Annotated in this window: 52 protein-coding genes, 1 tRNA gene and 4 pseudogenes (2 of these 57 cut by a window edge); 30 read left to right on the top strand and 27 right to left on the bottom strand. The window is 35.1% G+C overall.

All coding sequences use genetic code 11. From position 1 onward, the window contains the following. From ACICPZ_RS00560 to trpS, 5 genes are all read left to right on the top strand, one after another. Positions 1-994: the 3' portion of a peptidylprolyl isomerase gene (locus ACICPZ_RS00560; RefSeq protein ID WP_095742751.1), read on the top strand. It extends 815 nt beyond the left edge of the window; the window shows 994 of its 1,809 coding nt (coding positions 816-1,809); its start codon lies off the left edge, out of view; the stop codon is at positions 992-994. Between the two features lie 401 nt (positions 995-1,395). Then, positions 1,396-1,716 (top strand): 30S ribosomal protein S16, encoded by a 321-nt coding sequence (gene rpsP / locus ACICPZ_RS00565; RefSeq protein ID WP_006279266.1) that lies wholly within the window; start codon positions 1,396-1,398, stop codon positions 1,714-1,716. Between the two features lie 10 nt (positions 1,717-1,726). Then, positions 1,727-2,713, top strand: coding sequence for a polyprenyl synthetase family protein (locus ACICPZ_RS00570; protein ID WP_010962840.1), 987 nt, complete (start codon positions 1,727-1,729; stop codon positions 2,711-2,713). A gap of 61 nt (positions 2,714-2,774) precedes the next feature. Beyond that, positions 2,775-3,344: a nucleotide exchange factor GrpE gene (locus tag ACICPZ_RS00575; RefSeq protein WP_012673267.1), complete on the top strand. Its 570-nt coding sequence runs from the start codon at positions 2,775-2,777 to the stop codon at positions 3,342-3,344. A 17-nt stretch (positions 3,345-3,361) separates the two neighbouring features. Then, positions 3,362-4,360: a tryptophan--tRNA ligase gene (gene trpS / locus ACICPZ_RS00580; RefSeq protein ID WP_006280207.1), complete on the top strand. Its 999-nt coding sequence runs from the start codon at positions 3,362-3,364 to the stop codon at positions 4,358-4,360. 175 nt (positions 4,361-4,535) lie between these two features. Here trpS and ACICPZ_RS00585 read toward each other — a convergent pair whose 3' ends face one another. The 3 genes and pseudogenes from ACICPZ_RS00585 to ACICPZ_RS00595 form a co-directional block, all read right to left on the bottom strand. After that, positions 4,536-5,297, bottom strand: coding sequence for an alpha/beta hydrolase (locus tag ACICPZ_RS00585; protein ID WP_012673268.1), 762 nt, complete (start codon positions 5,295-5,297; stop codon positions 4,536-4,538). A 1-nt stretch (position 5,298) separates the two neighbouring features. Next, a complete protein-coding gene (locus ACICPZ_RS00590) occupies positions 5,299-5,826 on the bottom strand; it encodes a c-type cytochrome (RefSeq protein WP_010082469.1) in 528 nt (175 codons plus the stop codon). 440 nt (positions 5,827-6,266) lie between these two features. Then, a pseudogene (locus tag ACICPZ_RS00595) lies at positions 6,267-7,522 on the bottom strand (IS4 family transposase). A 181-nt stretch (positions 7,523-7,703) separates the two neighbouring features. On the opposite strand from ACICPZ_RS00595, the gene ACICPZ_RS00600 reads away from it, so the two are divergent. From ACICPZ_RS00600 to ACICPZ_RS00630, 7 genes are all read left to right on the top strand, one after another. Next, positions 7,704-7,868 (top strand): hypothetical protein, encoded by a 165-nt coding sequence (locus ACICPZ_RS00600; protein ID WP_162829040.1) that lies wholly within the window; start codon positions 7,704-7,706, stop codon positions 7,866-7,868. 186 nt (positions 7,869-8,054) lie between these two features. Then, positions 8,055-8,225, top strand: coding sequence for a hypothetical protein (locus ACICPZ_RS00605; RefSeq protein ID WP_156768664.1), 171 nt, complete (start codon positions 8,055-8,057; stop codon positions 8,223-8,225). Positions 8,226-8,571: 346 nt separating this feature from the next. Then, positions 8,572-8,946, top strand: coding sequence for a hypothetical protein (locus ACICPZ_RS00610; RefSeq protein WP_264373696.1), 375 nt, complete (start codon positions 8,572-8,574; stop codon positions 8,944-8,946). 61 nt (positions 8,947-9,007) lie between these two features. After that, on the top strand, positions 9,008-10,096 hold the full coding sequence (locus ACICPZ_RS00615) for an IS481-like element ISWpi2 family transposase (protein ID WP_264373697.1): 1,089 nt from the start codon (positions 9,008-9,010) through the stop codon (positions 10,094-10,096). Between the two features lie 3 nt (positions 10,097-10,099). Next, complete coding sequence (locus tag ACICPZ_RS00620; RefSeq protein ID WP_264373712.1) at positions 10,100-10,270, top strand: hypothetical protein; 171 nt, start codon at positions 10,100-10,102, stop codon at positions 10,268-10,270. A 102-nt stretch (positions 10,271-10,372) separates the two neighbouring features. Continuing rightward, the gene (proS, locus tag ACICPZ_RS00625) at positions 10,373-11,641 is read left to right on the top strand and encodes a proline--tRNA ligase (protein ID WP_022626352.1); all 1,269 of its coding nucleotides are present in this window, start codon (positions 10,373-10,375) and stop codon (positions 11,639-11,641) included. After that, positions 11,638-12,009, top strand: a complete 372-nt coding sequence (locus tag ACICPZ_RS00630; RefSeq protein WP_264373711.1) for a holo-[acyl-carrier-protein] synthase — start codon at positions 11,638-11,640, stop codon at positions 12,007-12,009. Before proS ends, ACICPZ_RS00630 begins: the two co-directional genes overlap by 4 nt. Positions 12,010-12,038: 29 nt before the next feature. Here ACICPZ_RS00630 and ACICPZ_RS00635 read toward each other — a convergent pair whose 3' ends face one another. Continuing rightward, the gene (locus ACICPZ_RS00635) at positions 12,039-13,127 is read right to left on the bottom strand and encodes an IS481-like element ISWpi2 family transposase (protein WP_264373697.1); all 1,089 of its coding nucleotides are present in this window, start codon (positions 13,125-13,127) and stop codon (positions 12,039-12,041) included. A 46-nt stretch (positions 13,128-13,173) separates the two neighbouring features. Here ACICPZ_RS00635 and ACICPZ_RS00640 point away from each other — a divergent pair, with 46 nt between their 5' ends. After that, the gene (locus ACICPZ_RS00640; protein WP_156518242.1) at positions 13,174-13,449 is read left to right on the top strand and encodes a hypothetical protein; all 276 of its coding nucleotides are present in this window, start codon (positions 13,174-13,176) and stop codon (positions 13,447-13,449) included. Between the two features lie 114 nt (positions 13,450-13,563). Next, on the top strand, positions 13,564-15,060 hold the full coding sequence (locus ACICPZ_RS00645) for a proton-conducting transporter membrane subunit (protein ID WP_010962853.1): 1,497 nt from the start codon (positions 13,564-13,566) through the stop codon (positions 15,058-15,060). Here the strand turns inward: ACICPZ_RS00645 and ACICPZ_RS00650 are convergent. The 5 genes from ACICPZ_RS00650 to ACICPZ_RS00670 all read right to left on the bottom strand — a co-directional run bounded on the left by ACICPZ_RS00650 (position 15,057) and on the right by ACICPZ_RS00670 (position 18,671). After that, complete coding sequence (locus ACICPZ_RS00650; protein WP_010082435.1) at positions 15,057-15,719, bottom strand: hypothetical protein; 663 nt, start codon at positions 15,717-15,719, stop codon at positions 15,057-15,059. The two genes, ACICPZ_RS00645 and ACICPZ_RS00650, sit on opposite strands and share 4 nt — an antisense overlap. Positions 15,720-15,787: 68 nt before the next feature. Continuing rightward, complete coding sequence (locus ACICPZ_RS00655) at positions 15,788-16,582, bottom strand: hypothetical protein (protein WP_022626354.1); 795 nt, start codon at positions 16,580-16,582, stop codon at positions 15,788-15,790. A 73-nt stretch (positions 16,583-16,655) separates the two neighbouring features. Beyond that, on the bottom strand, positions 16,656-17,477 hold the full coding sequence (locus tag ACICPZ_RS00660) for an AAA family ATPase (protein ID WP_151807995.1): 822 nt from the start codon (positions 17,475-17,477) through the stop codon (positions 16,656-16,658). 17 nt (positions 17,478-17,494) lie between these two features. Beyond that, positions 17,495-18,082, bottom strand: a complete 588-nt coding sequence (locus ACICPZ_RS00665) for an L-threonylcarbamoyladenylate synthase (RefSeq protein ID WP_006280292.1) — start codon at positions 18,080-18,082, stop codon at positions 17,495-17,497. 118 nt (positions 18,083-18,200) lie between these two features. Beyond that, positions 18,201-18,671: a hypothetical protein gene (locus ACICPZ_RS00670; protein ID WP_010082479.1), complete on the bottom strand. Its 471-nt coding sequence runs from the start codon at positions 18,669-18,671 to the stop codon at positions 18,201-18,203. Positions 18,672-18,746: 75 nt separating this feature from the next. Between ACICPZ_RS00670 and miaA the strand changes: the two genes are divergently transcribed. Beyond that, on the top strand, positions 18,747-19,640 hold the full coding sequence (gene miaA, locus ACICPZ_RS00675) for a tRNA (adenosine(37)-N6)-dimethylallyltransferase MiaA (RefSeq protein ID WP_264373710.1): 894 nt from the start codon (positions 18,747-18,749) through the stop codon (positions 19,638-19,640). A 49-nt stretch (positions 19,641-19,689) separates the two neighbouring features. Here the strand turns inward: miaA and ACICPZ_RS00680 are convergent, their stop codons facing one another. Then, complete coding sequence (locus tag ACICPZ_RS00680) at positions 19,690-20,778, bottom strand: IS481-like element ISWpi2 family transposase (protein ID WP_264373697.1); 1,089 nt, start codon at positions 20,776-20,778, stop codon at positions 19,690-19,692. Between the two features lie 61 nt (positions 20,779-20,839). Further along, positions 20,840-21,508: a hypothetical protein gene (locus tag ACICPZ_RS00685; RefSeq protein ID WP_395462127.1), complete on the bottom strand. Its 669-nt coding sequence runs from the start codon at positions 21,506-21,508 to the stop codon at positions 20,840-20,842. Between the two features lie 293 nt (positions 21,509-21,801). Between ACICPZ_RS00685 and recG the strand changes: the two genes are divergently transcribed. Both recG and ACICPZ_RS00695 read left to right on the top strand, forming a co-directional pair. Continuing rightward, on the top strand, positions 21,802-23,823 hold the full coding sequence (recG, locus tag ACICPZ_RS00690; RefSeq protein ID WP_038199133.1) for an ATP-dependent DNA helicase RecG: 2,022 nt from the start codon (positions 21,802-21,804) through the stop codon (positions 23,821-23,823). A gap of 683 nt (positions 23,824-24,506) precedes the next feature. Next, on the top strand, positions 24,507-24,794 hold the full coding sequence (locus tag ACICPZ_RS00695) for a hypothetical protein (protein WP_007549783.1): 288 nt from the start codon (positions 24,507-24,509) through the stop codon (positions 24,792-24,794). 15 nt (positions 24,795-24,809) lie between these two features. Here the strand turns inward: ACICPZ_RS00695 and ACICPZ_RS00700 are convergent, their stop codons facing one another. From ACICPZ_RS00700 to cutA, 3 genes are all read right to left on the bottom strand, one after another. Continuing rightward, complete coding sequence (locus ACICPZ_RS00700; RefSeq protein ID WP_010962863.1) at positions 24,810-25,385, bottom strand: hypothetical protein; 576 nt, start codon at positions 25,383-25,385, stop codon at positions 24,810-24,812. 18 nt (positions 25,386-25,403) lie between these two features. Further along, positions 25,404-25,478 (bottom strand) — tRNA-Gln (locus ACICPZ_RS00705). After that, positions 25,469-25,804, bottom strand: coding sequence for a divalent-cation tolerance protein CutA (cutA, locus tag ACICPZ_RS00710; RefSeq protein ID WP_253303679.1), 336 nt, complete (start codon positions 25,802-25,804; stop codon positions 25,469-25,471). The genes ACICPZ_RS00705 and cutA overlap by 10 nt, the downstream gene beginning before the upstream one ends. A 164-nt stretch (positions 25,805-25,968) precedes the next feature. Between cutA and ACICPZ_RS00715 the strand changes: the two genes are divergently transcribed. Further along, positions 25,969-26,271 carry a hypothetical protein gene (locus ACICPZ_RS00715; RefSeq protein ID WP_213863596.1) on the top strand — a complete coding sequence of 101 codons (303 nt, stop codon included), beginning with the start codon at positions 25,969-25,971 and terminating at the stop codon, positions 26,269-26,271. On the opposite strand, the gene walE1 is transcribed toward ACICPZ_RS00715, so the two are convergent. After that, positions 26,246-27,769, bottom strand: coding sequence for an actin bundler (gene walE1, locus ACICPZ_RS00720; protein WP_010082451.1), 1,524 nt, complete (start codon positions 27,767-27,769; stop codon positions 26,246-26,248). The genes ACICPZ_RS00715 and walE1 overlap by 26 nt on opposite strands. 453 nt (positions 27,770-28,222) lie before the next feature. On the opposite strand from walE1, the gene hflK reads away from it, so the two are divergent. The 7 genes and pseudogenes from hflK to ACICPZ_RS00755 all read left to right on the top strand — a co-directional run bounded on the left by hflK (position 28,223) and on the right by ACICPZ_RS00755 (position 37,180). Further along, a complete protein-coding gene (hflK, locus tag ACICPZ_RS00725; RefSeq protein ID WP_010962866.1) occupies positions 28,223-29,257 on the top strand; it encodes an FtsH protease activity modulator HflK in 1,035 nt (344 codons plus the stop codon). A gap of 2 nt (positions 29,258-29,259) precedes the next feature. Continuing rightward, positions 29,260-30,132: a protease modulator HflC gene (hflC, locus tag ACICPZ_RS00730; RefSeq protein ID WP_010962867.1), complete on the top strand. Its 873-nt coding sequence runs from the start codon at positions 29,260-29,262 to the stop codon at positions 30,130-30,132. Between the two features lie 3 nt (positions 30,133-30,135). Further along, positions 30,136-31,629: a DegQ family serine endoprotease gene (locus ACICPZ_RS00735; RefSeq protein ID WP_010962868.1), complete on the top strand. Its 1,494-nt coding sequence runs from the start codon at positions 30,136-30,138 to the stop codon at positions 31,627-31,629. A gap of 116 nt (positions 31,630-31,745) precedes the next feature. Further along, positions 31,746-32,483, top strand: a pseudogene (locus ACICPZ_RS00740) (hypothetical protein); the annotation flags it as partial. A 396-nt stretch (positions 32,484-32,879) separates the two neighbouring features. Next, positions 32,880-34,295, top strand: coding sequence for a hypothetical protein (locus ACICPZ_RS00745; protein ID WP_353272161.1), 1,416 nt, complete (start codon positions 32,880-32,882; stop codon positions 34,293-34,295). Positions 34,296-34,528: 233 nt separating this feature from the next. Next, a complete protein-coding gene (locus tag ACICPZ_RS00750) occupies positions 34,529-34,723 on the top strand; it encodes a hypothetical protein (protein WP_010962871.1) in 195 nt (64 codons plus the stop codon). A gap of 33 nt (positions 34,724-34,756) precedes the next feature. Further along, positions 34,757-37,180 carry a hypothetical protein gene (locus ACICPZ_RS00755; RefSeq protein ID WP_395462128.1) on the top strand — a complete coding sequence of 808 codons (2,424 nt, stop codon included), beginning with the start codon at positions 34,757-34,759 and terminating at the stop codon, positions 37,178-37,180. A gap of 201 nt (positions 37,181-37,381) precedes the next feature. On the opposite strand, the gene uvrB is transcribed toward ACICPZ_RS00755, so the two are convergent. Both uvrB and ACICPZ_RS00765 read right to left on the bottom strand, forming a co-directional pair. Beyond that, the gene (gene uvrB / locus ACICPZ_RS00760; protein ID WP_264373705.1) at positions 37,382-39,289 is read right to left on the bottom strand and encodes an excinuclease ABC subunit UvrB; all 1,908 of its coding nucleotides are present in this window, start codon (positions 39,287-39,289) and stop codon (positions 37,382-37,384) included. Between the two features lie 394 nt (positions 39,290-39,683). Next, positions 39,684-40,004 (bottom strand): annotated as a pseudogene (locus ACICPZ_RS00765) (transposase); the annotation flags it as partial. An 85-nt stretch (positions 40,005-40,089) separates the two neighbouring features. On the opposite strand from ACICPZ_RS00765, the pseudogene ACICPZ_RS00770 reads away from it, so the two are divergent. Then, positions 40,090-40,903: pseudogene (locus ACICPZ_RS00770) on the top strand (IS982 family transposase). 11 nt (positions 40,904-40,914) lie between these two features. Next, on the top strand, positions 40,915-41,163 hold the full coding sequence (locus ACICPZ_RS00775; RefSeq protein WP_182309100.1) for a transposase: 249 nt from the start codon (positions 40,915-40,917) through the stop codon (positions 41,161-41,163). Positions 41,164-41,507: 344 nt separating this feature from the next. Here ACICPZ_RS00775 and ACICPZ_RS00780 read toward each other — a convergent pair whose 3' ends face one another. From ACICPZ_RS00780 to ACICPZ_RS00795, 4 genes are all read right to left on the bottom strand, one after another. Further along, positions 41,508-41,885, bottom strand: a complete 378-nt coding sequence (locus ACICPZ_RS00780; protein ID WP_010962876.1) for a cytochrome c-type biogenesis protein CcmH — start codon at positions 41,883-41,885, stop codon at positions 41,508-41,510. Then, positions 41,869-42,900 (bottom strand): hypothetical protein, encoded by a 1,032-nt coding sequence (locus tag ACICPZ_RS00785; RefSeq protein WP_264329647.1) that lies wholly within the window; start codon positions 42,898-42,900, stop codon positions 41,869-41,871. Before ACICPZ_RS00785 ends, ACICPZ_RS00780 begins: the two co-directional genes overlap by 17 nt. 2 nt (positions 42,901-42,902) lie before the next feature. After that, positions 42,903-43,262 carry a ferredoxin family 2Fe-2S iron-sulfur cluster binding protein gene (locus ACICPZ_RS00790; protein WP_155969176.1) on the bottom strand — a complete coding sequence of 120 codons (360 nt, stop codon included), beginning with the start codon at positions 43,260-43,262 and terminating at the stop codon, positions 42,903-42,905. 96 nt (positions 43,263-43,358) lie between these two features. Further along, positions 43,359-43,481: a hypothetical protein gene (locus ACICPZ_RS00795; protein WP_007549233.1), complete on the bottom strand. Its 123-nt coding sequence runs from the start codon at positions 43,479-43,481 to the stop codon at positions 43,359-43,361. A 752-nt stretch (positions 43,482-44,233) separates the two neighbouring features. On the opposite strand from ACICPZ_RS00795, the gene ACICPZ_RS00800 reads away from it, so the two are divergent. From ACICPZ_RS00800 to ACICPZ_RS00810, 3 genes are read left to right on the top strand one after another with little or no spacing between them, the layout of a single operon-like run. Beyond that, a complete protein-coding gene (locus tag ACICPZ_RS00800; protein WP_007549232.1) occupies positions 44,234-45,787 on the top strand; it encodes a Mur ligase family protein in 1,554 nt (517 codons plus the stop codon). Between the two features lie 6 nt (positions 45,788-45,793). Beyond that, positions 45,794-46,384: a COQ9 family protein gene (locus ACICPZ_RS00805; protein WP_264373704.1), complete on the top strand. Its 591-nt coding sequence runs from the start codon at positions 45,794-45,796 to the stop codon at positions 46,382-46,384. A gap of 4 nt (positions 46,385-46,388) precedes the next feature. Beyond that, a complete protein-coding gene (locus ACICPZ_RS00810; protein WP_213863055.1) occupies positions 46,389-46,721 on the top strand; it encodes a hypothetical protein in 333 nt (110 codons plus the stop codon). On the opposite strand, the gene rsmD is transcribed toward ACICPZ_RS00810, so the two are convergent. The 6 genes from rsmD to ACICPZ_RS00840 all read right to left on the bottom strand — a co-directional run. After that, positions 46,679-47,227, bottom strand: coding sequence for a 16S rRNA (guanine(966)-N(2))-methyltransferase RsmD (rsmD, locus tag ACICPZ_RS00815; RefSeq protein ID WP_006280837.1), 549 nt, complete (start codon positions 47,225-47,227; stop codon positions 46,679-46,681). The two genes, ACICPZ_RS00810 and rsmD, sit on opposite strands and share 43 nt — an antisense overlap. A gap of 116 nt (positions 47,228-47,343) precedes the next feature. Further along, entirely contained in the window at positions 47,344-47,976 is a 633-nt protein-coding gene (locus tag ACICPZ_RS00820; protein WP_010082417.1) for a hypothetical protein, read from the bottom strand. Next, a complete protein-coding gene (locus ACICPZ_RS00825) occupies positions 47,966-51,520 on the bottom strand; it encodes a type IV secretion system protein (protein WP_264374224.1) in 3,555 nt (1,184 codons plus the stop codon). Before ACICPZ_RS00825 ends, ACICPZ_RS00820 begins: the two co-directional genes overlap by 11 nt. Before the next feature lie 89 nt (positions 51,521-51,609). After that, positions 51,610-54,588: a type IV secretion system protein gene (locus ACICPZ_RS00830; RefSeq protein ID WP_264373752.1), complete on the bottom strand. Its 2,979-nt coding sequence runs from the start codon at positions 54,586-54,588 to the stop codon at positions 51,610-51,612. After that, positions 54,585-56,990: a type IV secretion system protein gene (locus tag ACICPZ_RS00835; RefSeq protein WP_264373753.1), complete on the bottom strand. Its 2,406-nt coding sequence runs from the start codon at positions 56,988-56,990 to the stop codon at positions 54,585-54,587. Before ACICPZ_RS00835 ends, ACICPZ_RS00830 begins: the two co-directional genes overlap by 4 nt. A gap of 9 nt (positions 56,991-56,999) precedes the next feature. Beyond that, positions 57,000-57,671 carry the 3' portion of a type IV secretion system protein gene (locus ACICPZ_RS00840; protein ID WP_264373754.1) on the bottom strand. 1,866 nt of this gene lie beyond the right edge of the window, so the window shows 672 of its 2,538 coding nt (coding positions 1,867-2,538); its start codon lies beyond the right edge, outside the window — the gene reads right to left on this strand; the stop codon is at positions 57,000-57,002.

Consider the following 57,671-nt stretch of genomic DNA (forward strand, 5'->3'; position numbering starts at 1 on the left):
GACAGCAAGAAGAGCATTTGAGGAGGGTAAAACAAGCTTTGAACAGATAGTAGAAGAGTTTGGCAAAGCAAAACTTGAGGAAACTAGAGTAAATAATATAACTAAGGATTTTTTACCAGAAGACGTGAGAGAGAAGGTATTTGCTCTTAAAGTAGGTGAAGTAAGTGAAGTTTTAGCAAGCAGTTTTGGTTGGCACATAGTAAAAGTGGAAAGTGCGCATCAAATCTCTGATGAAGACTTAGTTGATTTAAAAAAAGACATAAAGTCAGTTCTAACTAACCAAAAGTCTTTTGAAAGAGTCAATGATTTCATAAACCAAGTGAACTATAAGATATACAATGGTTCAGAAATTGAAGAAATATTGAGTGAATATAATTTACCTATACAAACTATTGGTCCAGTAGATGCGAGTGGAAAAGATCAAAGCGGTAATAACGTAGGAGATTCTGGTGATTTGATTTCTTTCATTTTTTCGCGAGAAAAGGATCAGAAAGGTTATTTTAAGGGCGTTGGGGACGCCGTTGTTAGTGTAAAAATCGTCGATATCTTTCCACCCAAATTGCAAAGTTTTGAAGAAGGCAAGGCATTAGCGGTAGAGCTTTGGCGTAGTGAGTTTATAAAAGAAAGAATGTTTAAATTCGGGCAAGAGGTTGCAGTTCAACTAAGAGAAAAAACAGATTTGGAAGAAATTCAAGGTGTGGAATTAGTTAAAGGTCAGCAGATGCACCGCAATAAAGTGGATCAACAAAACTACCCCTTTTCTTTTGTAGAAGAGATTTTCAATATGAAAACAACTGGTTCAGTGACAGATCCTATTCAATACAATAATGAAATTATAATAGGTGTTCTAAAAGAAATGCATTCATCAAATGGCAAATTAAACACGCTTGACACCGGAAAACGTGTGATGATATCGCTAAAAGAGCAATTAATTAGCTATCTGGAATCAAAGTATAAAGTCGAAGTTAATCACGCTATACTTGATGATATATAATCAAAAATCTTATAAGCTGCTTCAAACGCATCCAGTGCCCAGACACACAACTGTACGAACATTGCGATTTGAGAGCAATCTTCACTAGAAAGGATGTCATCCCAGTGCCCAGACACTGGGATCCAGGAATTTTATTAAGTTGGTAAGCATAAAAGTAGCCGTTTTATGTTAAAATACAACGTTTTAATGATTAAAAAAAGGCTGGATTCCAGTGTCAAGCACTGGAATGACACCATTTGCTGTGCAATTTACCTTCAAAAATGAATGTTCGTATAGCTGTGCGCCCGGCACTGCCCTACATTATTGGTAATTATATTATAAGGTGCAAAAGTTGTATAATTCATTTGACTTAAAACGGCTCATTGTATAAAATTGTGGCTAATATATGAATAAAGGTTAACATGGCAGTTAAAATAAGGTTGGCGAGGTTTGGCGCAAAGAAACGCCCTTTTTATAGGATAGTTGTAGCTGATTCACGAGCACCAAGAGATGGGCGTTTTATTGAGAAAATAGGACAATATGATCCAATGTTACCAAAAGACAATAAAAATCGTGTTGTGGTGAAAGCTGATAGATTAAAACATTGGCTAAGTGTAGGCGCGCAGGCAACTGAAAGAGTACTGTGGTTTATCAAAAAAGGCATAGTAACTTTAGAAACAGAACCAAAGAAAACAGAAAAGAAGAAAGTAGAGAACGAGAAAGCACAAGGGCAAGAGGCATAAGTCTCTTAAAATGCTAAATACTGATTTAACAAACAGCGATAAATTAGACGATATTGTATCTTCTGATTTGTCAGCTATGAATGACTTTGTCTTCAAAAATGTCAATGATGAAGATGCTAAGCTTGCTACTGATATTATATCTCATCTTGTTAGGTCAGGTGGAAAAAAAATAAGGCCTAAACTAGTTTTTATTATATGTAAAATGCTAAACTATTCTGGGGAGAATAGGATCAACGTTGCTGCATCGGTAGAGTTTATACACAATGCTACTTTACTTCATGATGATGTGCTCGATGAAAGTGAGGCACGCCATGGAGTTAAAACAGCAAATAAGATTTGGGGAAATAAATCAAGCATTTTAGTTGGTGATCTATTGTTGACTCTAGCATTTAGATGGCTTATAGAGTGTGGAAATTTAAATATTCTCTCTATTTTATCTAAAGCATCGCATTTACTTGTGAAGGGTGAAATAAAGCAGATGACAGCACGCTTTGACCCCCACACAGTCAGGGAAAATTATTTTGATATCATTGGAGAAAAGACAGCATCTTTATTTTCTGCATGCTGTGAAGCTGCATCAACAGTATCTGGTGCAACAAATGACGAAACAGAGAGGCTAAAGAATTTTGGTTTTAATTTTGGTATGGCATTTCAAATAGTTGATGATATGCTCGATTATACTGCTAATCAAGGCACTTCTGGAAAGCAAGTCGGAAAAGACTTTTTCGAAGGTAAAGTCACCTTACCTGCTATTATAGCATACGAAAAGGGCAGTCCAGCAGAGCAAAAATTCTGGGAAAAATGCTTTTCTTCAGCTAGACACAATTTTGACCAAGCATTACACTATATTAATCACCATAATGCCATTCAGCTTTCTATGGAAAAAGCTAGACACTACATTAATATGGCACAAAATGATATTAGTACTTTTTCTGATTCTTTTTATAAAACTACTTTAATTAACTTTTTAAATGCGAGCATAGAAAGACGAATGTAGCTGGCGCTTGATATTTTCAGATTAATTGTTATATATTTATTAGATTCTTAAGGGTAATGATATGTCAGATAGCAGTAAGGAGAAAAAGAAGAAGTTTGCTGATATGGTAAGTAGGCAGAAAGGTGACGACCAACAAAGTGATAACCATAAGCAAACTGATGATTTAAATGAAGATCTCAATACATTAAAAGAACGTGCAGTTCAGCTTGAAGATCATTTACGCCGTGCTGTTGCAGATAATGAAAACGTCAAACGTATAATGCAAAAGCAAATTAGCGATGCAAGTGACTACGCAGTCACAAAACTTGCACGTGATATGATCGACTCGTGCGACAATTTAAAAAGAGTAATGGAAATTTTGAAAGACGGTGATCCTGTTCATGAGGGGATTAAAGTAGCTTATCAAAAAATTATAAATGATCTAAAAAAACATGGAATAGAGGAAGTAGATCCACTTGGTGAGCTTTTTGATAGTAATTTACACCAAGCTGTTGTGGAAAGAGAAGACAATGAAAAAAAGCCTGGCACCATTGTAGAAGTACTACAAACTGGTTATACTATCAAAAATAGGTTGCTCCGTCCTGCAATGGTTATTCTTTCTAAGAAATCTGCTGATTGTGGAAGCGATTAGCATGAGGTAAATGTATAATGACAAGTATTGTCTTTTCAGGTATCCAGCCAAGTGGCGTACTACATTTAGGTAATTATCTTGGTGCAATCAAACAGTGGATAGACTTACAGGATAAATACAAATCTCTTTTTTGTATTGTCGACCTACACGCAATCACAGCAAATAAGCTTCCCGCAAGTGAATTAAAAAGTAATATTTTCAAAACAGCAGCAGCTTATATTGCATGCGGAATAGATACAGAAAAGTCCATTATTTTTAGTCAGTCCACAGTTAGTGGTCATGCAGAACTGGGCTGGCTGCTTGGATGCTATACACCAATTGGTTGGCTTAATCGCATGACTCAATTTAAAGATAAAGCTGGCAGCGATAAACAAAAAGCCTCTCTTGGATTATATAGTTATCCAGTACTTATGGCTGCAGATATATTGTTGTATCAAACTAAATACGTTCCTGTTGGTGATGATCAAAAACAGCATTTGGAGCTTGCACGTGATATTGCATCAGCTTTTAACAATCATTATAAGCTGGATTATTTCATCGTACCTGAAATCTTAACTTTGGATTGCACATCAAGGATAATGAGCTTAAGGGATGGCACAAGCAAGATGAGTAAATCTGATCCTTCAGAACATTCGTGCATTAACCTTGATGATACGGATGACTTAATTGTCAAAAAAATAGAAAAAGCAAAAACAGATTCAATTCTAGGCTTTGCTACTTTAAAGTGCCGACCAGAAATAAGCAATTTGATAAACATTTATTCAGTGCTTAGTAATGTAAATGCAGAAAAAGTATGTGAAGAAGTGAACAAACATGACATGAAGCACTTCAAAAAAGAGTTAGCTGATTTAATTATCAGTGTTATATCACCCATACGTGAGAAAATGAATGATCTTTTAAAAGACCAATTCCATTTACATGAAATATTAAAAAAAGGCACAAAGAAAGCAGCAGAAATTGCAACCCATAATATAAAAGAAATCAAGGATATTATTGGATTTGCTCAATATCTGTAAGGTTCCAAAGTGTGATGGTGCGAACCGTCATACCGCCGCGGTATCTCAGCCGCTAACACGTAGCGGGATGACGGTTTTTCAAATTGTCGGTAAATCTAAGTCAGTTTAGCTATAGGCAGCAATTTTCTGTATTTATTTTAAGTTGAAGAAAGCTCAAATGAAAAATCGTGTTTTGCTAAAAATCACAGAATGCAGTCTGGTTACAAAATTCTCTAATGGTCTTAAATAAAACTTCCAGTGAATGATTGTCAGACATATTGTGCTCTGCTGATTTTATTAAGTGTACTTCAACATCAGTTGACTTAATTTTTTCAGCTAAATTCAATGAAGTTTGATAAGGAACATCTTTATCATTAATGCTATGCAGCAAGCGCACAGGACAGTTTATATCTATTGTCTTTTTGTTTAAAAGAAGGTTCTTTCTGCCATCTTCGATCAAATTTTTAGTTATTTTGTATGTACAATGCTCTGAAGTAAAATCTATTACACCTTTAGAATCTAGTTCTTCTTTTTGCTTGCCTGACAATTGCTTGAATATCAAATCTTCAGTAAAATCGGGAGCAGACGATATACCAATTAGTGCTGCAATTTTTTCTGGAAATTGAAGGGCAGTGAGCAACATCAGCCATCCTCCCATACTTGAACCTATAATTATTTGTTTATCGCTAGTTAATTCACTCATTACTTTAGCACAATTTTTTTGCCAATCACTTATCGTGTAATCAATAAAATTACCACTTGAATGACCGTGACCAAAATAATCAAATAGCACAAGTGCTACGTCATTTTCTTGGCAAAATTTGTAAATAGCAGTTGCTTTAGTTCCATCCATATTGGATGCAAATCCACCGAAAAAAACTACAGAAGCTTTCTTTCCTTGTAGCTTTCGATATGCTATGTGACCATTATTTCCATCAAACAATTTACAATAATCCATACTACTTTGGCAAAGCAACCGGGCTATCACTCAATTGATGCAAATAACTAACTAGATCTGCAATTTCTTGTGGATTGGAAATACCTGCAAATGCCATACGTGTACCTTTTATATAGGCTTTTGGGTTCTTTAAAAAGGCAAATAGCTCCTCATACCCCCATTTTCCACCTCTTTCAAGCACTGCTTTTGAGTAATTGAATGAGTTACCAAGATGGGCCTTTTTATTTCCAACTATGTTCCATAAGTTTGGTCCTACTTTATTCATTCCACCTTTCTCAAAACTATGGCAGGCTATACATTTTTTTGCTGCTGATTTACCTTTCTCAAAGCTAGCATTCTGCATGAGCGCTCCAATATCAAGCGCCACTTGCTCGATTTTTTGCTGGAACTCATTGCTGCCAGCAGCTACTATCGTTTGGTGTTCAATCTTATATTCTTCTGGACTGTAAAGCATATCAACTACATTACTAACTATCATAATGATTAGCCCAGAAAGTAAAATCGATGCTGCAATCTTATTAAGCTCCATAGTTAATTTTTATTAAGTAATGTTACTTAAATTATGCGAATATTTTCGCAAATAGCAACCAATTACCTTGAAGCTCGCTAAAGATGAGAGTCTCTATAGCTGACCCAAGAAAGGTTTTCCTACGTCCATACCGCCGCGAACCGTCATACCGCGATTCATTCGCGGTATCTCAGCCGCTAACAAGAGATCCCGCTAACAAGTAGCGGGATGACGAGGTTCACTGCCATTAAGTTAAGGAAAGAATGGTTAAAAACTGAACTAAAAAGTCAGAAATAATTAAGGATTTATGACAAATACTGAAACAGAATAGAGTAAACTTTAAAGCAGATAAACTCTGAAGTGTAAATTACTTAAGAAATAGTTTGTTTAGAAGTCATTTTACAGGAGCTATGGCAATAAGCTACCCAGTTATTATCAGAAGATATGAATACTACCTCTAGTCAAAATATGTGTTTTCTAACCCTTTTTTGGTAATTGAACGAACGAAGATAAGGTACCTTATGACGATCAACTTTCCTTCCCTTTCTTACCGCCAAAGTGTTCATCAAAAATAGCTTTGATAATTGATCCATAATGCAGTCAGTATCTGATTCCGTAGCAAAAATGTCGAAAGCCAAGTTTTTGATCGCGTTAAATGAGACAGATTTGTTAATGCTCCTCTTAAGCTTATCATCGGTTAAGTCCATATTCAACGCTTCTTCTACATCTTCTGTCATAACACTTTCTAGGTTGCTAATAAAGATAGCTGACCAAAAATCCTGTTTAACAGACTCAACACTTTTTCCTGTAAAATTTTCTAGACTTAGTCTTCCTTTGAGTTTTGCAAAAAATGTCTCAACTCCCCAGCGTAAAAAATATAACTCCTTAAATCCTCCAGTTTGAAACTTTTGTTCATCCATTAATGATGTAGCTAACACTTCAATTTCACCAGATGGCAGTACCACTTTGAAGCGTTATTCCACTATTTTCTTGTTTTATCTTACGCTGAGCACATATGGTAACCTCAACACTAGATGGGCTTTTTTCTTCAAACATAGCATTCACTTCATTAAAAGATGATCTGGGACATCGAATGACATAAGCAATTTTTCTTTTTGTAAGGCTAGAAAGAAATTTATAAGATAAATATACAAATCAGTAAGTCATTAGTATTTACAACTTTAAGCATTTCATCTGCTAAGTTAATTTCATGAGTGTTACCTCTATCTAACACTGACCTTATGGCAACATTATTTAGCACATCTTAACAAACCGCAAAGGTTGCACTTGCATAATCACCTAAATCTTTTGGTTTTTGGTTACGTATTTTTCTTGAGCCAAATTCATTTTTTATTTCAACGCTTGTTGGTAAAATGATTTTGGAGGCATCAAGAGCTAACACTCTAAAGCCAAAACAAGTTTTAAATTTTTGGTCTTGGTAGTACAAGGAAACCACACCTTCGTTAATTTCTGAAAATGCACTGTGTTTCATTTTTTTTCTTGCTTGACTAAAAGCACTAGCAGTAACGGTATAGTCTTTTTTCCTATATAAAATAAATTCGTTTAGTATTACTTGCAGCAACTTTACACTTTTTCTTAAAATTAAGATAAATATGTCAATAAAAGATAACTTCCTCTTTCTCATAAAATCTTTTGAAGATGATTTATGGGATTCTATAAATTCTAGACTTGCCAATTCATTTTGAATAAATTTTATTACTGCCTTTTTTACTCATACTACCTTTAAACTTATTGGTATACATCATTATCCCATAAAATCTATCTTTTTTCCTTAACTTAATGGCAGTGAGACGAGGTTATCGTCATGCCGCCACGAACCGTCATACCGCGATTCATTCGCGGTATCTCTTAGCCGCTAACAAGTAGCTGGATGACGATTGTCAGGGTGTAATCCCAGTGTCCCTATGATGTCATCCCAGTGCCCAGACACTGGGATCCAGGAAAGTTTGCTTGTAAGCAAGCAAACTAGCACAGAAAGTGGTTACAACATTTTCGATGAGATTATATGGAAAACTGGATCCCAGTGTCAAGCACTGGGATGACAAAAAAAGGAGCACTGGAATGGCACCATTTGTTATGTTTAACAAAGTTCGTACTTAGCTTCATGTTAGCCATAAATATTTAAGAAATTTACCAAATGGAAAAAAAGGCAAAAGAAGCCCCATGGTTAACTAGTTCTGACACTGGTTTCCATCCAAGACGGCAGTAGCCCCTTCGGTGTCATTCCAGTGTCAAGCACTGGAATGACAAAGGAGAGCAGTGTCAGCTACTTGGATGACACCTTTTTTCTACTTAGTGTGGGTTATACAAGAAGTCTATTGTATGGCTATTGCTGGTCGTATATTACTTATAGCTTATCTATTCAAATTGCAACTTTGTTTTTCATAATTAATTATTGACAGAAATTATTAATTGGGTTATTATTAAATTATCGTTAACAAGTGAGGCAAAGAAATGATGATATCCAATAATTCTTCATTGCTAAAAGATAGTCAGGAGCTTACTAAAACTAAGCAGACTATATAGAAACCTTTAATTGCTGTTTCATTATTATCTATATTTAGTTTCATATCTGGTCAATATCTTCCTTATGTTATTATAGCAGTTTCTGGTTCTGGTCCTATTGCAGCAGTTCCTTTAGCAATTTTTGCTGTTTCTACGGCTGTTGCATTGATTTCAAAAATATATCTCATTAAACTGGCCGTTTCTAGAGCTGACAATAAGAAAGAAGAACCACAAAAATTTGTGTGTGAAAATTGTACTAATCTGGAGAATAAATCAAGTGTGCCTACTCCTACACCGCCTCCAGTAACATTGGGTACACAACCAAATCCAAGTGTCAGTGTACCACCGCCGCCACCTCCTCCATTGCCACAAGATGCTGCACTACCACCTCCGCCTCCGCATTTTTTTACAGCTTCCAAGCGTACGGAGCAACCTAAGAATGATGCACCGAAGAAGGCTGGTGAACCTGAGAATAATAATCATTCTACTCTGTTTGAACAGATAAGAGGAGGTACTACGTTAAAAAGAGTGAGCAGCAACAAGAGTGGGCAGCAACAAAATTTTACAAATGAATTGAAAGCAAAATTAGAAAGTAGTGGGGGCTGTATTAAATAAGACTTGACCTGACACTTTAAAAAAGTAAGTTAAAAATAATAAAAATAAAGGAGTGTTAGATATGAGTACAATACAGACAAAAATATTAAAACCAAAGCTAGGATTATTAGAACTAGCAAAACAACTAGGAAATGTGTCTCAAGCATGCAAAGTGATGGGATACTCAAGAGATACATTTTATCGCTTTAAGGAGTTATATGAAAATGGAGGAGAGGAAGCATTACATGAAATAAGTAAGAAAAAACCGCTATTAGCAAACAGAGTTTCCGACGATATAGAAAGAGCAGTGATTAGTATAGCAACAGAATTTCCAGCATATGGGCAAGAAAGAGCTGCAAATGAACTGAGAAAAAGAGGTATAATAATTTCTCAGGGAGGAGTAAGGTCTGTATGGCTAAGAAATGACCTTGAAACTCTCAAAAAGAGACTTAAAGCACTAGAGACAAAAGTAGCTCAAGACGGAATCATTTTAACTGAAGAACAACTTGCAGCTTTAGAAAAAGTGAAAGAACAAAGGGAAGCTCATGGTGAAATTGAGACGCAACATCCAGGTTATTTGGGTTCTCAAGATACCTATTATGTGGGCAATATCAAAGGTATAGGGCGCATTTATCAGCAAACTTTTGTTGATACTTATTCCAGAGTTGCAATGGTTAAACTTTACACGGACAGAACAGCTATTACAGCTGCAGATCTTCTCAACGATAGAGTTATTCCATTTTTTGATGAGCAGAAAATTCCATTATTACGCATTTTAACTGATAGGGGTACGGAGTATTGTGGCAAGCCCGAAAATCACGCTTATCAGCTTTATTTGGGCATAGAAAACATCGATCATTCTAGAACTAAAGCCAACTCTCCACAGACTAATGGCATATGTGAAAGGTTTCATAGAACCATGCAAGATGAGTGTTACAATATCATCTTTAGAAAGAAAATCTACAGTTCTTTGGAAGATCTACAGATTGATGTTGATCATTGGTTGCGTTCTTATAATGAGACAAGACCTCACTCGGGTAAATATTGCTATGGCAAAACGCCTATGCAAACTTTTCTTGATAGCAAATATATTGCTTTTCAGAAAAATATTAGTAGCATTACACAAGAGCCTGATATTAGTTTTGACTACCTCAATTCTTCTGTCAGTTAATTCTTGTCTGTCAGATCAAATCTTGTCTTTTACAATTCACCACAAGTAAATAATGTTGACTCAGTGGATAATGAGGTGCAAGATTCACCTCCTCTTTCTGTTGAGGATCGCATAGCACAGTTTGGTGGAAAAGCGTTGCGATGCCAAAAGGAAAATGTTGTACAAGGACTATGATAACTATGAAATGGTCAGCCATGCACTTCCCTTCCTTTTCAAAATAAGTTTACCTACAGGTCTGATTGTATTAAGATTACTTAATACAATCAGATCTATTATATGCGCTTATCCAAATATTACCTGCCAACTCTAAAGGAAAAGCCTGCCCATGCTAAAATTATCTCCCATCAATATTCTTTGCGTGCAGGTTTAATAAAGCAGATAGCATCTGGCATCTATACGTGGTTACCACTTGGTCTCTTAGTGCTTAAGAATATTGAAGATATTATCAGAGATGAAATGAACAAATCCGGTGCTATTGAAGCATTAATGCCTTGTGTGCAACCAGCAAGTCTTTGGCGAGAATCAGGGCGTTACGATGATTACGGTAAGGAAATGCTACGCATAAAGGATAGGCATGAGGAAGATATGCTTTTTGGTCCAACGCATGAGGAGATAGCAACTGATTTAATTAGAGATGTGGTAAAAAGTTACAAAGATTTGCCACTTTGTTTATACCAAATTCAATGGAAATTCCGTGATGAGGTAAGACCACGTTATGGTGTTATGAGGGGCAGGGAATTTTTGATGAAGGATGCATACAGTTTTGATGTAGATTACGAAGGTGCACTGAATTCATATAATTTGATGTACAAAACTTACATAAAAATCTTCAAACGCATGGGATTTACTCCAATTGGAGTTCGAGCTGATACGGGGCCAATTGGAGGAAATTTGAGCCACGAGTTTCATATATTGGCAAACACTGGTGAGAGCACTTTATATTATGACAATAAATTTTCTGAACTACTAGAGAGTGAAGATATTGAAAGTTTAAAGAGTATATACGCAGTTGCAGATGATATGCATGATCCTGAGACTTGCCCTATATCACAAGAGCAGTTAAATGTTAGTAAAGGTATTGAAATAGGGCATATTTTTTATTTTGGCGACAAATATTCAAAGCCTATGAAGGCAAGTGTTACTTCTCAAGATGGAAAAAATGTCAATATACATATGGGTTCGTATGGCATTGGGGTTTCAAGACTTGTTGGTGCGATAATAGAAGCTTTTCATGATGATAAGGGAATTATCTGGCCGGAGGAGGTAGCTCCTTTCAGAATTGGTTTAATCAATTTACAAACGAAAGTAACGGAGGCTGCAGATAAAATATACAAAGCTTTGAAGAGCGATGAAGTGCTTTACGATGATACGGAAGGGAGTGTAGGAGTAAAATTTTCTAGAATGGATCTGATAGGCTTGCCGTGGCAAATAATTGTCGGAAAGAAAGCAGTAAGTGAAAATATAGTTGAAGTAAAAAATAGAGCAACTGGAGAGGTAAAGGAAATGCAGATTGAGGAAGCAATAAATCACTTTAGCGCAAAATGATACACGGTATCGGCACTGACATAGTATATATACCAAGAATATTGAGAATATTACAAAAATACGGGGAAAAATTTCTCAATAGAATCTACACTGAAAAGGAAATAGAGCTAAGTAGAAAGTATAATAGTCAAGAAATGCGAGCAAGGTATTTTGCTAAACGCTTTGCAGCAAAAGAAGCTTTTGTTAAAGCACGAGGTAGTGGTCAGGGTATTACAATGAAAGATATAGAAATATACAATGATGTAAGAGGCAAGCCATATCTTACCGTTAGCAAGGATTTTATCTCCAAAATTCATCTTTCTTTAAGTGACGATGGAGATTACGCTACTGCATTTGTTGTAATTTGCGTCTATAGCTCACAGATGTAAAAGACAAGATTTGATCTGACAGACAAGAATTAACTGACAGAAGAATTGAGGTAGTCAAAACTAATATCAGGCTCTTGTGTAATGCTACTAATATTTTTCTGAAAAGCAATATATTTGCTATCAAGAAAAGTTTGCATAGGCGTTTTGCCATAGCAATATTTACCCGAGTGAGGTCTTGTCTCATTATAAGAACGCAACCAATGATCAACATCAATCTGTAGATCTTCCAAAGAACTGTAGATTTTCTTTCTAAAGATGATATTGTAACACTCATCTTGCATGGTTCTATGAAACCTTTCACATATGCCATTAGTCTGTGGAGAGTTGGCTTTAGTTCTAGAATGATCGATGTTTTCTATGCCCAAATAAAGCTGATAAGCGTGATTTTCGGGCTTGCCACAATACTCCGTACCCCTATCAGTTAAAATGCGTAATAATGGAATTTTCTGCTCATCAAAAAATGGAATAACTCTATCGTTGAGAAGATCTGCAGCTGTAATAGCTGTTCTGTCCGTGTAAAGTTTAACCATTGCAACTCTGGAATAAGTATCAACAAAAGTTTGCTGATAAATGCGCCCTATACCTTTGATATTGCCCACATAATAGGTATCTTGAGAACCCAAATAACCTGGATGTTGCGTCTCAATTTCACCATGAGCTTCCCTTTGTTCTTTCACTTTTTCTAAAGCTGCAAGTTGTTCTTCAGTTAAAATGATTCCGTCTTGAGCTACTTTTGTCTCTAGTGCTTTAAGTCTCTTTTTGAGAGTTTCAAGGTCATTTCTTAGCCATACAGACCTTACTCCTCCCTGAGAAATTATTATACCTCTTTTTCTCAGTTCATTTGCAGCTCTTTCTTGCCCATATGCTGGAAATTCTGTTGCTATACTAATCACTGCTCTTTCTATATCGTCGGAAACTCTGTTTGCTAATAGCGGTTTTTTCTTACTTATTTCATGTAATGCTTCCTCTCCTCCATTTTCATATAACTCCTTAAAGCGATAAAATGTATCTCTTGAGTATCCCATCACTTTGCATGCTTGAGACACATTTCCTAGTTGTTTTGCTAGTTCTAATAATCCTAGCTTTGGTTTTAATATTTTTGTCTGTATTGTACTCATATCTAACACTCCTTTATTTTTATTATTTTTAACTTACTTTTTTAAAGTGTCAGGTCAAGTCTTATTTAATACATCTTATGGCTTACTGTATGAACATTCATTTTTAAAGGTAAACTGCACAGCAAATGGTCAGTGCTTGACACTGTCCTCCTTTGTCATCCCAGTGCCCAGACACTGGTTTTCTGCAATCTCATCGAAAACGTTTTTCTATGCTAGTTTGCTTGTGAGCAAGCAAACTTTCCTGGATCCAAGTAGTCAGGGCACTGGGATGACATCTTTGTTGTGTTTAACAAAAACAAATGTTCGTACAGTTGTGGAATGAATCGCAGTATAGCTATAGCATACACAAACGACTAGTTTGCCAAAAAAACATAGCGGTTTTTCTATGATTTTAGTATAATTCTAGCTTTACCTAAACAAAAAGATGAATTATTTAATGGACTGTGTTTTAACGTCTCTTTCCTTACCATTTTCAATTACTGAGAATTATTTATTAATTACTGCGTTGATTCCACTTTTAAGTGCGTTAGTTATTTTTTTTACTGGTAAATGGCCCGGAGTGAACAATAGTATTACTGTCACTTCTTCTGTACTTCTGTTTACGTATACGTGTCTGTGCACTTTATATTGGGTATATGGTGATCATTCTCAATTTATTCTCATGGATTTTGGTAATAATTTGCACATTAGTTTAAAGCTAGAGTCTACCGGAGTAATATTCAGTTTATTAATATCGTTTTTATGGGTGCTGACCAGTATATATGCAATATGTTATATGCAGAATAACTATGCTGATAGCAATCACTCAAGTTTTCTATGCTTTTTTTCAATATCGATTGGCTGTGCAATGTTTATTGCTTTTTCTGGAGACTTGCTCACTACATTTGTCTTTTATGAGCTTCTAACTATTAGTACATACCCTCTGGTTACTTACAACTCAACAAATGAATCAATGATTGCAGGACGCTATTACTTTGGCGTGCTATTTTTCTCTTCTTTGGTATTATTTTTTCCTGCAATAGGCCTTTTATATCATGAATTTCATACTTTAGACTTTGTAAGCGGTGGAATATTCAAATTTGATACTTCACTCATCACTTTCATTGCAGTGTGTTTTGCTATGCTGATTTACGGAATAGGAAAAGCTGCATTAATGCCAATGCATTTTTGGTTACCAAAAGCAATGGTTGCACCAACTCCTGTGAGTGCACTACTGCACGCTGTTGCTGTTGTGAAATCCGGAGTTTTCATCATCATAAAAGTTATATTATACACTTTCGGCGTCGATAATATGCAACGTTTTGTGCAGCAAAATTGGTTTGCTGGAGGGTGGCTTCCGTACGCTGCTGGATTTACTATTATTACTGCATCATTGATTGCACTAAAGCAAAAAGAATTAAAGAAATTGCTTGCTTACTCTACCATCTCTCAATTGTCGTATATTATATTATTCGCTTCAATTTTTAGTGATCTCAGCATGAGGGTTGCAATTTTTCAATTAGTTTGCCACGCATTTGCAAAAATCACTTTGTTTTTCGTTGCCGGAGCAATAATAACGAGAGCAGGTGAGAAATATATAGATAAGATTTACGGTATAGGACGCAGTATGCCAATTAGCATGACAGCATTTGCTATAGGTGCATTGTCTATGATAGGGGTGCCGCCTGCTCCGACTTTTTGGGGTAAATTTCTCATTTTTCAAGCTGTTTTCAACTCTGGCAATGTAATACTTTCTGTGTTTGTAACTCTAGTGTTAATTGTTAGTACTATACTCAACGCTCTGTACTTTTTACCGATAATTTACAACGCCTTTTTCTTAAAACCTTCTCAGAATTACTTTATTAAAAAAACACCAATTCTTCTAGTTTTACCTCCAGTTATTACTGCTATGTGCACTTTGGTTATTTTTTTTAGCTACCAAGTAATATTTTAAAATCTGTATTTATAACCATTAACAATAAATTTAAATGGTATTATACCAGCCAGAGTTGCTTTTATATTCGACAAAGTGAAGCTAATCTCCACAGTATCCTCCTTATTTTGCTCGGTTGTAAAAACTACAGTAGCATTTCCAGCAAATGTAACTAAGTCCTTGGTCGATCGATCAATAGATAATGTTATTACATTTATGTTGGCGATTTTTCTTTTAGATAAAGACAAATTACCAGCTTCATTATTCGTTTTTTCCTGAAAGCCTTGATAGATTTTATGTATAGAATTGTTTCTTATAAAATTTTCTTGGTACTTCGGTTCAACGATCTTAATGGACTCGTATATTTCAATGTATTTACTTATTAAGTACCTCGCTGTGGAAGTGTATTCATCTTCCTTTTTACTGAAACTAAGCTTATGCATTGCAGAGAACTCATCTTCTGTGTGGTTCATATACTTCACAAAATTTAAATCTTTTTTAATAGGAAATAACAGGTATATGTTTAATGTTAATAAACATAAGCATACTAGGAGAAGCGATACTATTAATGCCATCCAAGATCTTTCTGCTACACAAAACAGATACCTATGGCAGTACCATTCGACTGCTTTACTGAAATAACTTTTGTTTTTTACTGATTCAAGCAATTTATCTTCCATAACACAATACTACCAGACCTAATCGGATCATTATAATAACAATAAGCTTAGATACTCTAAAAAAAACTTTAAAATATGTCTAAATTTTCCCAAATAGGATGAATGATTATATCACCTTGTTCTGCAATGAGGTAGAATTTATCGATTTTGCTCACATCTATATTTATCATTTTTACACTGAAATTTTCAGGATCATAAGTATTACTTTCTACACTTTTGTGATAATTATAATAATGTAATTTATTTTGATCATCAAAATAACCAAATTCATCAGCAAAGGTTCCCACTTTTCTACCTTTACCACTTTTGACTAGCTCAAATAGATCAATTACATGGTTTTGGGATCCAGGCTCAATAGGCCCTTCTGCAGCAAAAAATTTAGGTGCATGACCAATGTATTCCTTAAATTTTAGATTATGAGTCTTTTTTACACTACCAAAATCCACAAATTTATATTCATCTGAAATACCAGAATATTGTGGATCATACTTTTTATATTCAAAAAACTCATTACCTAAAAAATTACAAAACGTTAATTTATAATTATCATGATCGGATTTTACGACTTTAAGGTAATGAAAATCTCCAGGAATCTTTACTTCCTCTTCCGTAATATGATTACGTACAACAAGCTCACCATTTAGCATATGATAGCCAATTTTTGGCAAAGTAGCTATATTGATTGTCTTGTTTAGCTTAAAATTTGCTTCATAAATGCCACTTAACAACTCCTTTCCTTTTTCTAGGGTTATGTCTTGATCTGAAGCTATATTCTTAATTAAGCTTAATTTTTTCTGCATGTTCAATATGGCTTTCGTCAAAACTTCTATTGATTGCCATACAGTTAATTTATTATCAGTCAAATTATATACTTCGAGTATTAAATTAACAGAATTTTATCATGAATTTATGTTAAAAGTATTATACTTTGTAAACTTATGTCATGATATTAACTACATTAGCTAAAACATGCTTTTTATCTAAGTGGAGTTGCTTTGCGGCAACGAAAAGTTCATCTATTTTTTTCCACTGACTTAGCAGAATTTCAACACCATTTACCTCTCTCTTTATGCTTTCTAAAATGAAGGCCTGAATTATATATGATGCTAGTTCTAGTTCGATTTCGCTATTAATTACTTTATTAATCATATTGGGATTCTTTAAATCATGAAGAAATTTATAAAAGCATTTGTATGCTTCATAAGCATCACTACTTATTGTATTTATTATCATTCCTGGCATTCCAGGAAATAAAGTAATCATTTCGTCAAACGTTTGATTATCAAATTTACATTGAGATGAAGCAACTTGCTTTGTTTCATCATAAGTTAATGGGAGTAAATTTAGCTGAAAGCACCTACACAAGATAGTGGTTTGTATATCATATGGCTTATGGCTAATTATAAATATCTTAGAATTTTTTGGCGGCTCTTCTAATATTTTCAATATTGCGTTTTTAGCGTTATTAGTCATTGCCTCTAAGCTATCTATTATAGCTATTTTGTGTTCTGATTGAATGGGACTTAAGTGTAGAAAGTTTTTCATTTCTCTGACTTTTTCTATTCCGATAGTATCACCTTCAACAATGTGTAAGTCCAATGCTACTTCATTATAGTTTTTTATGAGTAACCAATTGGAGAAGGATTTTGCAAGTGTTGCTTTTCCTATACCTTTTTTACCACAGATCAGCCAAGACTGAACAGATAAGTTGTTCATTATTTTTTTTTTGGCTTGGTTGTGGCCTATTACTTTTTTCATTCTTTCTCCTATAGATTTTAGTTTGAAAATGCGTTGTTTACTGTTTGTAATGAAATTGCACCTTCCCTTAAAACCTTAATCTTATCTTCGGTTAAGTCAATAATAGTAGATTCTATACCAGAAACTAGTTCGTCATCTTCAATCACTACAGATAAATGTTGCTTAATGGATTGTGGTATATCGTTTGCCTTACATACACTTTCTTTTCCTGAAATATTTGTACTAGTTGCAACTATTGGAACTTTCAGTTTGTTTAGTATTGAAATTGCAATAGGATGCTCAGGAATTCTGATACCTATACTATCTTTAAAGAATTCGTTTGGCAATATGTTGTTGTTTTTAAGTGGTAAAATATAGGTAATTGGTCCAGGAGAAAAGTGGTTTATTAAATCAATATATCTTTCCTTTACCTTTGCTATTTTTGTCAAATTGTAAATATCACTAACAAATATAGACAGTGGTTTATTTTGAGAGCGTTTCTTTATCTGATATATTTTTCCTATAGATTCATTATCTAGTGCATTACAAGCAAGAGCATACACTGTTTCTGTTGGAAAACACACTAATAAATTGTTCTGTATTGCATTTATTATTTTAGATACCATATAGCTAAAAACTTATTCATAACAACTAGATCAGTTTTGTTGCACTGTATCTTATATAGTAACTGCTAGTTTTTGTAAACGTAATGCAACGCAGCTTACCATTTGTTATGCAGATTTGCTACAACCCAAACTCTTCATTGACTTTATCAATTATTGCCTGTGGTGGATCCTCTCCCCATCCTGAATACAAAATCTCTCCATAGTCTGCAACATCTATAGAGCCAGTTCTGCTTTTTGCTAGAAACATTTCTCTTTTCTCTTTATCAACTAATACATAATGCCACGCTGATTTTCCACGATCTTTACCACGGACTAAGTATATAAGATCTGACCTACTTCTTTTTGTTGCATCAGCAAAAGATCTTTCATTGACAGTTCTGCTTTTACTTTTTATGCCGCCACTTTCAGAAAAAGCTTCCTTGGATTCGGTTTTTTTGCCTGCTAATTCAGAAATTTTTCCTTTTTCCCCTAATGCCCGTTCTTTGGTGTTTTGAGACGAATACTTACTGGAAAAACCTTCCCCTGTACCGCCAGGAGTCCTGTTTGTGAAACGCTTAGTAAATGAATTATTGTCGTTGTTTTCTGCCATAAAAATCTCCAAACTTTAGATTGTAGAATCCAAACTTTTACTACACTTTATCATATGTTAATTAAATTAATATAAATGAAAAATAATATAGTAATTATTACAGGAATTACGGCCTCAGGTAAATCAGAATTATGCGATAACCTGAGAGAAAAATATGGAAATATTAGTATAATAAATTGTGATTCAAAGCAGGTATACAAAGAAATTCCCATAATTACTGCTCAACCACTAAAGCAAGAAGAATTTTATAAATTATATGGTTATGTTTCAGCAAAAGAAAATTATTCCGTGGGTCTATGGTTAGAGGATTTAGAAAAAGAAGTTAATCACGCATTAGAAAATGCTCAAATACCTATCATCACTGGAGGAAGCGGGCTTTACATCAGCAGTTTCATCAAAGGCTTATCATCAATGCCACAAATAAGTCAGGAAGTGAGAAAAAACGTAAGTGAGCTCAGGAAAAATTTAAGTAAAGAGGAGTTCTATAAATTAGTATTAAGCAAAGACTCAAAAGTTCAAGATAAAATCTGTATTAATGACTCGCACCGTCTTTCAAGAGCACTTGAAGTTATCACTGAAACTGGTAAGACAATCTTTGTATGGCAAGAAAATAGACAGCCTCCTTTATTCGATAATTTTAAGATATATACAATTTTGCCTAAACGTGAGGATGTATACCAAAAAATAAATTCTCGTTTTATCAAAATGATCGAAAATGGAGCAATTGATGAAGTAAAAAAGCTACTTAGTATGAACTTAGCTCCACATTTGCCAGCTATGAAAGCACATGGAGTGCCAGAAATTGTAAAGTATTTGAAAGGTGAGATTACTTTAGACGAAGCGATACAGATTGCTCAAACAAACACAAGACACTACGCAAAACGCCAGTACACTTGGTTTAAAAACCAGTTCCCAAGTTCTGAAGTCATTGATTGTGCAAATGAGCTAACAGCGCTTGAAATATTTTAATTGTTAGTTTCCAGGTGTAAAAGACAAGATTTGATCTGACAGACAAGAATTAACTGACAGAAGAATTGAGGTAGTCAAAACTAATATCAGGCTCTTGTGTAATGCTACTAATATTTTTCTGAAAAGCAATATATTTGCTATCAAGAAAAGTTTGCATAGGCGTTTTGCCATAGCAATATTTACCCGAGTGAGGTCTTGTCTCATTATAAGAACGCAACCAATGATCAACATCAATCTGTAGATCTTCCAAAGAACTGTAGATTTTCTTTCTAAAGATGATATTGTAACACTCATCTTGCATGGTTCTATGAAACCTTTCACATATGCCATTAGTCTGTGGAGAGTTGGCTTTAGTTCTAGAATGATCGATGTTTTCTATGCCCAAATAAAGCTGATAAGCGTGATTTTCGGGCTTGCCACAATACTCCGTACCCCTATCAGTTAAAATGCGTAATAATGGAATTTTCTGCTCATCAAAAAATGGAATAACTCTATCGTTGAGAAGATCTGCAGCTGTAATAGCTGTTCTGTCCGTGTAAAGTTTAACCATTGCAACTCTGGAATAAGTATCAACAAAAGTTTGCTGATAAATGCGCCCTATACCTTTGATATTGCCCACATAATAGGTATCTTGAGAACCCAAATAACCTGGATGTTGCGTCTCAATTTCACCATGAGCTTCCCTTTGTTCTTTCACTTTTTCTAAAGCTGCAAGTTGTTCTTCAGTTAAAATGATTCCGTCTTGAGCTACTTTTGTCTCTAGTGCTTTAAGTCTCTTTTTGAGAGTTTCAAGGTCATTTCTTAGCCATACAGACCTTACTCCTCCCTGAGAAATTATTATACCTCTTTTTCTCAGTTCATTTGCAGCTCTTTCTTGCCCATATGCTGGAAATTCTGTTGCTATACTAATCACTGCTCTTTCTATATCGTCGGAAACTCTGTTTGCTAATAGCGGTTTTTTCTTACTTATTTCATGTAATGCTTCCTCTCCTCCATTTTCATATAACTCCTTAAAGCGATAAAATGTATCTCTTGAGTATCCCATCACTTTGCATGCTTGAGACACATTTCCTAGTTGTTTTGCTAGTTCTAATAATCCTAGCTTTGGTTTTAATATTTTTGTCTGTATTGTACTCATATCTAACACTCCTTTATTTTTATTATTTTTAACTTACTTTTTTAAAGTGTCAGGTCAAGTCTTATTTAATACATACACCTATATTATAGTCCTTCAGTCTCTTAGGAACAGTAAGTGACAATTTACCATCTTCATATGTTACATTTTTATCACCTTGAGACTTAAGTGTGAATTCTAGCGAGCTATCCAATTTACATAATTCTTCTTCCAGTTCTGCAAAAGTGCGAACTGCAATTTTTTCTTCAATTCTGATTGCCGCATGACTTGGATCACTACAATTAATATGTGTTACATGATTAGACTGAAACAATAACCCATATGTTTCAGCTAAATGAAGGATAGGTCCTCCTTTACCATACAATGCACCCACATAAGCAGCCTGGTTACAATTAGTGATTAGTTCTTCTAGAATAGAATCATTTGGAACTTCTGCTTCAGCATATTCAAATAGCTCTGTAAAAACTTGTTTTACAAATTGGCGGTACTTATTTTTGTCATTTGAAATGAGGTTGGTATGTTTATTATATAATTCATCAACAAGCTCTTTTGTTATAACTTTGTTCTGAATAACAAGTTTCATTCTTGGAAGATCTACGTACATAGTTGCACCAGAATTCGCTTCAGCATTATCTTTACCAGCCCTCAACCTGCTAAAACCAAACTTTTCTGCTTGAGCTCTTAGTGTAACTATTGGATTTTCCTTTTCTTTTGGTGTAGAGCTGTTCATCATTAATACCTTGATATAGACTGCTAATGGTATAATAATACATAAAAATGATTAATAAGTTAATAAAATACCTACTATAAGCCCTATGATAGCAAATATAGTTAGGGGTAACTTAGGCTTACCGACGATTTTAAAAACAACAAATTCGTCATTCCGTTACGTGTTAGCGGCTGAGATACCGCGAATGAATCGCGGTATAACGTTAGAGAGCTGTGCTAGCTATAGTGCATACCTGACCATAAGGTGACAAGATTTTAAAAAGGCTCTATAACAGTTTTACACATGTATGAATCTCAATGAGCAATCAGATTTTTCTAAATAGCAGGCTGGAGAATATACCTAAATTTCATTCCGCAATATTACCTAAACTTTGTGGTGGGGACAAGGTGGTGGATCTGCTGTTTTATAAGCCACTTAGTTATGTGGATAGAAGCAAGTTACTATCTGATGCTCGAGTTGGAGAATTTACAACTTTCATTGCAAAAGTTTATGAACATCAGTCGCCCACTTTTAGAGGTAGACCATATAAAATAGTCGTTGAAAGTGAGAGTCAGTATATATTCATAGTCTTTTTTAATTACTCAGTTAAGTATTTATATAAACTATTTCCAATTGGAGCGAATGTGATCATCAGTGGCAAACTCGAAAAATTTGCTGAACATTGGCAAATTACTCATCCAGATTACGTGTCGCTTGACATCAACCAATTTAAAGAAATAGCTTGCATAGAGCCAGTTTACCAATTATGCCGTGGCATTACCAATAAGCGCATTGGGAACATAATAAGCTCTAATCTAAAGGAATTGCCTGATTTACCAGAGTGGATAGATGATACATTAATCAAGCAAAAAAAATGGTTAAGTTGGAGGGAAAGCATCATAAAGTTGCACAGACCAAGCTCATTGGTGGAAGCTGAGGTTTGTAGAAAAAGGCTTGCTTATGATGAATTGTTTGCGTATCAGCTAGCGCTGAAACTTGCAAGAAAAAATCATGTGAAAGAAAGGGGAAGAGAATTTATAATATTGAGTAAATACAAAGAGCAAGTTTTAAATGAATTGTCGTTTCAATTAACAAATGATCAAACTCGTGCAATAGATGAGATCTCAGAGAGACAAAAATCCAAGTATCGCATGATAAGCTTGCTGCAAGGTGATGTTGGTAGTGGCAAAACCGTAGTTGCACTTTTTGCAATGATAAATGTGGTAGAAAACAACATGCAGGCAGCTCTAATGGCACCGACTACTATCTTGGCGGAGCAACATTATAATTGGATTGAGGAAGTTTTATCCTGTACCGATATAAAAGTTGCGCTGCTTACTGGTAAAACTTCGCGCAAGGAAAGAAAGATTATCATGAACGAACTTGCAAGTGGTGTTTTAAATATAGTGATTGGCACTCATGCACTATTTCAAGCTAACGTTACATTTAAAAATTTAGGGCTTGCAGTCATAGACGAGCAACAGCGATTTGGAGTGATGCAGAGAAATCGCTTGGTAGGAAAAGGAGAAAATGCCGATATACTTTTCGTTACTGCAACTCCCATTCCAAGAACCTTGCAGCAAGCTATGTATGGTGACGTTGAATGTTCAATTTTGAAAGAAAAACCAAAATCCAGATTGCCAATAAAAACTGTAACTATGAACATTAGTAGGGTGCCAGATGTTATTGAAAAGCTAAAAGGTGCTATAAACAGGGGCGAAAAAGCATATTGGATTTGTCCATATATAGAAGAAAACGAAGAGACCAATATTGCTGCAGCAGAGATGCGTTTTCAAGAATTACAAAAAACATTTCTTGATAAAGTCGGGATAATACACGGAAAATTGACTCAGGAGCAGAAAGATCAAGTTATGTTTTCCTTCAAAAGGAATGAATTTTCTCTGCTTGTTGCAACCACTGTGATAGAAGTTGGTATAGATGTGCCAGATGCAACCATCATGATTATAGAAAATGCAGAGCAATTTGGGTTATCACAATTGCATCAGTTAAGAGGCAGAGTAGGGCGAGGAAACAAGCCATCTTTTTGTGTATTATTATACGATAATTTAAGTAAAAGCTCATCTTCAAAGTTAAAGATCATGTGTGAGTCACAAGATGGATTTTACATTGCTGAAAGGGATATGATGCTAAGAGGCAGTGGAGATATTTTAGGCACAAAACAATCAGGATGTATGGAATTTAAATTTGCTGATTTATATCAGGACAAAGAGCTGCTCAATCTCGCGTATAATAACGCAAAAGGCGCAATGGCTGATTTTGAATTACTGCTTGATATATTTGAATATAGGAGTAGATTACATTTTTCAAAATTTCAGTAGAAAAACCAGGTAGCCCGCAGAAACAAAAAAACTTACTTGACACCCTTCGCCAACCCCCTTATCATGAAACTGAAGCTATTGTATTTGCTTTCGCCAATCTGCAGATTAAAAGGTAAGGATTACTTAATGTATCGGCGTCTTATGTTCAATTTTTTGCAGTATATAGATACTGTATGTCTTTACAAAACTTCATCTACATCTAGATTTTTATCTAAATAAGCTGAACGCGCTTATAAAGCGTTACAAGACATCAAAAAATGCCAATACTCGACAGAGATAGTAAAAGACTAGCTAACTCGGGGACTCTTTGTCTTTTTTTCTGCTTAGTAAATTTCTTAAACATTTGCAGCGTAAGTTAGTTGCAATTAAAAGCGGCTGAATCTCGCTTGTCAAGCGTTTAAAACATAAAAAACGCCAATATTTTAAAGCGGATAATAACCACGGGGCTTCTTTTGCCTTTTTTTTCATTTGGTAAATTTCTTAATGTTTATGGCTAAACGACAACCGTCATCCCGCTGCTTGTTAGCGGGATCTCTTGTTAGCGGCTGAGATACCGCGAATGAATCGCGGTATGACGGTGTAATGACGGTTAAGTAATTCGTTATCCCGCTGCTTGTTAGCGGAATCTGCTGTGGCGACATAAACTCAAATCATTTCAAATTTCAATCCAAAGAGGTATCATTATGTCAAACAACTTCAATTTTAAAGAATTTTTTAACCACTATGAAACAAATAGTACGTCAGATGATATACAAAGGTATTATTTGCTGTGGAAATCAGTAATAGCGCAGGCAATGATTGATGCAGCAAGTCACTGCAAAAAAACAGAAAGCTTGGTAGAAAAACGTAAGGCAATTTCTTGGTTATCAGACTTTAGTCAAGATTTTGTGCACACATGTATATTGGCTGATTGTGATCCGGTATACGTAAAAAATAAAATACAGCCAACCTTAAAAAGCCTTACTAGATAAAGCCTTTTTATATACTTAATGAGGTTTACTCCTTTTACCGAAAAAAATATAATTCAATCTCCTATCTATAGTTGCCTCTATATCTTTGATTAATAGCTGCTTTATCATGTTTACTTTTCGCTTTGCATCTTGAGCTTGACGCTCATTGTTACCACTGTTATTGCTGTAATTATTCTTATCACTATAACTACTGCCACTTGGTTTGCTACTGTTACTGAACTCACTACCCTTTTTTCTTCTTGTGTTGAGTATCTGTATTATCTTTTCCTTTAAAAAGGACTTCCAGCCTGTGCCAAGTAATAATTTATAGAGAAAATGCGGAGTAAGAAACGCCACTAATATTCGAATAGAAATTCCGTAACCGAGATCTTCCCTATTTTCATAATACCACTTGCAATATTGAAACAAACGGTAAAACGCATTTTTGAAAGAGCAAAATTCTACAGCATACCAAAAACCATTGCTGAGAAACATGAGCACAATGCTGAATGTGTAAAGATACATTGTGAAGAGAAACAGTTTCACAATTATATCTTTTAGACTACCTAATATATAATTCAATAATCTTAATTTATAGAAAAGTGATATCATTTCACACCCACTTCAATATGGCTGGGGTGGAAGGATTCGAACCTTCGCGTGGCGGTATCAAAAACCGCTGCCTTACCACTTGGCTACACCCCAATACTACTTACATCAATAACACTATTAGCCCAATTAGTAAAAGATTTATTTGCTTTTTCTATGGGCATCACAGCAATAGCTGGCTGATCATAAGAATGCATTGCTTCGATTTTTTCTACAATTTTATCAACTTGATCATTTTTGCTTTTCATAATTGCTACTATTTCACAACTACTGTTAATTTCACCCTTCCATAAATACAGAGAATTCACTTCAGGAAATATATTTACACATACAATTAATTTCTCGTTTAACAATTCTTCAGAAACAGTTTTAGCCTCCTCAAAATTTGAAAAAGTTGTATAAACCAAAACTAAATTATTCATTAGTAGCTACATAAATGCATTGCTACTATACTCTACCGAGATTTATTCATCAAGAGAAAATAACGCCAGCGCGTACTGTATGAACATTTGTTTGCAAAGGTAGTATGTTAAGTGTTATAGCTAGTTTGCCTCAAACGTAAAGGTGTCATCCCAGTGCCCCTGTGATGTCATTCCAGTGCTTGACACTGGAATCCAGTTTTCCATATAATCTCATCGAAAACGTTGTAACCACTTTCTATGCTAGTTTGCTTGTAAACAAGCAAACTTTCCTGGATCCCAGTGTCAGCTACTCGGATGACACCTTTCCTAGCAGAGAAATCACAATGTTCATACGGTTGTACGCATACCGCTGGGATCTAGGATTTTTCTATAGTTTAAAAACAAAAAAAGGACGTTACTCATTGAGTAACATCCTTTTGGAGAAGGTAGAAGTTTTACTTATTACACTGTTCCTGGAGTTGCTGTAGCTCTTGAGTTGACAGGTTCTGCACTAGGTTGATCTAGAGATGCGCGTCGTTTTGCCAACTTTTCTTCGAGTTCTCTGTCAAATTCTTCTTTTAAAGGAAGAACTTGTTTTCTTGTTAGCGTAGAAGAACCAGAACCCATTCCACTATCAGTAGAATTACTGTGAGTGAGAGTTCTGTTACTCAAACTATCCAGGTTTTGCTCCACAATAGGATCACTGAGAACATCTTCACTGAAAGAACTTTGTCCATTTAAGTTAGTCAATGAGGCGCTTCTAGGTAGTTCTGGTGGAGCAACTGGAGTAAGCTTAGGAGTTAAGCTACTAGATGAATTGCTTCTACGGACTGTTGCAAAGTTCTGAGAATCTGAATCAGAGACAGTAGCAGTACTTTCAGTTCCTATAGAATTTAGTGAATTGCTTTTTGACAAGCTGTTAGATTGTTCAGAGCCTTTTCTTCCCAGTGAAGAGAATGATGATGACACAGACCTAGTTAAACTTTTGACAGAAGGCCTGTTAGCTTTTTTCTCTGCTCTGTCAAACATATTGCTTACGCTTGAGTACAAATGATTTTCTCTACATTCTTTAATAACCTTCTTAATTTCATCGTGATGTTCAGAGAAAACACTGTCGATGAAATAACTACCTTTAGGTAATGACCTTTGTGTTAACAAGTTATGCAAGCTTTTTTCATTTAAATTATTAATGAATTCTTTCTGTACTTGCCATCCAGAAGTATGTTCAATCTCCCCTGATTTTGCCTTCTCTGCCATTTTTAAATCAATTTCTGACGATATTCCAGAAAGTATATTTTTCACTAACCCAGAATTATTTCCTTTATCAGCAAAAATTGCTTTCATATCATTTCTTATTTCGTCAGATTTCTTAATTGCATCTGGAGTAAACCTTTTTACCTTATCTAAATAGTCCGTCTCACCAGATGCCTTATGGAACTTATTTGCCACTCCTTCGCCTACAAAACTAGCGCCTTTTTTCAGTGAATCTACTGAATGTTCATAACCTTCTTTCACCTTATCTTTAACATGCATAGCACCATCTCTAACTTTTCCGGCAGCGTATGTTGATGCGTCCTTAACTTTCCCAGCAGTATATTTCGCCCCATCAACTGTTTTTTCTGCTGACCACTTGAGCCCTTTATATCCAGATTGAACTGCTTTTACAGCGACTTTTACAGCGAAATATAAAGCAAGACCAACTATAGCACCCGGTATAGCAAGTGTTGCACCAACTGCCAAAAGTGGTAGTACTGCCGTAAATAACCCACTTGCTGTACTTACTACAAGAATCTTATCTCCTTGTTTCATCTTAGAGAATTCTGTATCTCCTTTTAACAGGTCAGTCATTCTTTCTTTTAGCTTCTTGTGATCATTAGCAATATCTGAATTTGGTAGATTTTGCATCGTTTTATTCAAATCAAAACTATCTTCTGGTTGGTTTTGTTGAGTTCCAACAGAATTTGAATTTTTTTCATTATGTAACATTTTAAACCTCACTATTAATTAAATATATTATAATTGTATTCCTTGATTCTTAAGTTAGTGTTAAATTGATTGCCAGTATTTATTTGTCTTCAAATAATTTCGCTTGACGTGTTTTGTGGTAACATAGAAAATTAGGTCAAGAAGCTGCAGCATTTATGAAGTATAGAAAAAGAACACTCATCTTTTTGGCTATTATAACTTTAATAATAATAGCTTTACTATTTAGGTATAATTCCCATTTTCACAAAGACGTAGTGCACTTAAAGAGTGACAACAAAGAATTCAAAAAAAAGCCAGAAAATTCCATAGAGTCGACCATATTACATAGAGAAAAGGAAGTGTACGATCATGTTTTCCATCCTGATGATTAATTTGTAAATAAAATAGCAATTTATGTTTGCATTTTCTTATTAAAGAAGTAATATTAGCGTATTAATTATAGAATCAATCATTATGTTTGATGATAATAATCCTTGGAATCTGGGAAAGAAACCGGTAGGGAACAAAACTCCTAATAATGAAGATATTTTAAGTAAAGCTGTATCTGATATAAGGTTCTTTCTTAATGGATTAACCAGAAACAGGGGCAAAAAACCTTATTTCATCATTTTCATTATTTTGCTGTTCTATGCTTGCACTGGCTTTTATATTGTCCATCCTAGTGAAGAAAGTATAGAACTTACCTTTGGTAAATATTCTAATACGGAAACACCTGGTTTGCGTTATCACTTCCCCTACCCTATTGGCAAGGTTTTTAAAGTGAACGTTAAGGAAGTAAATCGTGAAGAAATTGGGGTAAGTAGTTCTTATGGGCGAGATACAGATCGCGGTGAAGGCGTGATGCTAACTGGAGATGAAAATATAGTCAACGTTAACTTCGAGGTTCAGTGGCGCGTTAGAGATGCTAAGGACTATTTATTCAAAGTGCGGGATTACAAACCCGGTTTCAGTGTTAAAAATGCTGCTGAAAGTGCCATGAGAGAAATAATAGGTAAAAATACGATCTCTTTTGCACTTGGTCAAGGCAGACCAGAAATTTCTAGAGATACTAGAATTCTATTGCAGCAGATTCTTGATGGATACCAAATGGGTATAGAGATTTTATCTGTTCAAATGAAAAAAATTGATCCACCAGAAAAAGTAATCAGTTCGTTTAGAGATGTACAAAGTGCTCGTGCAGACAAAGAGCGTACTATAAACGAAGCATATGCTTATAATAATGATATTATACCTCGAGCAAAGGGTGAAGCGATAAAGATAAAATTAGATGCACAAGCATATGAAAATGAAATAATAAATGAAGCAAAAGGTAATGCAAATCGCTTTTTATCTCTTTATGAGGAATATAGACAGAATCCTTCTCTCGTTAAGAATCGTATTTATCTTGAAACTATGGAAAATATTTTCAGTAAGGTAGACAAAGTTGTTGTAACTGATGATCTGAAAGGTATGTTTTCTTATTTACCTCTTACAAATTTAGGAAAATAACCATGAGTAGTAATATTAAAATTGTTTTTGTTTCTGTATTTGTTGTTTTATTGATTGTTTTATTTAATTCAATATTTGTTGTGCAAGAAACAAAGCAAGCAATAGTTATACAACTGGGTAAAGTTGTAAGGGATGTTAGGGAAAGTGGCTTATATTTTAAGTTGCCATTCATAAATAGTGTAGAGTTTCTTGATAAAAGAGTTTTAGATTTAAGTCCTGATAAGATCCCAAGGGAAGTGATAACAGCGGATCAAAAACGTATTATAGTAGATGCGTATGCAAAATATAAAATAACAAATCCTGTTACTTTTTACCAGGCTGTGAGGAATGAATCAGGGCTGGTTAGAAGATTATATCCGGTTATAGAAGCACACATAAGAGAAAATATAGGCAGATTTTCGTTGATTAGCTTGTTGAATGAAAAAAGATCAGAGGTTATGCAATTGATTCAGCGTGGAGTTTATTCTGAAGCTGAAAAATTTGGCATAGAAATAATAGATGTAAGAATTAAGAGAGCAGATTTACCAGAAGAAAATAGTTCTGCAATATTTCGCCGTATGCAAACTGAAAGGGAAAAAGAAGCAAAAGAAATTAGAGCAGAAGGAGAGCAAGCTGGGCAGGAAGTTAGATCAAAAGCTGATAAATTAAAAAGGGAAATTATCTCCAGTGCAGTAAAAGAATCGTACGAAATAAGGGGCCGTGGTTATGCTGAAGCAACTAGAATTTATAATGAGGCATTTAAGGTTGATGAAGAGTTCTTTAACTTTTATCGCTCTATGAGCGCTTACAGTAAATCATTTGCCGAAAATAATACTAAATTTGTACTTTCACCAAACAATAACTTTTTAGATATTTTAAATAAAGGATGGAAATAATTTATGAAAAGTAAGGCATTTATTTTATCTATATTTGCATATTTTCTAATTGCGTTTTCTTCGTATGCTAATATGTTTGATTGGAATGCAAAAAAGGTCGTTGATGCTAGCACTACTGCATGCAACTGTAATCAAGGACTTGCCGATTTAGTGGAAGAACTCATTCCTGCGGTTGTAAATATTTCAAGCGAACAAATCATCAAACAAGAAAATAACAGCAGAACTAGAGTTCCATCTATGCCAGGAAATAATTTTTTTGATGATTTTAGAGAATTTTTTGAGCATTTTGATCAGTTTTTTATGGATAGGGGCCCTAGTGTTAACAAAGAGGTGGTGTTGCTTGGTTCTGGGTTTATTATAGATAAAGGTGGAACTATAGTAACCAATTATCACGTTATTAAAAACGCCAAAGATATCACAGTTACTATGAACGATAATACTTATTTCAAAGCAGAAGTTTTAGGCTATGATGCAAGAACTGATCTTGCTGTGCTTAAGATTAATTCTGATAAAGATCTTTCTTCTGTTGCATTTGGTGATTCTGATAAAGCAAGGGTTGGTGATACGGTTATGGCAATAGGTAACCCATTTGGTTTGGGTGGCTCTGTAAGCACAGGAATTATATCTGCAAGGTCCAGGGACATTAGTATTGGCACTATGAATGAATTTATTCAAACTGATGCTGCAATTAATAGGGGTAATTCTGGAGGACCGTTATTTGATTTAAATGGAAAAGTTATAGGTATTAATACTGCTATCTATTCTCCATCTGAGTCTGGCGGCAACGTGGGTATAGGTTTTGCCATACCATCTAATTTAGCTATGTCAATTATTGACACATTAAAAAGTGGCAAAAAAATAAAACATGGTTGGCTTGGTGTGCAAGTTCAGCCTATAACGAAAGAATTTGCTGAGTCCTTGGGTTTAAAAGATATAAAAGGCGCATTGGTTGCAAGTATAGTAAAGGATAGTCCTGCAGAAAAAGGTGGGATTAAAGTAGGTGATATATTATTAGAATTTGACGGTAAAAAAATCGATAGAATGACACAATTACCTCAAATGGTTTCAAGAGCTGGACCTGAGAAAAAAGTGCAAGTTAAGTTACTTAGAAAGAGCAAAGAGGTTAATATTAAAGTTGTGATCGGAGAATCTACAAATGATGGCCAAGATAACAATCAAGAAGAAAATAAATCAACATCTGATTATGTAACCGGTTTAACTGTTTCAAATCTGCCAAAAGAATCAAAAGAAAGTAAAAATAATGTACCTACAAAAGGTGTGATAGTTACCAATGTAGATAGTAACAGTAATGCCACGTTGCGTGGTATTAAAAAAGGAGACATTATTATCCAATTAGATGGAACCGATATAGAAAATACTAATGATTTTCAAAAACAAGTTGATTCAGCAGTAAAGAAAAACGGTAAAGATTCAATAATGTTGCTCATTTACCGCAATGGAAATCAATTCTTTACTTCGATAAAGTTGAAGAAATAGCACTCGTAGGTTATTTACTAAATTAGCAGCATTGTAAGCCTGTCACTGTAACACCTCAATCTTACAAGACAAATCAAAACTATTAAAGTCTACATTCCATTCACTAAAATACACATATGGATAATATAAATTTTCTAAAATTCATTGAACTGTGCTTTCAAACAGTGGTGCCGGGATGTGAGTATAATGATTATCAGTACATAAAAGTCATAGCAGACAGGCTGGAAGCAGCGAATGCTGGCGAAGTAAGGCGCATAATATTCAATATGCCTCCGCGTTCAATGAAGTCCATATGTATGAGTGTTGCGTGGCCCGCATGGATACTGGGAAATCAGCCAACTGCAAGAATAATAGTTGCAAGTTATTCTAAGTTGCTTAGTGAAAAACATTCGCTTGATACCAGGTGCATAATGCAATCTGATTGGTATAAAGAACTATTTCCAGAGGTAGAACTATCCAAAGACCAGAACACTAAATATAAATTCCAAACAGTGCAGAGAGGATACAGAATCGCAACATCAGTTGGAGGAACATTAACCGGTGAAGGTGGTGACTCTATTATTGTGGATGATCCGCTTAACCCTGCTCAAGCTTTGAGTGAAACATTTAGAAAACGTGCCACAAACTGGTTCGATCAGACTTTAGTAACGAGACTCAACGATAGAAAAAAAGGAGTAATTGTGCTTGTGATGCATAGGCTCCACCTGGAAGACTTAACTGGGCACCTCTTATCTAAGCCAAAAAACATATGGCATCACATTTGTTTGCCAATGATTTCTGAAAATAAGGAGGTTATTTATTCAATTAATAACCATACTGGTGTCATTCCAACCCCCCCTCCTGTCATCCCAGTGCCCAGACACTTGTATCTGGGATCTCGTTCCTTAACTTTATAGTGTAAATTATTTCAAATTGTGTCTAGCTGCAAGTATAATAATTTCCATTTATAGATAAAGTATGTTGCAAATGTTATGCCAAAGAGTATAATAAAATCTATATCAAATACTTTACAAGAAAAAGTGGTGATAGAGGCAAAAGCAAATATTAATAAGGATAATTTAAGAAAAGCGCATGCTAGAGTTTGAAGAAGCAGTAAAAATAAAAAATATTATTGAAAGGTTAAATAGCACATAATATAATATATATATAGTGTAAAAATGTAAATAATTTTATTGACATCTTTACATTAATAGTTCTTAAATATTTAGTACTGTAGAATTAAATTATTAAGTTTTATGAAGGAAGTAAAAATGGTGGAAAGCTTTTCAGGTAACAACAAAGGCAGTAATTTTATTGAGGAGGCAAAAATAATGGAAAATTTTTCAGATAATAACGGAAACGGTAGCTCAATCTTCCAAGGAAAAATCAGGGAGCAAGATTTCTCTGCAGAGCAGAAGCTAAATGAACTAAAAGCAGCCATAGAGGCGCTCACCAGACAAGATTTGCTCAGAAGGCTCGAGTGTGAGCGTCAGGCTTCTAGTTGTATCGATGAAATATCATCTCAAGCAGAGCTACATATCGGAGAAGGTGATGTTGAGGATTACTTCACTGGTGAAAAAGGAAGAGTACTCGGAGATTTCTGGAATTTCTTTGAATCTCTCTTCAACCTTTTTGAAGTAGATGTAGATGATCCGAAAATCTACCAAATGCTCAAGGAGAAGAAAGAAAAAAATTGGCTTCTTTCGATAATTAAATTTATGCGTGACAAGCTTAAGGAGTTAATCAAGAAGATTTTTGCACGCGATTTAAGTTTCAATCAGAAGTTGGACAAAGAGATAAAAGAATTGCAGGAGAAATTAGGCAGTGGTGAGTTATCAGAAGAAGAGTTTGCAAGGGCGTTAGAAAGATTAACTGCATTGCAAGATCTGAAACTCAGGTTACAAATGGCCGTTGTCGGATGGATTGTTACAATGTTCGCAGAGATGTTTGGAGTTGAGTTGGCGGCTGCGGTAGAGGCATCTACAGAAAAAGAAGATAAAAAAGCAGAAAAAACATCATTAAAGGAAGAAAATAAAGAAGTTTGCGAAAACGTAGAAATAAAAGTGGATGAAAGAGAAAAGCCTAAAGTGCCAGTTTTCCTTTTTGAAGTTTCACCAGGATTTGTAAGACCGGTTGTTCTGAGCAAACCAGAACTTGAAATTGCGTCAGATCCTTTGAAACATCTATTGCGTCTTACTGAGCTTGAAAGAAAATCTCATGAAAATTCACAAAAACAAAAAGTGGAAGAAGAGAAAAAAGCGAAGCCGGAGGAACCGAAGAAAGAGGTGTGTCCACCGAAACTTCCAGACAAGAAGCCTGTGGCAAGTGGGATAAAAATTAATTTTAATAAAATAAAGAATATTGGTTTCCGAGAAAGGGATGCGAATACTAGTGTTAATGGAAGAGGAACCACGCCACCCACTAATGGACAAGGAAACAAGCTTGATAATGGGAAGAAAAACGAGTCTGCTAGTTATGCAGCAAGCCGTCTGAATGGTAATGTTAATAAGAAAGAAGCGGATAACCTTTACACCGAACTTGCAAAAGAACTTGCCAATTTTAAAATAGGTGTTTGGAATGGTGCTGAGAATGAAGGTTCTGTGAATGATGCTCAATCACCAAGAGGATTGACTAATGATGTAAAAGTTGAGAAATGTGTAGAAGGTCAATCAGTAGGAAAGACATAATCGTGAAGGTAGTTAGATCCCAGTGTCTGGGCACTGGGATGACACCCTCTTGGATGGAAACCAGCGTCAGCTACTTGGATGACGCCTCACCATGTCATTCCAGTGCGTGACGCTGGAATCCAGGAGTATAAAAATGACGAATAAAATTTATACTAAAAAATATAAAAAAAGTGCTTGCACTACAATTTATTTTTAGTATATTAGTTACATAATATTTTTACTTAGGGGTCAATATGTATAGTAATAATGATAAAAAAGATAGCGATAAAGGGTTTACTCCAAGCAGCAGGTATGAAAAGTATAGCGGTTCTAATCCGGTAATGCTTGAGGCACGTGAAAGACAGAGACGTGAAAGTAGCAAGCCTGGCTCGCAAATGGAGAGTAGTAGCTCTACTAGCGCTGGCAGTAGTAAAGGTAAAAGTAAGTAATGTTGTTTCATCACAATTTTAGTAGGGGGAGTTATGGGTAATTCTACAAAAGAGCTAGTTAACGCATTTAACTTAAATAATTATGGTATTGATAAGGTCAATACTAATTTTACTGTAGAAGGTCAAAAGATTGTTGGTTTATTTGCTAGTGGTACTAATACAAAAGAATATCTGCGAAGAATAGGAGAGGAGATAATAAAGCAGCACTACAGTGATGGAACTGAGGTAGCAAGTGAATATTATAACTTAAACTATTTTCCATTTATTCTAGATCCTACTCCTGATAAAGAGGATTTAGGTAATGGCATAGTGAAAGTAAAGCTTGCAGATTCTACAGATAATGGAGTAATTCGTAACTTGAAGGTTCATTTTGCTAATGAGTTTGAGGGGGCTGTGAGATCTAAAGTGGCTGCACTTCTACAAGAATTAGTAGGAATAACGAAGGAACAAGCATATGAATGGGTCAATGGAACTGTTGGAACAGGAGCGATAGGTAGTCCTTATCTATACTGTATAGCTTTTAGCAACGAGTACCTCGAAAAAAGGTATAATCCGAGGATTTTTGAGCTATTGAAGAGTCTTTATATCAGTGAATTTAACTCAAGATTAGAGGCGTGTGGTCTTAAGAGTTCAGACTTTTATGAATATAAAGATGGTATGTTATACATTAAAAATGTGAGTGATAAGGTAGTCAGGAGTGTAACAGAATATGTTAAAGGGCGAGTAGCGCTTGATTTTAGAACTCCAGGCAGCGTAGAGTCTAAAGTTGAAAATTGTAAAAATGTTTTGAGTGAACTAATTCTTAAAGCGACAGGAAAGTTTGTTGACGGGTATGATTATGATGACTTTACAAACAAAAACAAAATAAAGAATGGGCATAGTTTTGCTCTTATACCTTTTATAGAAGAGAATGGTCAGTTGAAATCTTTAAGTTCTAGGGATGTAAGGAACATTAATAGAGTATTTAATAAAGAAATACCTAATGGTTTTATAAATGATAATTTTATAAGTGATATTAGAGGCAAAACTGCAAATCCACAATTTGCTAATTGTAAAGAGCCAGTTTATGCTTTCTCTAATAAACAGATTGCTCTTTTACTTCCTAAAATTATGCAGTCTCCAATTGCATATAATGAAATAAACGGACGTTTTGAATTTGCAGTTAATCTTGAGAATTTTAGAAGTCGGCATGGGTTATTATCGCCTGAGCCACCAAGAACACCGCCCAACCAAAGGAAAAAAGATACAGACAGTGGTTATGATAGTAATTCACCTCCGAAACCTAAGGATTCTGGTTCTTCAAGTGGTGGTCCAAGTTCTGGCTTAACTGAATTGTCATCACCGAAACAGGAGTTTCCCAAGCGAAGTCGTGGTGAAGGGTTAGAGAGTCCTTCCAGGCAAGGATCAGAAAGAGAGGGAGGAAAAGGGGGGCTGTTTCAGTTGGTGCCGGGGAAAATAGATTCAAGTCAATCCACTGGTGATCAATCACAGCTATCTTTGAGTAGATCATCATCGATTTCTTCTCCTATAGCATGGGATGATTCAACATTCTTAAATCCTGAGGTTTCTAATGAGGAACCTAAAAAACAGCAAGTTACTAAGGAAAAGGAAGAAGAAAAGTTGTTTAAAGCATTGCTTTATTGGTTTAACTTAAATAATTATGCTTTGGATCCTCCTCATACTAACTTTATTGTAAAAAATGGGAAGATTGCTAGTTTAATTGATGATAGTGTTGATGTAAAAGAGTATTTAGAGGAGATAATAGATAAAACGAAAGAAGAGTATCGTGTCAATAAGGAAGAAGCCTATGATCTCAATGAGTTTCCATTTCAATTTCTTTCTAATTGTGAGAAAAACCAAGAAACAACAGTTGTTGCTAATATAAGTCGTGGTGCCTTACTTAACTTAAAAGAACTTTTTAGTCGGGAGCATGAGGGAAAAGTAGAAATAAAAGATATCGACATTAACATCGTCGAAAAGGCAGTGAAATCTGAAAAGGACAAATGGGTAAATTTTCAGGTGCAAGAACATGGGTTATCCCCTAAAAAAGCAATTAAAACCTGTTATCCCGATGAAAGCGTATTAGAATATATTTCAATTACAAAAGACAAAGGTGGATACTGGATTAACCGTGATTATGATGGTTCGGAAGTAGAGTCGTTTAGGAAAGAGCAATGGCCTGCTAAAGGTACGTCAAAAGCTGAAAAGATGAAGTCCGAAGATAATAAAGACAGCGGTATCTCTTCAGCGGAGGCGACTGATGCTGAAAACGTAAGCTCTAAAGCTGAGGCAACAACAAGTGGTTATGAGTCTATGGATTGTGAGAATACTAGAGGAGGATCGCCAAAACGTACTCTAGAGTTGAGTGTGGGAATGGAAGAATTGACAATATCCACAGACCTGTATGCCACTAAGGCCGAGCAGCACTCTCCCATAAAAAAATTTAGAAGCAATTGATCTAATCCACCGCTCTCAGCCACCTAAGCGTTTTATTAGGGTTAGGGCAAAGTCCCTGACCCTAAAGGCACTGGTGTTAGTTTTTCTCATCCATTGCAGATATTGCGCGGTACTAAATGTTTAAAAAGTATTAATATAAAGATATCAATAAAATTATTTACATTTTTATACTATGCACATTACATCATGTGTTATTTAACCTTACAATAATTTTTTTATTCTTGCTGCTTCTTCAAATTCTAAATTTTCAGCATGCTCTATCATTTGCTTTCTCAAATCATCCTTATTAGTATTTACTTTCGGTTCTGCTATTGCCCTCTCCTGTAAGGTGTTTGATATAGGTTTTATTATAGTCTTTGGGACAATATTGTGCAATATATTATGTTCTTCTTGTTTTTTTCTTCTTCTTTCGGTCTCTCTTAATGCACGGTCCAGAGAACCAGTGATTTTATCTGCATACAAAATTACTCTACCTTCAGCATTACGCGCAGCACGACCAATCGTTTGAATTAATGAAGTTTCCGATCGCAAAAATCCTTCTTTATCAGCATCCAAAATTGCAACCAACCCACACTCTGGAATATCAAGACCTTCCCTCAGCAAGTTAACACCTACTAAAACATCGATTTCTTTAGATCTCAATTTGTATATAATTTCTATTCTCTCCAGCGCACCAATATCAGAATGCAAATAACTCACTTTCATATTCAATTCACTCATATATTCAGCTAAATTTTCAGCCATTTTTTTCGTCAATGTAGTGATTAAAACACAAAATCCCTTCCCTATTGTCACTTGTGCCTCATGAATTACATCATCAATTTGACTCTCTATTGGTTTTACAATGCAGATTGGGTCTGTAAGCCCTGTTGGACGGATAACTTGCTCTATAAATACATTATTGGTCTTTGCCAACTCATACTTTCCGGGAGTGGCTGAAATGTAAACAGTCTGCGGCCTAACTCCCTCCCACTCTTCAAATTTTAATGGACGATTATCAAAAGCGGAAGGGAGCCTGAAGCCATAGTCGATCAATTTCTTTTTACGCGCCTCATTACCACTGTACATCGCACCAACCTGAGGAACGGTGACATGACTCTCATCAACAAATAAAATTACGTCTTTGGGTAAATATTCAAACAAAGTAGGTGGTGGATCCCCAGCTTCCATTCCATAGAGATAACGCGAATAATTTTCAATACCTTTACATATTCCTGTTGTTCTCATCATTTCGATATCAAAATTAGTGCGTTGCTCGAGGCGCTTTGCTTCAACAATCTTGTTTTGCGAGTAGTAATAATCCAAGCGTTCATGCAGCTCTTTTTTGACTAGTTCAATTGCCTGCAACAAAGCCTCACGTGGGGTTATGTAATAGCTATTTGGAAAAATGGTGATTTTATTTACGCCTTTGGTAACATTGCCCGTTATAGCATCAACTTCAGAAATTTCTTCTATTTCATCGCCAAATAACGATAAACGCCAAGCTTTATTTTCATAATGGGAAGGAAATATATCAACAATATCGCCGCGCACTCTGAAATATCCTCTCTCAAACCTGGCATCAGAGCGCTTGTATTGAAGATCAGTTAAGTTGCTCAGGAAATCATTAATACGAATTTTATTTCCAACACTAAGCGGTATGATCATGCTGCGGTAGCTCTCAGGCGAACCAAGACCGTATATGCAGGAAACACTGGCAACTACGATCGTATCCCTGCGCTCCAAAAGGGAGCAGACGGTGGAATAACGCAGCATCTCAATTCTTTCGTTAATTGCAGAATCTTTTTCGATATAAGTATCAGTTTGTGGTAAATAGGCTTCAGGTTGATAATAATCATAATAAGAAATGAAGTATTCAACAGCATTATGGGGAAACAATCCTTTCATTTCCTCATAAAGCTGTGCTGCTAAAGTTTTATTGTGTGCCATAATTAATGCAGGCCTGTTTGTCCTTGCAATAACATTTGCCATAGTAAAAGTTTTCCCAGAACCAGTAACTCCAAGCAAAACCTGATCTCTTTTATTGCTATTTAGCCCTGCAATTAAGCTATCGATTGCCTGTGGTTGATCCCCAGCCGGTTGAAAATGTGTAGCGATTTGAAATTCCATAGACTTTACTTACTATCTTTGATTCATTGCATAGTGAACACTATATTGCTTTTAAGATAAGTTGTATAGCTATCGTAAAGCCATAAAACATTAACCAACAATGTCATGCAAGTAGCTGACACTGGAATCTTGTTTCAATGTTAAACAAAATACCATAGAATTCAAGAAGACAATTCCTAAAAAATCCCTACATCCAAAAAAAGGCAAAATGCTGCTTGAATAAGCTAAATTTTTTTAGATGCAAAAACAATAAAACATAGTTGATACTAAATTATAGTACTCCTATGACAACGTTACAAAAATTAAGGAAATGGATAGCTCTGATCAATTGGAATAGTATTTTCAGGTACCGGTGGTCAATATGACATTTTTAAAATAAAGATTTAGAACCTGTTTAAAATCTTCTCAATAGAAGAGAAATGAAGGAAAGAACGACCATTTGTAGGCTAGTGTTAAGTTTTCGCTCGCAATTTTTCCACAATCGTCTGCATTTTTCTAACCAAGCGAAAGATCGCTCTACAACCCATCTTTGTGGCAATACAGCAAAGGAATGTAATTCACTTCGTTTTATTACTTCTACAGTTGCTCCAATAATCGTTTTTATTTTAGTTGCAAAATTTTCTCCTGTATAACCTGCATCGACCAGTATATTTTTAACTTCCGAGAGGTTTTCTTTTGCGCTTTCAACCATTCTCACAGCACTGCTAACCCCAGTTGTAAATTAGAAAAAATAGAAAAGGTAAGGAAATAGGGTAAACTCCGAGGTATTTGATATTCATTCCTAAAATAGGAGGTTACCAATGAAAGAGAAAGTAACAGAAATCTTTTGTATAGTCGATGATTTTTGCAATACAGTCGATGAAAATTTTGCAGAAAAACTTCTACCAAGTGGCAAAAAACCAACCAGGACGCCAGAGATTACGCATTCAGAGATTTTTACCATAATATTGCTATATCAAGTGCGACAATTTTAAAATTTTCTATGTGCATTATTTGAAATTATTATACGAATCAGCGTTTCCAAAATTGCCATCCTATAGTAGGTTTATCAGGTTAAAATCGTGGGTTTTATGGTATTTAGCGCTCTTAATGCAATGGTTTTGCGAACAGTCAAAAGTGACAGGGATTTCGTACATAATCTATCGCTGTTTGCCATCCAAAAAGGACCTCGAGAAACAAAGTTTTCAAAGGGTTGGCAAAGATTGGAAAGACTACTTATGGGTGGTTTTTCGGTACATCTAGTAATCAATGAAACTGGCGAAATTCAAGGGGTTACGGTGATAAAAGGCAACGTTGATACCTGTGCCAAATTTAACTAAGAAATTGACTGGATTATTGTTTGGAGATAAAGGATATATCAAAAAAGATCTTTTTCACGAATTATTCGATAGAGGGTTAAAGCTTGTAACCAGTATAAAAAAGGGTATGAAAAACTCATTAATGGCGCTAAATGAGAAGATTTTGTTAAGAAAAAGATCGATTATTGAGACAGTTTTTGGCTCTCTGAAAAACAAATTTGAGATTGAGCATACTCGCCATAGATCACCGATAAATTTTTTGGTACACATTTTTTCTACGCTTGTTTCATATTCCATGCAGCCGCTGCATTTCTAAGCTTTACTTCGTTGGCTAATCCGCAACTGGGGTATATAGGGTTGACACCAAGGCAATATTCTTCTGGAGAAGTTGATCGGCATGGCAGCATATCAAAGATGGGACCAGCGGAATGTAGAAGTATGTTATATGAAGCTGCACAAACAATGCTTACAGTTACCAAGAGGACATTTAAATTAAAAAACTGGGGTTGCGAAGAAAAAAGGAATGAAAAAAGCAATTGTAGCAGTAGCAAGAAAATTAGCTGTAATTATGCATAGGATGTTGGTTGATAAAACAGAATTTTATTATCAATAAACATCAAAAGAGCATAGGACAATAATTTTATTGAAAATAAAGATAGCAATGCCGATGGAAGGGACAAGCAAGAACTTAGTTAGACTTCGTGGTAAACATGTTGCCGTCCACTTCCGCCTAACAAGTATGATGCGGCTTGACAAATTTATTGTCATCTCAGACCGCGGAGAGAACCATATGCTACTTTTAACTTATGTAAAATTACCAAGGATTATGGAGAAGATATGCTGTTTTGATTTGTGTGAAAATTATTGTTGACTTATGTGCAATTAGAGAACCTAAGTCACTTTAGCTATATATAAAAGGTTTAAGTGGTTGTATTGATGTATCTTTGTATTAAAAAACACCCAATAAGCAGAGTTGTAAGTGGAATAAACCACAAAATGTAAGTGCTAGGTGGTACGATTATAATTGAATTGCCGTAAGAATTTTTTAACTCTGAGATTATCTCTTCATCTGTGTATCCATCATTGATTTTTTTACGAATTGCTTCTCGCATATCATACGCGATCTGAGATCCAGATTCAGACAATGATTCGCCAGAACATATTGGACACCTTATTATTTCAAATAAACTGGTTGCTCGTTTTTCCATGCTTTTATCTCTGAGTTTATTATCCAGAGTAAAAGCGTTTACGCCTGAGTGGAATATCAATATGAAAAGTAAGCTAATTACTATTCTCATTCTTGGTTAATTGGATTATTTTACTGAGTTGGTTCATAAAATCAGTGATGGATAACTTTCCAATAAAGCTTGACCCTACATCATCATCGTACTTTATTGAAAATTGAACGCTGTCATCAGTTGTTTTTTCTGATAAGAAAGACATTAATTTTTCAAACGCATCTGAAGTTTTTGAGTCACCAATCATAAACGAGATTAATTCTTTATAATTTGATATAGCCACGTTGATTTTGTCTTTAAATGAAGACGTAACCAAATTATAATTTTGCACTCCACCATCTGCAGCAAGAGAAAAATTATTACTTTGAATTAAAAATTTCTCTATGTTGAAATTAACTCTGGAAGCTGAGATGTGGTTTACAAATTCGTAATCAAATTTAGTGTCGATACTAAGGTAACTTTCAGGACTTGCAGTATTTTTATACCGATAAGTATAAAAATCAAATCCTAGTTTAGTATTTCCACTTGGTTCTTTATCGAGGTGAAATTGAATGTAATTACTTTTATCATTCACTTCAGTTATAACACTTTGCTGATTTTCTGAAACATCACATTTTAATCCATAATCTTCGTAACGAAGTGTATCTATATAGTCTATCACGCTGTTGAATCGCAATGAAGATGGTAAATCGTTTAGTCTAACAACAAAGTGGCTGCTATCGTTTGTGTGGCATTTTATATTCTTTTTCTCATCACCATGAACAGCAATATTGACTTCATTGCTTGGTATGTAGATATATACTGATTTATCAAACAATCTATTTTTTATCAATAAAGCATCAGATGAGATGGTTAATTGCTCATTGGAAAATTTTGGGTTTGTCACACGAAAAATTAGGTTAGAAGGAAATCCACTAAAATCATGTGAAATATCAAATTTTTCGTCGTTAATGTATAGTATTGTTTCAGCTAAAAGATTTTTTACCTTACATGCAGAAAAATACCAAAAACCACTATACGCTACAGGAATAAACAAAAGTAAAGAGATGATAATATAGATAAAAATCTTACGCATAGCTAATCACTCCCCTGTTTATCCAATGATATATTTCTTGTACCCCTTGGTATGGTTACACACAAGCCGTCGATATCTTTTGTGATTTTTATTTGGCACCCAAGTCTTGATGTCTCTGTTAAGCCGAAAGCTAGGTCTAACATATCATTTTCCTCATCAGATATGGGATTATGCGTTTCTACAGCATCATAAGATTTTGGATCAACAATCACGTGGCATGTAGAACAAGCAAGAGAGCCTTCACATGCACCTTCAAGCAGATCTGGATCACTTCTATGGGCTAAATTGAGCAGAGTTTCTCCCTCTGCAGCTTCATAACTTTTCTTACTCCCATCAGGTAAAATAAAAGTAACAGATGGCATATTATTCCTATTAAAATCCTTACTAATTTCTTTATATCCTACAGGTAATAACTAATATTTGCAAACTCTTTACAATTCCAGTACCTATATTTCTTGTTATCCAAGTAGCTCTTTGTTGTCATCCGAGTAGCTGACACTGGTTCCTTTATGACGGCAGTGCCCTCTTCTTGTCATCCCAGTGCCCTGATTACTTGGATCCAGAAAAAAGAATGGTGTCATGCAAGTAGCCTCCTTCTCCTGTCATCCGAGTAGCTGACACTGGGATGACACCCCACTTAACCGTCATACTGCCGCGGTATCTCTTAGCCGCTAACAAGCAGCGGGATGACGAACTGCTATACCGCCACGAACCGTCATACCGCGATTCATTCGCGGTATCTCAGCCGCTAACAAGAGATCCCGCTAACAAGTAGCGGGATGACGGTTGTTGTTTAGCTACAAACGTTAAGAAATTTACTAAGCGAAAAAAAGGCAAAAGAAGCCCCGTGGTTATTATCTGCTTTAAAATATTGGCGTTTTTTATGTTTTAAACGCTTGACAAGCGAAATTCAGCTGCTTTTAATTGCAACTAACCTACGCTGCAAATGTTTAAGAAATTTACCAAGCAGAAAAAAAGACAAAGAATCCCCGAGTTAGCTAGTCTTTTACTATCTCTGTCGAGTATTGGCATTTTTTGATGTCTTGTAACGCTTTATAAGCGCGTTCAGCTTATTTAGATAAAAATCTAGATGTAGATGAAGTTTTGTAAAGACATACAGTATCTATATACTGCAAAAAATTGAACATAAGACGCCGATACATTAAGTAATCCTTACCTTTTAATCTGCAGATTGGCGAAAGCAAATACAATAGCTTCAGTTTCATGATAAGGGGACTGGCAGAGGGTGTCAAGTAAGTTTTTTCGTTTCTATTGAATGACAGTTGTAACCTACGAAAGAAGTCTGTTGTAATTTGTACGATATCTTTATAAAATGGTTCGCATAAGTTATCTAGCAGTGCAACTAAACAAATACAAAAATCAAAACGTTGCGGTTTTTGGTCTTGGTAAAACTGGTTTATCCGCCATTAACGCTCTAACAAAGAGTGGTGCAAGAATATATGCATGGGATGATCATGAAGAGCAAATAGCAAATGCAAAAATGATGTATAAAAAATGTAATTTTATTCATCCCAAGGAATACAATTGGCATGAGATCAGTGCATTGGTTTTAAGCCCTGGAGTGCCAACAGAGCCACATTGGATAGTAAAACTTGCAAGGAGATTTGATTGCAAAATAAAATCAGACATTGAGCTATTTCTTGAAGCTAAAACTACGAACCAGAAGGTAATAGGCGTCACAGGAACAAATGGTAAATCAACCACTACATCACTAATAGGGCACATATTAAAATCTGCAGGGAAAAAAGTAGCTATTGGTGGAAATTTAGGCGTTCCTGTTTTGGATCTAGAAAGAGATGCAGAAATTTATGTAATCGAACTCTCCTCTTTTCAATTGGAGTTGATGAATGAAATTAACGTGGACATTTCAGCACTGCTCAATATTACACCAGATCACATAGATAGGCATGGAAGTATGGAGAACTACATAGCAACTAAATTAAAACTGATAAACGGTAGTGAGGTTGCCGTAATAGGATGTGACAATGAGATTACTGCTGATATATTCAACAAATTCACTGGAGACAAAATTCCAATCTCAGTAACATATTCCCCGATGTCATTCCAGCGCGTGACGCTGGAATCCAGAAAAGAAAAACCATTGCCAACTACTCAGATGACAGAGGGTGGTGCAAGAGATCTAATATCATTGGCAGGTAACAATTTGCTTGATTATAGTGAACAGATTACTGGTATAGATCGAAATTATCTGGATCCCAGTGTCAGCTACTTGGATGACAAAAGGGGCACTGGGATCCAGAAGATCTCGTTAAAACTAGAGAATCATAGCTTATCAGTAAGCGACGTGAAAATAAACCTAATATCCAACGCAGAAAACATAGCAGCCACATATGCCGTATGTAAGGTACTTGGAGTAGATAGCAACACTATTATCAATGGAATCAAGTCCTTTTCAGGACTGAGGCATAGGAATGAACTGCTTGGCAAAATAAGAAATGTGTTTTTCGTGAACGATAGCAAAGCAACTAATGCAAAATCGAGCGAAAAGGCGATCTTATCTTATGAAAACATAAATTGGATCGCTGGTGGAAGAAGCAAAAAAGGTGGAATAGAATCATTAAGCAAGCATTTTACAAGGGTTAGAAAAGCTTTTCTTATTGGAGAATCAACCGAAGCTTTTGCAAATGTTATGGAGAATAAAGTAGATTATGTTAAATGTTGCAATCTAGAAGATGCATTCAGATTGGCTTTTGAAGAGGCCTTAAATAGCGCAGAAGAAGTAACAATATTACTTTCTCCCGCGTGTGCTTCTTTTGATCAATGGAAAAATTTCGAGGAACGTGGTGAAGCATTTTGTAGAATGTTTGAAAATCTCAGGTACAATCACACATGCTGTTTAGTATGATGTTGCGTGGAACAAAAGTTAATAATAGATAAGCTAATTAGGGTTATTCCATTTGAAGGGATAAGCGATGAAACCCTATTAAAGGTGTGCACTGACCTTAATCTAGCTAATAGCTTTTGCAAATTTCAGAATGGAATATATAGCGCTTTGGAGCACATAGCAGAGGACTTAAATAGCTCAATGGAAGCTGAATTAAGAAATTCTAATTTAGAAGATATGAAAGTGCGAGAGCGAGTAAAGTTAGCTATTCAAATACACCTTTCAAACTATGCTAAGCTACCGAATTATAGAGAACTTTTAAAAAATGTTTTATCATTCTCCGTATCACCAAAAAATACATATTTTTCTAGTAAACTTTTATACAGAACTATTAGTGCGATTTGGTATGGCATTCATGACCAATCAACAGATTTTAACTACTATACAAAAAGAGCAATATTAGCTGGAGTGTACTTAAGTACGATACTTTTTTTTATCAATGATTATTCAGAAGATTTTGTGGATACTTTATCGTTTCTTGATAACCGTATCAACAATGTCATGACATTTCAAAAATTCAAAACTCGCTTAAAAGGAATCATAGAAAATTTCTTATAAGCTATTGATTGTTGGTAGAAAAGTACTTGAGCACGATCCTGAAAAGGTTTGTGAAAATAAAAATATTCATGCTGATCATAAAGAACATTTAGTTTATTGTGAGGATAATAATGGTACAACAAAATACACCAGTTACGAAGAAAAAGAAAATAAATTTATTGAAGAAGCACATGAATATTTAATAGACTCTGAATTTAATAAAAATTTTGATCTAGGGCAGTACAGAATAAGTAATTTCTCCGGAAACTTGACGAAAATAGAACTGGAACTCATCAATGAAAAGTATATGCAAGTTCAAGTTAATAGAGAAAGAAAAATTATTCTCGCTATACCGTAGGTGCGTTCCAAGATTATACTGAAGTTTTTATTGCACTCAAAATCTTCGTTTTTCCTAATCTCTAGAATTATCAATGCATCATCACTTAACCAGCCTGAGTGAGCTAGTCCATTCAACGTTGATTCAACTAGATTGCTATTGTAAGGTGGGTCTATAAAAACTATGTCACATTTTGAAATAGGTTGTGGTAAGCAGTTAGCACTGCAGCAAATTAGCGTAACATTGTCCGTAATTCCAAAATCTTTTGCTGTTTTTTTAGGCAATTGCAAATTGTAATAATCTGAATCTACCATAAATGCATGTTTAGCGCCGCGAGAAAGCGCTTCAAATGAAAAAGAACCACTACCACAGAATAAATCAAGTACATTCAAGTTATAAATAGGTTTTCTTGAGGAAAGCATATTAAATATTGCTTCTCGGACAATACTCATAGTTGGCCGTGCAGCTAAATGCTTACCTGTAGTTATTTTTCTTCCGCGATATTTGCCTGCAATGATGCGTAGCATATTAAATAAGCTCCAAAATAATTAATTATTTATACTATATGATTAATGTCAATATGGCTTTAGCAGTTTAATAGAGAGAAGCTATCGAGTCGCTTGTAAGAAAAACACAAGACTCATCAGTTATCTTTTTCTGATTTGCCTGCTGCATTAATTGCTTGACCAATCTCATCTTGTAAATCATCATGATCATTTTTTTCATCATGATTTAGCCCTTCAATTCTGCTTTCTAACTCTAACTTAATTATAGTATTGATTTTATCTATATTATCAAGAAAGCCTCTACATTCTTCTTCACTATACTCTTCACCAGATGCTTTTTTTTCAATAAATAGGTTTTTAAATCCTGCTAGATCAGAATTCTGATCGGTATTTAGTACAACATTTCTCTCTATGAAGCTAAGATCTGACAGCAGTAAGCTAACCTCTAACAGATCTTCACTTTTCACGCTTTTAAGGTCTTCAAGACTTTCTAAAATACTAAACACCTTAATCCTTTCTTGTACAATCTCTTTGTCTTCCTTATCAAATTCAGACAATAAACTATGATTATCTACAAATTTCTCACTCAAAGCTTTATTCAATTTAGCAAAATTGACATCCTTGTCAAGTGATGTGTTATCCCGCAACAAGTCTACCCTTGCCCTACGCGCATTTAAAATGTCGTCGTAGTCATTTAACTTTATGTTGCCATCTTTGTCTTGCTGCAATTTATAATAATCAAGGCCTTTGAAATTTTTATTAGTCTTCATCTTCAATCCTCTTCTCATCTCCTTTTGCATCTGGTTTCCTCATTGGTTCCGGTAATTTCCTTTTACTGTCTTCTCGATTTCTTTTTTCCTCTCTTTCAGCACGTTTTTTTATAGCTTCTGGAGTGTTCATTTCAAAAAGTGGTGAGAGGTTGTAAACTTTATCTTGATTTCTTCTGCCTTCTCTTTCAGCACGTTTTTCCATACCTTCAAAAGCAGATCCAAAATCATCAATTTCATCTGAACCTTTTGGTTCCGTGCCTAAATTTCGTGTCACTTCATTTGATTGATCAGGCTTATCTTCTTCTGTTGGCTGATCATGCTGTAGTTGATTAGGCTTGTCTTCTTGTTCTGTGCTTAGTTCTCGTACTACCTTATCTGGCTGACCTCCCCCTCGTAGTCGAAGAGGGTCGCCTTCTTCTAGTGGCTGATCATGGTTATCTCTTACTAGTTCCGTGCCTAACTCTCGTTCTACCTTATTTGATTGATCAGGATTGTCTTTTTCTGGTTCTCTCTTACGGCCTATGGTGTCATCATGAAGCTTATTCAAGAAATCTTGCCTATGCGATTTTGCTCTAAAAAGTAAGTTATTTGGATAACCATCTTTTTCTCCTGTACGGCGGCTAACTCCTATAGAATCAAGGCCATGCTCCCAAGTAAACTTCATAGCATCTTCTATTGTATAGCCCAAATGTGATCCTACGTATCCTTTATAATAATCTAAATATTTACCGATCCTTCTGTGTGTAATATCTTCCTTATCAACTCCAAATGCCCTGTAGATCTTTTCCTCAAGTTTATCAACGTCATTTTTAGGTGATGTTGCAAATTTTGTTGCTTCAATAGTAGCACCTACAAATTTACGTGGCACATCAATAGCGTATTTCAGCACTCCTCCAACTCTTGGTACTCTCCCCAGCAGATTAGCTGCACCTCCGGCTAATCTATCCGGTAAATGAGTAGCCCAACTGCCTAAAGACTCAAGTCCTCTACCAGCAAAATTTTGCCACTGCTGTTTGAATCCTTCCATTATGCCAGTCAAAGGCGATGCCTGATACATACTAGATATATTGTAAACGCTGAATCCACCACCAGCGATACTTGAGCCCATTTGTTGTACGAACGTGCGTAAGGAGAACATTAAAAATGAAAGCAAGAATAGTATAAAGATTTCCCCTGCATTGATTAAATAACCTCTCTGTATGTCTTGCACCCTTTGGTAATCACTATTTTCTTGATAGTTTCTATTTACCTTATAAAAATTCTGTGATTGGCAGCTCCCATCTTGTCTAATTATATCTTGCACTAAAGACTTTATTTCACTTTTTAAACTTGGCTGTAGAATTACTTTTTCTATGATTTCCTTGTAATTAGTACACCTGCTTTCATTTCCTGGCTGCTTACAATAGATTTCTGTCTTTTTACTTATATTATTAATCAATAATAAGATATCAGCTTTTTCTGATGCATGGGATAAACTATTTGTTAAACGCACTAAATCTTTTACACTACAGCTATTATCTACTACCATATCACTTTCTGCAATATAATGGTCTGCTGGATTCTCTTTAGTACCAGGAATTGGGTTAAAGAAAGGATAATCTATATAACGAAACCCTTTTTCAATGTAATCCGGTGGAAGAGGGATATACCCAGCACCGCCAGTAAATTTTATTGTACCACCTTCTCTGCTTATCTTTTCTATACCTTCTATGTTCTTATCTACGTTCAGCGGAGAAGCTTCTCCAAGAGTGTAAGGTACGAAAATTTGCCCTGGGGTCCAACCAAAGTACTGCTTATCAACGATACAAAAACCACCAAACACCCATTTTGGAGCACATAACCTTACCTCAAACCATTTATTGTAGCATACAGTAAAACCTAACTGCCTATAAAAGGTATTCATTATAATGGAAGCCAGTAATGACAAGAGAGCAAATATCATAATCGACTGTAAACAAAAGCTGATGCAGAATTTTATCCAACCTTCAAATAGACTTTTCAGCGGTGAAAATAAAATAGAAATTAGAAACAGTGGCATAATGGCTATAAGAAAAGCTATACCCATAAAACCAGAGAGAAATATTATGTAAGCATATAAGCACAGCAAGAAGTATAGCACAATCCCTATGAAAATTGCCGGTATCATAAGAAGGCTTGCCCACATTTGGTAATGTAAAAACGCTGCAAACTTTTTCCAAACAGAATAAGCAAAAAACTTATTGAACATGTCCTCCATGAAGCTAAACAACTTAGCTTCATCTCCTTGAGCAATACTTCCGGTGTTCATGTTGGGAGCAAAGTTAGTAATTACACTTATCAATTGTTCAAGACCTTTAACGAATAAAACAAGAAAATGATCATAGAAAAATCTAAAACTTCCAGGAGATATAAGCACTATTACTAGAGTGATTTTCATCATTCTGATGAGCATATCATGCTTAGTTTCTTGTATCATGCCAAAAAGATAAAGAAGCGATGAAATCATTACAAATAGAACAAGCAAGGAAAGAACAAAATTGTGAAAGCTCGTACTTTTTTCAGCTATATTTTCGAACATAGCTTGTGCAACTGCAGGATCATTGCTATTAAAATGTTCTTTGCAATTTTCGTTAATCAATAATACACATTTTAGATAGTTATAAATGTAATCAAAAAACCCAAAACTACTTGGCTGCTGCACTCCACTTAAGAACTCAAAAGAGTAGCCACCTACATTATCTAAGTAATATCTATCTAATATTTTTACATATATTTTCCATCCCTTTTTTAACTTCAACTCATTACAATTTCTGTCCTTTAATTTAGTGTTATCTCTGTCTAAAGTAAAAAATCCATTGTCGCCCTCTGCTGTGGAGTTATAACCTAGATGTACAGTAGGATATTGAGGATCGCGCATTAACTTTAGATTTTCGTTAGGATCATCTTTCCCCGTTTGAAACAAAAGATAAGCACCATGACCGTTGGTAAACCAACATGGAGCACCACGTGATACTGTATTTGCACTATCATCTTCATTAATGCACTTGCAATTTACAGTGCAACTTGTATCAGACTTACTTGAAAATTTTTGTATGCTAGGTTTATAATCATTACAAACTAAGTGAAAATTAGGTAAACTATTATCACTTTGTTTACCTTCAAATTTAGTTGCATATTTTAACTGCTCCAAGCTTTGTAAGGTATAACTGCCTTTTTTAGATTCCTTCTTGTTATTATTACTCCAAGATGTCCATGCACCATTAACTCGCACTTTTAAACTATCTCCATTGGTTTCGAGTCCGGTATCCTCCCACTTCACCACTTGGTTATGGTGAAAACCATAATTAATTTCGCCAGTTTCAGGATCAATAACTTCTCCATCTCCTGGAATAAACGCATCGTGGTCGCTTGAAAAATGAGCGCTTACTGCAATAGGTTTAGGACCAAAATAGTCAGCAGATATACACCTTGGAAAAGGCATATCGTTTTTACTACAACCTGTGATCAGCACATAAGCTGCAAGAAGTAATACCCTAAACCAACATTTGCCTAAACGTGATTGCATATCTAAACTTTTTCCAAATACAGAATAAATTTCTAAAACTTTACTTAAAATATCTTTTTAATTAGTTACTCCATAATATCATTTATATCTTACTCCTCTCCATTTTCTTCCTTGTTTTTAGCTTTAGCACTAGGATCACTTCTTATTGTTTCATCAGAATTTTTTTGCTGATCTGATTGTTTTAATGTTTTAGGTCTATCACTCGTTGTTTTATCAGAACTTCCTTTAGAATCTTCTTTTTTGTCTGGTTGCTTTGGTGTGTTAGGTAATTTAGCCTCAATTTTTCCCCGATCTTCACTCATTTTCTGCTTGATACTCTGTATCATACTTTGGGTCTTATCATCAAGGCCAACGGTTGACAGCATAGCTTGCGATGCGCTCTTAGCAACTGTACCAACACCGCCAGTAACTCCATAACCAGAGCTAAATAGTGTTTGTACCATAGTTTCCGATATAGAAACAAAAGCTTCCATTGCACCGGCAATAATGAGGTATATAAACGCCTGGATTAGGTCTATAGGTAATGCTGCAAAGTGTCCACCAGCCCTTTCTCCGGTACTGAGTGCAACATCAACGCTAGTGCCAGGACTGTATCCAAGAGGCAGTATTGATTTCATCAAGCACAGATCATACGATAAGAAATTTACGCTAATTAAACATTGATAGCATGCAGAAAAATTTGTGAGGTTATATAAAACTGAATACATCAACTGATTTAAAAGAGATAAAAATGAAAATAAAATGACTGGTTCTAATGAAACATGAGCCAACGTTTTTATCCAATTATCAAACAAGGGTTTAGTCTTTTGAAATAGAATAAATACGATAAATAAAGGTGTTAATGACAGTAAAAACGCCACTAGAACAGTAGATATTACATATTTAAACGTAGCGCTAATAATGCATTTTAAGAACATAAAAGTAGCATAGAGTATTGCCAAAAATGCAATAAAGCCAAAAGGACCAGAGAGCATCAACGATAAAAACTTTAGCCAAGTTTCTGTTGTGAATAATACTCCTGCTGTCAAGTCTAAGAATGCAAATTTTCTCCCCCCTTCCCCTATATAGCCAGAAAAGCTATCAACTAAATAAGTGCTACCATCTACAAAAAGTCTGGATAAAGTTGTACCAAAGAGTTCCCAGCTTCTATCGCTAAAGGCAAAAGCTATAAATGCTATCTTGAACATCCTTACAATGAAATCAAATTTACTTAGCTGTATTGTTCCAAGCATATAGCCAATGACAGTAAATATAACGTATAGAGTAAGTAAAGCTCTTACCCCCTGAAGAAGACCTCTTGCATATCCTTTGTATGAATCTTTAACGCTGTCCCCAATTACTTCTTCTTTTATAAATTTAAATACCCCGTTTACATTCGATGAAATAAAATCATTAATTTTTCTTTTGACAAATAAAGTTACACTATACTTATTGTTTTCGTAATATTTGCCATTTTTGTCCGTAATGTCATCTTTCTCTACGTTGCTTACATTGATGCCGAAATATATCTTCTTAGGTTTGCATTCATCTGTTATAGGTTTTTTGTCTTTGCATTCATCTGTTAAAAGACCTCCATCTATTATATAATATACCTTATCCTTTGTTTTATCTAAGTGCTCTACTTTTTTGAAATCATTAGTCTTTGGAGCAGATGGATCCCCTGGCGGGTTATCACCCAAATACACATACAGTTTTTCACCATTGATATATTCACACGATCTAGTCACTTTAACATGGTACCCGCCCCTATTAGCTCCATAGTAACCATAATCTGCTATAGCAAGCATCACACTACTACCATATTTTACATTGTCATTTACTGCATAGTCACTATTTAATTTCAGAGAAAAATCCTCGAAATTGTCACTAATTTGCGAACACACATTATCCTTTCTTGCACCTACTTCATTATCTGGAAGACATTGCATACCTTTATCAGTATCTTGATCACCAAGATCACCAATTTTTGCAACAAGAGCCTCAGCCCAAGATTTATCATCTTCAGTAAAACTACCTGCTTTAACATTCCCTTCCATTTTTTCTAGATAAGAATACATATCACATTTATTTCCTTTATCGTACTTCTTATACCTTATAGAGGAGACACAGTTCCGTTCTCCTGCTCGACCTGAATCATAGCTCCATATACCTTTTCTAGTATAACATATATTCTGATAGTAACAATTAAGCTCATAAGAACTGTACTTTTTTTTCTCATCCAAACTACAGTTTTTTCCATCACATAACTCATTCAATCCTATTTTAGCTCGGCGTAAATCGAACAGCGAGCCATGTATCCATGGTTCGTTGTTTTTAACATAACCTTTATTAAAATGTACCTTATTATCATATGGAGTGTACCCATTGCCAACTAGCACTTTGCTTTCCTTTGCTTTTGTTTTATCAAGAGGTAAAAATTTTATTTTATTTCTCTTTCCATCCTTGCCCTCACAAAAAAATTCCTCTCCTTCTTGCTTGCTAACATTCAATATTTCACTTGCTGACACTTTTTCACCTCCTTCTTCAGCTCTATAACAATTGTCATCAAAGCTGATACCTTTCCCTCCTGGATTGTCATAATCAATTGTTATTTTTCTGGGAACTAAGCTAAAGCTTAACTTATCACCAGGATTTACTTTAATTCCAGTGTCTACATAACGTCTATTGCTGCCAAATCCTTTACCACCGCACAATTCGTTTTTATTTACGCCTTTTTCATCAACGCCATAATTATTAGGCACATCGTTAATATTTGCAGCTTTACTATAATTTGGTTCTGAGCCATCAGCACAAAAGCTAGCTGGCACAAGTACTTTCCTTGGATTTTTGTCTTCTTTAAAAGGGCAAAAATTTACTGATCCATCGAGGGTGAATTTGATTTCCTCACCCTTACTAATTACTTGACCAGAATCAACCCAATGAATTTTAACTTCTTCACCAGCTTTATGAACTGGAACATCCACGTTAACACTAGTGTTTCTGCTCTGCAACCCAGGTTCGACACAATCCATGTTACAACCAGTGATTGCAAGACACAGTATCAACAATAGTGATCTTTTACTTATCATTGCTGTCTTCCTGGTGGTGGTATCTGAGGCGTTGACCTTTGAGTCCCTTGTGGTATTTGAGGTCTTGACGTACCTGACTGTTGAGAAGCACCTCCTCTTTCTCTTCTTTGAACGCTTTGTTCATCTAACCCTACTGTTCCCATTAAGCTTTGTTGATACTGTCTTCCAGGTTCGCTTGCTACATAAGCACCAAACAACGAGTCAGATATTGTCGAAGAAGCTTCAACTAAAGCTTTCATAGCGTGTCCCAAAATAACAAAAGCCATCATAGCGGTAATATTAGGTGTATATTTGGAAGCATAACCATAAAAAATACAAGGGTTAAAAATCTTTAAGTTAATATTAAGTATACATGTAGAGCAGACCTCAAAATCAAATACTGAATACACAATATAATCCATAACCTGGCTTATCAGTGATATAAAAATTAAAAGCACTACTGGATGAATCGCAAATCTTGCTAAATTTTTAACCCAGTTGTGAAACATCTGCCTAGTATACGCAAATAAAAGACAAATAATAAAAATAGGTGCTAAAGAAAGCAATAACGCAACTATTGCTATAGATGTAATAAAAGAAAATAAGGCATTAAAAATAGATAAGCTCACTGTGATTAAACCCCAAATCACCAAGCAAAAAGATACAATGCCCAAAGGGCCAGAAAATATAAGAGATACTATTAACAATACTGAATGCGATGACAAGAACCTATTGAGCGGCAAATCAAGAAACTCAAAAACATTTGAAGTAGTGCCTCTAAAATTTGCTATTTCTATTAGTTGTTTTGGAGTGTTAATAAATATAGAGAATGCGTTGTTATAAAAAAAGTCCCAGCTATTATCCTGCAATAGCTGGGCGATGATTCCTATCTTTACGCATATAATTAAAAACTCATATATAGAAATATGAGTTAATCCAAAAAAGTAATAAAGAGTATATAAGATTATATATAGTACTAATAGTGATATTATAGTAGATCTAATGGTATTTGTTCTGCTTGATTTTATAAAACTTTCGTAAAGAGACTTTACAGGACTAGTATCAGAGTGAATTGCGTTAGGGTCTTTATAATTAGAGCCGAAAAATGCAGTTTTCACTTTTTCATCAAAGAAATTATATATTGCACTAAAAGTTTTTGTAGGTGGCTCTTTAGTTGTTAGGTTAATACTAAATTGACCTTCATTTTTGTAATCGCAGCCATGGTCTCTTATTCCATAATATATGGTGCCTTTTTTTTCTTTTAACTTTTCCTTTAAGCCTTCCATGTACTCAGTATCATGAACTTTGCTGATATCTACAGATATATCCGCTTGGTTTTCACCAGGCTTATGCTCAGGAAGTTTGTCAGAGACGCTTATATACAAGCTATTTTCTAGACTGTGGTTCTTTGTTACTCTTATATTGAAACCACCTTTGTCATTTTGATCGTAGCAGTACTTGTCATTTCTACTACATAAACTAAAAATTAATCTTGGTGTTCGATAGTTATCTCTTATCTTGTGATCACAATTAGTGCATAAACCACCTTCTGGAATGTGTTCAAAATTCTCATTATCCATGTAAGCACGTAATAGTGTAATGTCAGTTTTTACCTGTTTTCCCTTTAATACGTTACTAATAATTTCAGCAACAACAGATTCACCACTAGAATTTAAAGCATTGAATAGCTCAATTTCTATATTATTATATTCAATATACACGCAATCCTCGCCTCTACGACCAGAAGAAAATTTACATATACGTCTACAGAGTGAATTTAAAATGTGCGTATCTATCTTACTTGCACTGCTCTCTGAAAGCTTGCTGCAATCTATATTTTCTCCTTGTTTTATAGAGTTAATAATATTTTCAATTTCCTTTTTTCTTTCATCTTGATCTAACTTCGAAAAATCTGAATCCCAGTACTCTCTTCCTCTCAACCATTGCACATCGCCTATTATATATTTATTAGGACATATCCCATCCTTGCCACCTTGGCATTTCTCTTGATTTAAAACATGTGCAAAATGTTCTGTTTCTTGCTCGCTACACTTTTCGTCGATTTTCAAATACCTGATTTTTGTCTCACTCTCTTTATCTTTACACACTTTACTTCCAATCACACTAAAGCTTATCGTATCGCCTTTTTTAAGTGCAAATGGTAATGCAACGTCATTTCTCCCAGGCCCAATTGCAAAATCTGCATACTGCTTAGGACAAAAATTAACCTTACTAGGCACTATATCAATCTCTGTTACTCTTATTCTATCTGAGATATTAACACCAGAATCAACCCATTTCTGCTCTGTTGACACTATATCTAGTTTTTCACGCAAACCTGATAAATTTTCTGGCTTAATACAGTGATGTTCCCCGCAGCCTGACAGAAAAAAAAACGGTATTATCAGCAAAAATTTTAGCATAAATCCAACTCATTCAGTGCTTTTGTTAACACTCTCGGAGCTACTAGAACCAGAACCTCGAGATTTACTCTTGTCTCCACCACTCAACTTCTTAGCAGCAGCACCAGCAACTCCAGCAACACCCCCAGCAGCAGCTTTGGCAGCAGATAAAGCTTTGCCCACCATTTGTCCAGGTGTCTGACCTGAGCCAAGTGCTGCTCTATGGTTACCAGCAAGTTCAGCAGCCATGCCAGGAAGAATGTTTAAAAAGTGGTAAAAGAGGAATAATACTAAACACAATTTTAATAATTCTCCGATGAGAGAGCTGCCAAATTCCATGTATGTAAAATCAAATAGACCAAGTATGCTGCTCTTTTTAAAGCTATAATTTTGCATCATACATGCAAGAGTAGTTTCATTGTTATCACATTCCCCATCTCTCAATTTAAACCACTGTTTTTTCTTACTAGCTGAGGGTTTTGCTTGGTTATTTTCATATGACTTATCCGGTTCAAAATTTAAATTTTTATAATAGATTTTATCACATGCTATAAACATAAAAGACAAAAACGCAAAAAGGATAACCGGGTATAAGCTATAGGTGATCAATTCTCTTACCCAGCCGTCAAAATATCCTTTGGTGTGTTGGAATAAAACCATAGGGATGAACAAAGGTGATAAAATGATGATTACACTCAAAGC

The organism is Wolbachia endosymbiont (group A) of Melitta haemorrhoidalis (genome assembly GCF_964273365.1).
Classification (GTDB): Bacteria; Pseudomonadota; Alphaproteobacteria; order Rickettsiales; family Anaplasmataceae; genus Wolbachia; species Wolbachia pipientis.

Excerpts from the sequence above, each read along its gene's own strand:
- rpsP (WP_006279266.1), top strand. The coding sequence starts at position 1,396 with ATGGCAGTTAAAATAAGGTTGGCGAGGTTTGGCGCAAAGAAACGCCCT.
- ACICPZ_RS00570 (WP_010962840.1), top strand. The coding sequence starts at position 1,727 with ATGCTAAATACTGATTTAACAAACAGCGATAAATTAGACGATATTGTA.
- ACICPZ_RS00575 (WP_012673267.1), top strand. The coding sequence starts at position 2,775 with ATGTCAGATAGCAGTAAGGAGAAAAAGAAGAAGTTTGCTGATATGGTA.
- trpS (WP_006280207.1), top strand. The coding sequence starts at position 3,362 with ATGACAAGTATTGTCTTTTCAGGTATCCAGCCAAGTGGCGTACTACAT.
- ACICPZ_RS00585 (WP_012673268.1), bottom strand. The coding sequence starts at position 5,297 with ATGGATTATTGTAAATTGTTTGATGGAAATAATGGTCACATAGCATAT.
- ACICPZ_RS00590 (WP_010082469.1), bottom strand. The coding sequence starts at position 5,826 with ATGGAGCTTAATAAGATTGCAGCATCGATTTTACTTTCTGGGCTAATC.
- ACICPZ_RS00615 (WP_264373697.1), top strand. The coding sequence starts at position 9,008 with ATGAGTACAATACAGACAAAAATATTAAAACCAAAGCTAGGATTATTA.
- proS (WP_022626352.1), top strand. The coding sequence starts at position 10,373 with ATGCGCTTATCCAAATATTACCTGCCAACTCTAAAGGAAAAGCCTGCC.
- ACICPZ_RS00630 (WP_264373711.1), top strand. The coding sequence starts at position 11,638 with ATGATACACGGTATCGGCACTGACATAGTATATATACCAAGAATATTG.
- ACICPZ_RS00635 (WP_264373697.1), bottom strand. The coding sequence starts at position 13,127 with ATGAGTACAATACAGACAAAAATATTAAAACCAAAGCTAGGATTATTA.
- ACICPZ_RS00645 (WP_010962853.1), top strand. The coding sequence starts at position 13,564 with ATGGACTGTGTTTTAACGTCTCTTTCCTTACCATTTTCAATTACTGAG.
- ACICPZ_RS00650 (WP_010082435.1), bottom strand. The coding sequence starts at position 15,719 with ATGGAAGATAAATTGCTTGAATCAGTAAAAAACAAAAGTTATTTCAGT.
- ACICPZ_RS00660 (WP_151807995.1), bottom strand. The coding sequence starts at position 17,477 with ATGAAAAAAGTAATAGGCCACAACCAAGCCAAAAAAAAAATAATGAAC.
- ACICPZ_RS00665 (WP_006280292.1), bottom strand. The coding sequence starts at position 18,082 with ATGGTATCTAAAATAATAAATGCAATACAGAACAATTTATTAGTGTGT.
- ACICPZ_RS00670 (WP_010082479.1), bottom strand. The coding sequence starts at position 18,671 with ATGGCAGAAAACAACGACAATAATTCATTTACTAAGCGTTTCACAAAC.
- miaA (WP_264373710.1), top strand. The coding sequence starts at position 18,747 with ATGAAAAATAATATAGTAATTATTACAGGAATTACGGCCTCAGGTAAA.
- ACICPZ_RS00680 (WP_264373697.1), bottom strand. The coding sequence starts at position 20,778 with ATGAGTACAATACAGACAAAAATATTAAAACCAAAGCTAGGATTATTA.
- ACICPZ_RS00685 (WP_395462127.1), bottom strand. The coding sequence starts at position 21,508 with ATGATGAACAGCTCTACACCAAAAGAAAAGGAAAATCCAATAGTTACA.
- recG (WP_038199133.1), top strand. The coding sequence starts at position 21,802 with ATGAGCAATCAGATTTTTCTAAATAGCAGGCTGGAGAATATACCTAAA.
- ACICPZ_RS00695 (WP_007549783.1), top strand. The coding sequence starts at position 24,507 with ATGTCAAACAACTTCAATTTTAAAGAATTTTTTAACCACTATGAAACA.
- ACICPZ_RS00700 (WP_010962863.1), bottom strand. The coding sequence starts at position 25,385 with ATGATATCACTTTTCTATAAATTAAGATTATTGAATTATATATTAGGT.
- cutA (WP_253303679.1), bottom strand. The coding sequence starts at position 25,804 with ATGAATAATTTAGTTTTGGTTTATACAACTTTTTCAAATTTTGAGGAG.
- ACICPZ_RS00715 (WP_213863596.1), top strand. The coding sequence starts at position 25,969 with ATGTCATTCCAGTGCTTGACACTGGAATCCAGTTTTCCATATAATCTC.
- walE1 (WP_010082451.1), bottom strand. The coding sequence starts at position 27,769 with ATGTTACATAATGAAAAAAATTCAAATTCTGTTGGAACTCAACAAAAC.
- hflK (WP_010962866.1), top strand. The coding sequence starts at position 28,223 with ATGTTTGATGATAATAATCCTTGGAATCTGGGAAAGAAACCGGTAGGG.
- hflC (WP_010962867.1), top strand. The coding sequence starts at position 29,260 with ATGAGTAGTAATATTAAAATTGTTTTTGTTTCTGTATTTGTTGTTTTA.
- ACICPZ_RS00735 (WP_010962868.1), top strand. The coding sequence starts at position 30,136 with ATGAAAAGTAAGGCATTTATTTTATCTATATTTGCATATTTTCTAATT.
- ACICPZ_RS00745 (WP_353272161.1), top strand. The coding sequence starts at position 32,880 with ATGGTGGAAAGCTTTTCAGGTAACAACAAAGGCAGTAATTTTATTGAG.
- ACICPZ_RS00750 (WP_010962871.1), top strand. The coding sequence starts at position 34,529 with ATGTATAGTAATAATGATAAAAAAGATAGCGATAAAGGGTTTACTCCA.
- ACICPZ_RS00755 (WP_395462128.1), top strand. The coding sequence starts at position 34,757 with ATGGGTAATTCTACAAAAGAGCTAGTTAACGCATTTAACTTAAATAAT.
- uvrB (WP_264373705.1), bottom strand. The coding sequence starts at position 39,289 with ATGGAATTTCAAATCGCTACACATTTTCAACCGGCTGGGGATCAACCA.
- ACICPZ_RS00780 (WP_010962876.1), bottom strand. The coding sequence starts at position 41,885 with ATGAGAATAGTAATTAGCTTACTTTTCATATTGATATTCCACTCAGGC.
- ACICPZ_RS00785 (WP_264329647.1), bottom strand. The coding sequence starts at position 42,900 with ATGCGTAAGATTTTTATCTATATTATCATCTCTTTACTTTTGTTTATT.
- ACICPZ_RS00790 (WP_155969176.1), bottom strand. The coding sequence starts at position 43,262 with ATGCCATCTGTTACTTTTATTTTACCTGATGGGAGTAAGAAAAGTTAT.
- ACICPZ_RS00795 (WP_007549233.1), bottom strand. The coding sequence starts at position 43,481 with ATGACACCATTCTTTTTTCTGGATCCAAGTAATCAGGGCACTGGGATG.
- ACICPZ_RS00800 (WP_007549232.1), top strand. The coding sequence starts at position 44,234 with ATGGTTCGCATAAGTTATCTAGCAGTGCAACTAAACAAATACAAAAAT.
- rsmD (WP_006280837.1), bottom strand. The coding sequence starts at position 47,227 with ATGCTACGCATCATTGCAGGCAAATATCGCGGAAGAAAAATAACTACA.
- ACICPZ_RS00820 (WP_010082417.1), bottom strand. The coding sequence starts at position 47,976 with ATGAAGACTAATAAAAATTTCAAAGGCCTTGATTATTATAAATTGCAG.
- ACICPZ_RS00825 (WP_264374224.1), bottom strand. The coding sequence starts at position 51,520 with ATGCAATCACGTTTAGGCAAATGTTGGTTTAGGGTATTACTTCTTGCA.
- ACICPZ_RS00830 (WP_264373752.1), bottom strand. The coding sequence starts at position 54,588 with ATGATAAGTAAAAGATCACTATTGTTGATACTGTGTCTTGCAATCACT.
- ACICPZ_RS00835 (WP_264373753.1), bottom strand. The coding sequence starts at position 56,990 with ATGCTAAAATTTTTGCTGATAATACCGTTTTTTTTTCTGTCAGGCTGC.